This is a genomic window from Chelatococcus sp. YT9 (assembly GCF_018398315.1).
Lineage (GTDB): Bacteria > Pseudomonadota > Alphaproteobacteria > Rhizobiales > Beijerinckiaceae > Chelatococcus.
On the sequence record NZ_JAHBRW010000001.1, the window covers coordinates 3,100,215 to 3,157,885 of the forward strand.

45 protein-coding genes (2 of these 45 cut by a window edge) are annotated in these 57,671 nt (G+C 63.5%); 18 read left to right on the forward strand and 27 right to left on the reverse strand.

The window, feature by feature from the left end:
• Positions 1-2,127, forward strand: the 3' portion of a protein-coding gene (locus KIO76_RS14210) for an alpha-2-macroglobulin family protein (protein WP_213323877.1). It extends 3,237 nt beyond the left edge of the window; the window shows 2,127 of its 5,364 coding nt (coding positions 3,238-5,364); the start codon falls outside the window, past its left edge; its stop codon occupies positions 2,125-2,127.
• A gap of 5 nt (positions 2,128-2,132) precedes the next feature.
• Positions 2,133-4,229, forward strand: coding sequence for a penicillin-binding protein 1C (gene pbpC / locus KIO76_RS14215; protein ID WP_213323878.1), 2,097 nt, complete (start codon positions 2,133-2,135; stop codon positions 4,227-4,229).
• A gap of 19 nt (positions 4,230-4,248) precedes the next feature.
• On the opposite strand, the gene KIO76_RS14220 is transcribed toward pbpC, so the two are convergent.
• Together KIO76_RS14220 and KIO76_RS14225 are read right to left on the reverse strand one after the other, a co-directional pair.
• Positions 4,249-4,878, reverse strand: coding sequence for an FMN-binding negative transcriptional regulator (locus KIO76_RS14220; protein WP_213323879.1), 630 nt, complete (start codon positions 4,876-4,878; stop codon positions 4,249-4,251).
• Between the two features lie 65 nt (positions 4,879-4,943).
• On the reverse strand, positions 4,944-5,807 hold the full coding sequence (locus KIO76_RS14225; protein ID WP_213323880.1) for a DMT family transporter: 864 nt from the start codon (positions 5,805-5,807) through the stop codon (positions 4,944-4,946).
• Between the two features lie 107 nt (positions 5,808-5,914).
• Between KIO76_RS14225 and KIO76_RS14230 the strand changes: the two genes are divergently transcribed.
• The gene (locus tag KIO76_RS14230) at positions 5,915-7,324 is read left to right on the forward strand and encodes an aminotransferase-like domain-containing protein (RefSeq protein WP_213323881.1); all 1,410 of its coding nucleotides are present in this window, start codon (positions 5,915-5,917) and stop codon (positions 7,322-7,324) included.
• A 336-nt stretch (positions 7,325-7,660) separates the two neighbouring features.
• Here the strand turns inward: KIO76_RS14230 and KIO76_RS14235 are convergent, their stop codons facing one another.
• Positions 7,661-9,187, reverse strand: coding sequence for a DEAD/DEAH box helicase (locus KIO76_RS14235; protein ID WP_213323882.1), 1,527 nt, complete (start codon positions 9,185-9,187; stop codon positions 7,661-7,663).
• A gap of 223 nt (positions 9,188-9,410) precedes the next feature.
• Positions 9,411-10,556 carry an FUSC family protein gene (locus KIO76_RS14240; protein ID WP_213323883.1) on the reverse strand — a complete coding sequence of 382 codons (1,146 nt, stop codon included), beginning with the start codon at positions 10,554-10,556 and terminating at the stop codon, positions 9,411-9,413.
• Between the two features lie 264 nt (positions 10,557-10,820).
• Here KIO76_RS14240 and KIO76_RS14245 point away from each other — a divergent pair, with 264 nt between their 5' ends.
• Positions 10,821-11,417, forward strand: coding sequence for a PRC-barrel domain-containing protein (locus KIO76_RS14245; protein ID WP_213323884.1), 597 nt, complete (start codon positions 10,821-10,823; stop codon positions 11,415-11,417).
• A gap of 116 nt (positions 11,418-11,533) precedes the next feature.
• On the opposite strand, the gene KIO76_RS14250 is transcribed toward KIO76_RS14245, so the two are convergent.
• The 8 genes from KIO76_RS14250 to KIO76_RS14285 all read right to left on the reverse strand — a co-directional run bounded on the left by KIO76_RS14250 (position 11,534) and on the right by KIO76_RS14285 (position 23,623).
• The gene (locus KIO76_RS14250) at positions 11,534-12,703 is read right to left on the reverse strand and encodes an ABC transporter permease (RefSeq protein ID WP_213325265.1); all 1,170 of its coding nucleotides are present in this window, start codon (positions 12,701-12,703) and stop codon (positions 11,534-11,536) included.
• A 45-nt stretch (positions 12,704-12,748) separates the two neighbouring features.
• Positions 12,749-13,765 (reverse strand): ABC transporter permease, encoded by a 1,017-nt coding sequence (locus tag KIO76_RS14255; protein ID WP_213323885.1) that lies wholly within the window; start codon positions 13,763-13,765, stop codon positions 12,749-12,751.
• Positions 13,762-15,765 (reverse strand): ABC transporter substrate-binding protein, encoded by a 2,004-nt coding sequence (locus KIO76_RS14260; RefSeq protein ID WP_249729600.1) that lies wholly within the window; start codon positions 15,763-15,765, stop codon positions 13,762-13,764. The genes KIO76_RS14255 and KIO76_RS14260 overlap by 4 nt, the downstream gene beginning before the upstream one ends.
• Positions 15,762-17,663 carry an ABC transporter ATP-binding protein gene (locus KIO76_RS14265; protein ID WP_213323886.1) on the reverse strand — a complete coding sequence of 634 codons (1,902 nt, stop codon included), beginning with the start codon at positions 17,661-17,663 and terminating at the stop codon, positions 15,762-15,764. The genes KIO76_RS14260 and KIO76_RS14265 overlap by 4 nt, the downstream gene beginning before the upstream one ends.
• A gap of 232 nt (positions 17,664-17,895) precedes the next feature.
• The gene (locus tag KIO76_RS14270; RefSeq protein ID WP_213323887.1) at positions 17,896-19,866 is read right to left on the reverse strand and encodes a glycosyltransferase; all 1,971 of its coding nucleotides are present in this window, start codon (positions 19,864-19,866) and stop codon (positions 17,896-17,898) included.
• Positions 19,863-21,002: a glycosyltransferase family 4 protein gene (locus tag KIO76_RS14275; RefSeq protein WP_213323888.1), complete on the reverse strand. Its 1,140-nt coding sequence runs from the start codon at positions 21,000-21,002 to the stop codon at positions 19,863-19,865. Before KIO76_RS14275 ends, KIO76_RS14270 begins: the two co-directional genes overlap by 4 nt.
• Positions 20,999-22,339, reverse strand: coding sequence for a glycosyltransferase family 4 protein (locus KIO76_RS14280; protein ID WP_213323889.1), 1,341 nt, complete (start codon positions 22,337-22,339; stop codon positions 20,999-21,001). The genes KIO76_RS14275 and KIO76_RS14280 overlap by 4 nt, the downstream gene beginning before the upstream one ends.
• A 6-nt stretch (positions 22,340-22,345) precedes the next feature.
• Positions 22,346-23,623: a glycosyltransferase family protein gene (locus tag KIO76_RS14285; RefSeq protein WP_213323890.1), complete on the reverse strand. Its 1,278-nt coding sequence runs from the start codon at positions 23,621-23,623 to the stop codon at positions 22,346-22,348.
• A 172-nt stretch (positions 23,624-23,795) separates the two neighbouring features.
• On the opposite strand from KIO76_RS14285, the gene KIO76_RS14290 reads away from it, so the two are divergent.
• Positions 23,796-26,576 carry an ABC transporter ATP-binding protein/permease gene (locus KIO76_RS14290; RefSeq protein WP_213323891.1) on the forward strand — a complete coding sequence of 927 codons (2,781 nt, stop codon included), beginning with the start codon at positions 23,796-23,798 and terminating at the stop codon, positions 26,574-26,576.
• Entirely contained in the window at positions 26,573-27,016 is a 444-nt protein-coding gene (locus tag KIO76_RS14295) for a Crp/Fnr family transcriptional regulator (protein ID WP_213323892.1), read from the forward strand. Before KIO76_RS14290 ends, KIO76_RS14295 begins: the two co-directional genes overlap by 4 nt.
• 88 nt (positions 27,017-27,104) lie before the next feature.
• On the opposite strand, the gene KIO76_RS14300 is transcribed toward KIO76_RS14295, so the two are convergent.
• Together KIO76_RS14300 and KIO76_RS14305 are read right to left on the reverse strand one after the other, a co-directional pair.
• Entirely contained in the window at positions 27,105-27,917 is an 813-nt protein-coding gene (locus KIO76_RS14300) for an FkbM family methyltransferase (protein ID WP_213323893.1), read from the reverse strand.
• Entirely contained in the window at positions 27,914-29,218 is a 1,305-nt protein-coding gene (locus KIO76_RS14305) for a UDP-glucose dehydrogenase family protein (RefSeq protein WP_213323894.1), read from the reverse strand. Before KIO76_RS14305 ends, KIO76_RS14300 begins: the two co-directional genes overlap by 4 nt.
• A gap of 169 nt (positions 29,219-29,387) precedes the next feature.
• Here KIO76_RS14305 and KIO76_RS14310 point away from each other — a divergent pair, with 169 nt between their 5' ends.
• Positions 29,388-30,395, forward strand: a complete 1,008-nt coding sequence (locus tag KIO76_RS14310; RefSeq protein WP_213323895.1) for an asparaginase — start codon at positions 29,388-29,390, stop codon at positions 30,393-30,395.
• Here the strand turns inward: KIO76_RS14310 and KIO76_RS14315 are convergent.
• Positions 30,390-31,787 (reverse strand): TIGR03808 family TAT-translocated repetitive protein, encoded by a 1,398-nt coding sequence (locus KIO76_RS14315; RefSeq protein ID WP_213323896.1) that lies wholly within the window; start codon positions 31,785-31,787, stop codon positions 30,390-30,392. The two genes, KIO76_RS14310 and KIO76_RS14315, sit on opposite strands and share 6 nt — an antisense overlap.
• A gap of 215 nt (positions 31,788-32,002) precedes the next feature.
• On the opposite strand from KIO76_RS14315, the gene KIO76_RS14320 reads away from it, so the two are divergent.
• On the forward strand, positions 32,003-33,037 hold the full coding sequence (locus KIO76_RS14320; RefSeq protein ID WP_249729601.1) for an alpha/beta hydrolase: 1,035 nt from the start codon (positions 32,003-32,005) through the stop codon (positions 33,035-33,037).
• A gap of 15 nt (positions 33,038-33,052) precedes the next feature.
• Here KIO76_RS14320 and KIO76_RS14325 read toward each other — a convergent pair whose 3' ends face one another.
• Both KIO76_RS14325 and KIO76_RS14330 read right to left on the reverse strand, forming a co-directional pair.
• Positions 33,053-33,463, reverse strand: coding sequence for a DUF4332 domain-containing protein (locus KIO76_RS14325; RefSeq protein WP_213323897.1), 411 nt, complete (start codon positions 33,461-33,463; stop codon positions 33,053-33,055).
• A gap of 173 nt (positions 33,464-33,636) precedes the next feature.
• A complete protein-coding gene (locus KIO76_RS14330; RefSeq protein ID WP_213323898.1) occupies positions 33,637-34,029 on the reverse strand; it encodes a DUF2267 domain-containing protein in 393 nt (130 codons plus the stop codon).
• Positions 34,030-34,236: 207 nt separating this feature from the next.
• Here KIO76_RS14330 and KIO76_RS14335 point away from each other — a divergent pair, with 207 nt between their 5' ends.
• Together KIO76_RS14335 and KIO76_RS14340 are read left to right on the forward strand one after the other, a co-directional pair.
• On the forward strand, positions 34,237-35,784 hold the full coding sequence (locus KIO76_RS14335; RefSeq protein WP_213323899.1) for a helicase HerA-like domain-containing protein: 1,548 nt from the start codon (positions 34,237-34,239) through the stop codon (positions 35,782-35,784).
• 121 nt (positions 35,785-35,905) lie between these two features.
• Positions 35,906-36,691 carry a DUF1194 domain-containing protein gene (locus KIO76_RS14340; RefSeq protein ID WP_249729602.1) on the forward strand — a complete coding sequence of 262 codons (786 nt, stop codon included), beginning with the start codon at positions 35,906-35,908 and terminating at the stop codon, positions 36,689-36,691.
• On the opposite strand, the gene murJ is transcribed toward KIO76_RS14340, so the two are convergent.
• Both murJ and KIO76_RS14350 read right to left on the reverse strand, forming a co-directional pair.
• Positions 36,674-38,200 (reverse strand): murein biosynthesis integral membrane protein MurJ, encoded by a 1,527-nt coding sequence (murJ, locus tag KIO76_RS14345; RefSeq protein ID WP_213323900.1) that lies wholly within the window; start codon positions 38,198-38,200, stop codon positions 36,674-36,676. The genes KIO76_RS14340 and murJ overlap by 18 nt on opposite strands.
• Positions 38,200-39,228 (reverse strand): glycosyltransferase family 2 protein, encoded by a 1,029-nt coding sequence (locus KIO76_RS14350; RefSeq protein WP_213323901.1) that lies wholly within the window; start codon positions 39,226-39,228, stop codon positions 38,200-38,202. Before KIO76_RS14350 ends, murJ begins: the two co-directional genes overlap by 1 nt.
• 185 nt (positions 39,229-39,413) lie before the next feature.
• Between KIO76_RS14350 and KIO76_RS14355 the strand changes: the two genes are divergently transcribed.
• Entirely contained in the window at positions 39,414-40,367 is a 954-nt protein-coding gene (locus KIO76_RS14355; protein ID WP_291977272.1) for a ChbG/HpnK family deacetylase, read from the forward strand.
• Between the two features lie 269 nt (positions 40,368-40,636).
• Here the strand turns inward: KIO76_RS14355 and KIO76_RS14360 are convergent, their stop codons facing one another.
• On the reverse strand, positions 40,637-41,233 hold the full coding sequence (locus KIO76_RS14360) for a superoxide dismutase (RefSeq protein WP_213323903.1): 597 nt from the start codon (positions 41,231-41,233) through the stop codon (positions 40,637-40,639).
• Positions 41,234-41,573: 340 nt separating this feature from the next.
• Between KIO76_RS14360 and KIO76_RS14365 the strand changes: the two genes are divergently transcribed.
• Positions 41,574-43,631 carry a hypothetical protein gene (locus KIO76_RS14365; protein ID WP_213325375.1) on the forward strand — a complete coding sequence of 686 codons (2,058 nt, stop codon included), beginning with the start codon at positions 41,574-41,576 and terminating at the stop codon, positions 43,629-43,631.
• Here KIO76_RS14365 and KIO76_RS14370 read toward each other — a convergent pair.
• Positions 43,574-45,724 (reverse strand): S9 family peptidase, encoded by a 2,151-nt coding sequence (locus tag KIO76_RS14370; RefSeq protein WP_213323904.1) that lies wholly within the window; start codon positions 45,722-45,724, stop codon positions 43,574-43,576. The genes KIO76_RS14365 and KIO76_RS14370 overlap by 58 nt on opposite strands.
• Before the next feature lie 580 nt (positions 45,725-46,304).
• On the opposite strand from KIO76_RS14370, the gene KIO76_RS14375 reads away from it, so the two are divergent.
• Positions 46,305-46,733, forward strand: coding sequence for a Ros/MucR family transcriptional regulator (locus KIO76_RS14375; RefSeq protein WP_213325269.1), 429 nt, complete (start codon positions 46,305-46,307; stop codon positions 46,731-46,733).
• Between the two features lie 368 nt (positions 46,734-47,101).
• A complete protein-coding gene (locus KIO76_RS14380; protein ID WP_213323905.1) occupies positions 47,102-47,953 on the forward strand; it encodes a DUF6456 domain-containing protein in 852 nt (283 codons plus the stop codon).
• 46 nt (positions 47,954-47,999) lie between these two features.
• Here KIO76_RS14380 and KIO76_RS14385 read toward each other — a convergent pair whose 3' ends face one another.
• Together KIO76_RS14385 and KIO76_RS14390 are read right to left on the reverse strand one after the other, a co-directional pair.
• Positions 48,000-48,437, reverse strand: a complete 438-nt coding sequence (locus KIO76_RS14385) for a SufE family protein (RefSeq protein ID WP_213323906.1) — start codon at positions 48,435-48,437, stop codon at positions 48,000-48,002.
• Positions 48,438-48,638: 201 nt separating this feature from the next.
• Positions 48,639-48,959, reverse strand: a complete 321-nt coding sequence (locus KIO76_RS14390) for a hypothetical protein (protein WP_213323907.1) — start codon at positions 48,957-48,959, stop codon at positions 48,639-48,641.
• A gap of 176 nt (positions 48,960-49,135) precedes the next feature.
• On the opposite strand from KIO76_RS14390, the gene KIO76_RS14395 reads away from it, so the two are divergent.
• From KIO76_RS14395 to KIO76_RS14405, 3 genes are read left to right on the forward strand one after another with little or no spacing between them, the layout of a single operon-like run.
• On the forward strand, positions 49,136-50,986 hold the full coding sequence (locus KIO76_RS14395; RefSeq protein WP_213323908.1) for a PAS domain-containing sensor histidine kinase: 1,851 nt from the start codon (positions 49,136-49,138) through the stop codon (positions 50,984-50,986).
• On the forward strand, positions 50,979-51,764 hold the full coding sequence (locus KIO76_RS31370; RefSeq protein WP_213323909.1) for a peptidoglycan-binding domain-containing protein: 786 nt from the start codon (positions 50,979-50,981) through the stop codon (positions 51,762-51,764). Before KIO76_RS14395 ends, KIO76_RS31370 begins: the two co-directional genes overlap by 8 nt.
• A 20-nt stretch (positions 51,765-51,784) precedes the next feature.
• The gene (locus tag KIO76_RS14405) at positions 51,785-52,126 is read left to right on the forward strand and encodes a DUF1491 family protein (RefSeq protein WP_213323910.1); all 342 of its coding nucleotides are present in this window, start codon (positions 51,785-51,787) and stop codon (positions 52,124-52,126) included.
• A gap of 628 nt (positions 52,127-52,754) precedes the next feature.
• On the opposite strand, the gene KIO76_RS14410 is transcribed toward KIO76_RS14405, so the two are convergent.
• The 3 genes from KIO76_RS14410 to KIO76_RS14420 form a co-directional block, all read right to left on the reverse strand.
• Complete coding sequence (locus tag KIO76_RS14410; RefSeq protein ID WP_213323911.1) at positions 52,755-53,324, reverse strand: DUF1254 domain-containing protein; 570 nt, start codon at positions 53,322-53,324, stop codon at positions 52,755-52,757.
• Positions 53,324-53,899: a DUF1214 domain-containing protein gene (locus KIO76_RS14415; RefSeq protein WP_213323912.1), complete on the reverse strand. Its 576-nt coding sequence runs from the start codon at positions 53,897-53,899 to the stop codon at positions 53,324-53,326. Before KIO76_RS14415 ends, KIO76_RS14410 begins: the two co-directional genes overlap by 1 nt.
• Positions 53,900-54,109: 210 nt before the next feature.
• Complete coding sequence (locus KIO76_RS14420; protein ID WP_291977268.1) at positions 54,110-56,248, reverse strand: transglycosylase domain-containing protein; 2,139 nt, start codon at positions 56,246-56,248, stop codon at positions 54,110-54,112.
• Positions 56,249-56,528: 280 nt separating this feature from the next.
• Here KIO76_RS14420 and KIO76_RS14425 point away from each other — a divergent pair, with 280 nt between their 5' ends.
• Complete coding sequence (locus KIO76_RS14425; protein WP_213323914.1) at positions 56,529-57,074, forward strand: YcgN family cysteine cluster protein; 546 nt, start codon at positions 56,529-56,531, stop codon at positions 57,072-57,074.
• Between the two features lie 88 nt (positions 57,075-57,162).
• Here the strand turns inward: KIO76_RS14425 and KIO76_RS14430 are convergent, their stop codons facing one another.
• Positions 57,163-57,671, reverse strand: partial view of a L,D-transpeptidase gene (locus KIO76_RS14430; protein ID WP_213323915.1) — the 3' portion only. The gene runs 166 nt beyond the window's last position; the window shows 509 of its 675 coding nt (coding positions 167-675); the start codon falls outside the window, past its right edge — the gene reads right to left on this strand; it ends in the stop codon at positions 57,163-57,165.

Here is a 57,671-nt window from a genome sequence, read left to right on the forward strand (position 1 = left end):
CGGCAACTCGGCGCTGAGATCCGCGATCTCTACGGCTTCCTGATCGACGGTATGCAGGGCACGCGCGGCGCCATCCGGTCCGGTGGTGATGGCGGAGCCTCCGAGACCTTCGGTTCGCCGCCCGCGCAGGAGCCGGTCTCCCTCTATTCGGGCGTTGTCGAGGTCGGGGCCGACGGCACGGCCGAGGTCGCGTTCGATATCCCGGATTTCAACGGCACGCTCCGTGTCATGGCGACGGCCTGGACCAAGAGCCGCGTCGGGCAGGCCAGCGCCGATGTCATCGTGCGCGATCCCGTCGTGATGGTGGGGACCCTGCCGCGCTTCCTCAACATCGGGGACAACTCGCGTTTTGCCATCGATATCAACAATGTCGAAGGCGAGGCGGGCGCCTACAAGCTCACCCTCAGCGCGAACGGCCCCGTTGCCATCCCTGCCAGCCAGCGTGAGCGCAGCCTGCAGCTTGCCAAAGGCGCCCGGCAGAGCCTCTCCATCCCCATCACTGGCGCGAGCGTCGGCATAGCAACGATCGAGGCACGCCTGACAGGCCCCGGTTTCGACGGTCCGCAGACGTTCCGGATCGGTGTGCAGCCAGGGCGTCCGCCTCTGATCAACAGGACTGTACGGCCGCTGCCCGCGCAGGCATCCGTGCGCCTGACGCCTGACCTGTTCGCGGACCTTCTGCCAGGCACGGGCCTGGCCTCGATCAGCGTCTCGCCAATGACAGCGCTCGATGTGCCAGCGCTCCTCGCCTCGCTTGATCGCTTCCCTTACGGCTGCACGGAACAAACCGTGAGCCGCGCGTTGCCGCTGCTCTATGTCAACGCGCTGTCCGCCGCGAATGCACTGCCGACTGACACGAATCTGGATGAGCGCATACGCACGTCGATCGAACGTGTGCTGGCGCGCCAGGATTCAAACGGCTCGTTCGGGCTGTGGGGCGTGGGCGGGGATGACATCTGGCTCGATTCCTACGTCACCGACTTCTTGACGCGGGCCCGCGAGGGGGGCTTCGTGGTGCCGCAGATCGGTTTCGATCTGGCGCTGGACCGGCTGCGCAACTACGTCGCCAATCAGGACTTTACGAGCGGTTCTGGCGAAGGCCTTGCCTATGCGGTCTATGTCCTCGCGCGCAATGGCCGCTCAGTGATGGGCGACCTGCGTTATCTCGCGGACGTCCGTATCAAGGACTTCGGCTCGCCGCTCGCGCAAAGCCAGATTGCTGCGGCGCTGGCGCTCCTCGGCGATCGTGGACGGGCCCAGACGGCCTTCACGACGGCCGTGTCCGCGCTCGGCGTTGTGGCCGATAAACCCACCTCGCGTCCGGACTACGGCTCGCGGCTGCGCGACGGCGCGGCTGTCTTGACATTGGCGGCGGAAGCCGGTGCGCAAGCGCTGGACATCATGGCGGTTGGCCGGGTGGTCGAAGATGCGCGCGCCAAGCGCAGCTATATCTCGACCCAGGAAGAAGCCTGGATGGTGCTGGCAGCCGAAGCGCTCACCAAGCGTGCCGAAGGCATCCGCCTTGCGGTCAATGGAGCGGCGCATTCCGGCGCGCTATACCGCAACCTCCGCGCGGACGCGCTCGAGGGCGCGGGCTTCACCGTAGCCAACGCGGGTTCCACCCCCTTGCAGATGGTCGTCAGCGTCGCGGGCAATCCCTCGACCCCGGAGCCGGCCGCGTCCCAGGGCTATCGGATCGAGCGCAACTATTACAAGCTCGACGGCACCCAGGTGGATGCCACCCGCGTGAACCAGAACGACCGTCTCGTCGTAACGCTCAAGGTGACCGAGACGGAAGCCGCCTTCGCGCGTCTTCTGCTCGTCGACTATCTGCCAGCCGGATTTGAGATCGACAATCCCAATCTGGTGGATTCCGGTTCTGTCGCAGGGCTCGACTGGCTGAAGCGTGACGTGGAGCCGAGCCATACCGAGTATCGCGACGATCGTTTCGTCGCGGCTTTCGACCGGGATGGTAGCAAGGCAGCCTTCTTCACCGTGGCCTATATGGTGCGTGCGGTGTCGCCAGGCAGCTACATCCATCCGCCCGCCCTCGTCGAGGACATGTACAGGCCAGAGCGGTTCGGGCGGGGCGATTTCGGCAAAGTCGAGGTTACGGCGGTGCGGTGAGCGCCATGCGTCGGCATCTTCGTCCCCTCATCTTTGGCCTCGGCGGCCTCGCGGCTGCCGGGTTTGTCGCGGGCGCCGCCCTGCTCTGGCATTATGTCGTTGCGCTGGGACCCCTCGATCTGTCGGTCGCGGATCTCAGGTCGACGGAGGTGCGCGATCGCGACGGCCGCCTGTTGCGGGCTTTCACGACCAAGGAGGGTCGTTGGCGTCTCCCGGTGAAGACCGAGGAGGTCGATCCGCGCTTTTTGGCGTTGCTGACGCTTTATGAAGACAAGCGTTTCGAGAGCCACCCCGGCATCGATGGTCTCGCGCTGGTCCGGGCGGTTGGGCAGCTTGTCTGGAACGGCCGGGTCGTGTCCGGCGCTTCGACATTGACGATGCAGGTCGCACGGCTGCTCGAGCCGCGTGCGGAACGCACGCTCGATGCCAAGTTGAGACAGGCCGTCCGCGCCGTCGAACTCGAGCGTCGCTTGGCCAAAAGCGAGATCTTGTCGCTCTATCTCAGCCTTGCGCCCTATGGCGGCAATCTGGAAGGCCTCAGGGCGGCGAGCTTCGCTTATTTCGCCAAGGAGCCCAAACGTCTGTCGCTTGCCGAGCGGGCGCTCTTGGTCGCGCTGCCGCAATCACCCGAGACGCGCCGGCCGGATCGCTTCCCGGAGGCGGCACGTGCGGCTCGTTCGCGTGTGCTGGCCCGCGCGCTGGAAGCGGGGTTCATTTCCGAGGCCGAGGCCGAGGCTGCCGAGCGGGCGCCGATCCCCGAGACGCGCCAGCCGCTGCCCATGCTTGCGGCCCATGCCGCGGAACAGGCCGTCCGCGACGATCCCGAAGCCAGGACCATTCGCCTCACCATCGACGGCCGCCTGCAACGCAGCCTCGAGGGCCTGGCGCGCGAGAGCGCCGAGCGCGTCGGCACCGGCGTTTCCGCCGCAATTATCGCCATTGACAATGCGACGGGAGAAATCCGCGCGCAGGTTGGCGCGCCCGATTATTTCTCGCGGGACCGCGCCGGTTCCGTGGACGCCACGCTCGCCATACGCTCGCCCGGCTCCGCCCTTAAGCCCTTCATCTATGCCTTCGCCTTCGACAACGGCATTGCGCATCCGGAGACCGTGCTGGATGACCGTCGTGTCCGCTTCGGAACCTATGCGCCCGAGAATTTCGATCTCGCCTTCCAGGGAACGGTGACGGCGCGCCGCGCCCTTCAACAATCGCTCAACATGCCGGCGGTGGAATTGCTCGATGTGCTGGGCTCGGTGAAGTTCCTCGCGCGCTTGCGCAGCGCCGGTGCCGACATCGTCCTGCCTAAGGACGAGACCGGCCCGCCGGGCCTTGCGGTCGCCCTCGGTGGTCTTGGCATCCGGCTCACCGACATGGCACGTCTCTATGCCGGGCTCGCCCGGGGTGGCGAAATGCCTCCGCTTGTGCGTCGTCTCGACCGGCCGGCGGAGGCACGGCGTGACCAGCCGCTGACGACGCCGGTCGCCGCGTGGTATGTCGCCGACATCCTGCGCGGTGCGCCGCCGCCGGACAACGCGGTTCCTGGTCGTATCGCCTTCAAGACCGGGACATCCTACGGCTACCGCGATGCCTGGGCCATCGGGTTCGACCGGCTGACCACCATCGCCGTGTGGCTGGGGCGGCCGGACGGGGCCTCCGTATCCGGGCTCGTTGCGCGCAGCACCGCGGCGCCCGTCCTGTTCGATGCATTCGCGCGGCTTGATCGTGCGCCGGAGCCGATCCCGGCGCCGCCCAATGTCCTGTTCGCCTCGACCGCCACGCTACCGCCGCCGCTGCGCCATTTGCGGCAGGACCAGCCGAAGACGATCGCTGCGACCGCGACCGCACCCCTGCGTATTGCTTATCCGCCTAATGGCGCGCGCGTTGACCTAGGCTTGCGCGCGAATGCCGACGAGGTTTCCGCGCTATCGCTGAAAGCGAGTGGCGGCGTGCTGCCGCTGACTTGGCTGGTGAACGGCGCCCCCGTGTCTGAGGCGATCCTGCGACGCCAGACAAGCTGGCAGCCGGATGGGCAAGGCTTCGCGCATGTCTCGGTCATCGACGCCAAAGGCGCGAGCGACAGTGTAACGGTGCGGTTGGAGTAACCACCCGCGCGAACGCCGGTTAGCGGTGACGCGGAATGAGCTTTGAGACAGCCTGCTCGCCCGCATCGCTGCTGGAGCGCAGGCCTTCCGCCACGCCCTCGCGATCGTCGGCGTTCCGGTTCTGGCTCATCTTGCGCTTGCCTTCGATGCGGCTGATCGGGAGCCGGAGGCCGACGATCCCCTTAAGCTGCGCCTTGATGAAGGCTTCCGGCGCGTCCGTCACGCTCCAGGGCACGGCGCGACGCTGCTCGTGGAGGTTCGTGAGGCGCGTGACCGCCTCGAGCAGTCGCGTTTCGTCATCAAAGAACTCGGGCTGTCCGTAGGCGTGCACCGCCACATAGTTCCAGGTCGGCACGACTTTGCCGTGCTCCTGCTTCGAGGGATACCAGGAGGGTGTCACATAAGCGTCCGGCCCTGAGAAGATGACGAGCGCTTCACCGCTGGCGGGCAATTTCCACTGGGGGTTGGCCTTGGCGAGATGGCCATGAAGCACGCCATATTCCCCTTCGCTCTCATCGAGAATGAGGGGCAGCGGGGTCGCGATCAGGCCCTCGGAGGTCGCGGTCACGAGCGTAGAGAGGCGGGCCTCCCGCATGATATGGCGCAGTTCCACCGGATCATCTTCACGGAATGCAGGTGGCACGTACATCGGCTTGCCCCTCGACTGGCTTGTCACCCTTTAAGCACAGCAAATCCGCAACAGACGGACTTGCTTCATCTGGCGAACTTGCGCGCACCAGCCACGCACAGGATCACCGCGATTGTCACCACGAGCATCATCCCGCTCACCGGCTCGTGCAGAAGCGTGGCGGCGAGCGCCAGGCCGAAGAACGGCTGCAGGAGCTGCAACTGGCCTACAGCGGCTATGCCGCCCTGCGCCAGTCCTCGATACCAGAAGACGAAGCCGATCAACATGCTGAACAGTGACACATAGGCCAGCCCGAGCCATGCAGGGCCTTCTATGCCGGACAGGGTCGGTGGCACATAGATGATCGCCAGCACAATCATGATCGGCAGCGACAATGCGAGCGCCCAGGAGATCACCTGCCAGCCGCCGAGTCTGCGGGATAACTTCGCGCCTTCCGCATAGCCAAGTCCGCAAACGATGATCGCCGCCAGCATGAGCAGATCTCCCACGGGCGAGGCGGCGATGCCCTGTGTGGCGGCAAAGCCTGCGACAACGGCACTGCCCAAGATCGAGAAAATCCAGAACGCCGGCTTTGGCCGCTCACCCCCTCGGATGACAGCAAAGATCGCCGTGGCGAGCGGCAGAAGGCCGACGAACACGATCGAATGGGCCGATGTCACATGCTGCAGCGCAAGGGCGGTGAGCAGCGGGAAGCCGACCACGACGCCAACGGCGACTATGGCGAGGGAGATCAGATCCTCCCGCGAGGGACGCCGCTCCTTGAAAATGATCAGCAGACAGAGCGCCAGAACGCCAGCGATGGCCGCCCGGGCAACTGTCAGGAAAACAGGATCGAACTGCATCACCGCCACGCGGGTGGCAGGCAGCGACCCGCTGAAAATCACCACGCCAACGAGCCCATTGATCCATCCACGCGCCGTTCGGTCCATCCTGAACTCTCTCGATTACCGGACCCTTATCGGTTCTCGGCACTGGCGCCGCCAGCGACAATCCAGTACGGTTTGGACAAACTGTTATGGCAGGAGACCCAGTACGGATGGACGAGCGCGCAGCAGGGCTCACGCGGGTGGCAATGGTGATGGCGACGATCCGGCAGCGCATCGCCGCACGCAGCTTGACACCGGGCGCGAAGTTGCCCTCGATCCGGGGACTTGCGGGAACATTGAAGGTCTCAGCGTCGACAGTTGTTGATGCCTACGAGCGCCTGGTGGCCGAGGGTGTGATCCACCCAAGGCCTGGGTCAGGCTTCTATGTCGCTAGCCAGACGGCGCCGCTATCCCTTGCTGAAATCGGCCCGAAGCTTGACCGCGCAGTCGATCCCTTCTGGATTTCAAGGCAGTCGCTCGAAGCGGGGGGCGACGGTCTCACGCCGGGCTGCGGGTGGCTCCCGCCAGCGTGGCTTCCCGAGGAGAGCCTCAGGCGCGCCCTGCGCTCGCTCTCCCGCGCGGAGAATACGGCCTTGGCCGATTACAGTCCGCCGCTTGGCCTCAAGCCGCTGCGCCAGCTGATTGTGCGTCGCATGGCAGAGCACGGCATAGAGGCCTCTCCGGACCAGGTCATGCTGGCTGATTCCGGGACCCAGGCGATCGATCTCTTATGTCGCTTCCTCATTGAACCAGGCGATACGGTGCTGGTCGATGACCCCTGCTACTTCAACTTCCATGCGCTCTTGCGGGCGCACCGGGCGCGGATTGTCAGCGTGCCCTATACGCCCTTGGGCCCGGATATCGAACTCTTCGCCCAGGCGCTCGCCGAGCACCGGCCGCGGCTCTACATCACCAATTCGGCGATCCATAATCCGACGGGCGCCATGCTGTCGCCCATGGTCGCCCACAAGGTGTTGAAGCTCGCTGATCAATTCGCTTTGACAATCATCGAGGATGACATCTTCGCCGATTTCGAGCATACGCCAGCACCGCGCCTTGCGGCCTTCGACGGGCTGGACCGCGTTATCCATATCGGCAGTTTCTCAAAGACGCTGTCCGCATCGGCACGGTGCGGCTTTGTCGCGACACGACGAGACTGGATCGAGGGTTTGACCGATCTCAAGATTGCCACGTCGTTCGGCGGCGGGCGGCTCAATGCCGAATTGGTTCTGCGCGTTTTGAGCGATGGCAGCTATCGCAAGCATGTGGAAGGCCTGCGTAGCCGCCTCGCAAGGGCGAGGTTCGAGGTTGCGACGAAACTGAGAGAACTCGACATCATCCCGTGGATAGAACCGCAAGCCGGCATGTTCCTATGGGCGCGTTTGCCGGAGGGCCTGGACGCGGCCGAGGTCGCGCGCGCGGCCCTGGCGAGGAATGTCGTGCTGGCACCGGGGAACGCGTTCAGCCTGTCGCAATCCGCGACCGGATTCCTGAGGTTCAACGTCTCGCAGACGCGGGACGACCGCATCTTCGCCGTCTTGCGCGGCGTCCTCACGGAGCCCCGGGGTGGAGGTGCTTAGCCCAAGCCAATTCCGCTCTTATTGAAGCGGTGAACTCTACCGTCATTGGCCGGGCTTGCCCGGCCATCCCGATCAGTGGGTCTCGGTCTTTCCGATCGGGATCCCCGGCATATAGGGCCGGGAATGACACGAGGGAGCCGTCGCGTTCTTCCTCCCCGCAGGGAGGGTGGCCTCGCGCGAGCGAGACCGGGTGGAGGCGCGGCAGGAGACCGTGTCCCCTGGCAGCACGCGTTGCCTTCTTCCGTCGGGACGGGTCAGGTGGACCCAACCCGGCGCGTGCGGCGCCACCCTCCCTGAGAGGGAGAGATCGGCGCGCCAATCGATCGGCGTAGTGCTCTACGACTGGGCGCTGCGCGACGCGGGGCCTTTGTAGCGCGGACGGCGCGGGCGGCCGGCCGGCGCGCCGTTGGGGCCCCCGTCACGACCGCCGGACCGGTTGGCGAAGCCGCCCTGGCCGTTTCCGCTGTGCCGCTCATGGCCGCTGCCGCGGTGGGCCTCGCCGCCCGCACCATGTCCGTGCCCGCGGCGGTCTCCGTGCCCATGCGGCTGGGATACCCCGTGGCCGGCGTGATTGCGGTTCTCCGCGCCACGGCCTTCGCCGCCATGGCTGCTGCGGCCTCCGTGATGACCACCATGGGCATTCTGCGGTCGGCCGCGACCACCATTGTTGCCGCCATTGCCGCCCTGACGCTTGGTCTGGGGCTTTGCCGAGAAAAGCTCCAGCGGCGTCGACTGGTCGGCGCGGCCATCGGTGGCTGGGATCTTCTGGCGCGTCAGCTTCTCGATGTCGCGCAGGTAAGCGCGTTCCTCGGCGTCACAGAACGAGATCGCGGACCCTTCGGCGCCTGCGCGGGCCGTGCGGCCGATGCGGTGAACATAGGATTCCGGCACATTCGGCAGGTCGAAATTGATGACGTGAGTCACGCCATCAACGTCGATTCCGCGCGCTGCGATATCTGTCGCCACAAGGATCGGCGTGCGGCCGGAGCGAAACTCGGCCAGGGCCTTTTCACGCTGTCCCTGGCTCTTGTTGCCGTGGATGGCCGCAGAGCGGACACCGTCCTGCTCCAGATGCCTCACGATACGATCGGCGCCATGCTTGGTGCGCGCGAAGACGAGCGTGCGGCCCTTGACCACCTCGCGCAGCGTCTTCGCGAGCAGATTGCGCTTGTGCGCCGCCTCGACGAAGATCACCTGCTGCTCGACACGCTCGGCCGTGGTGGCGACGGGTGTCACCGAGACCTTGACGGGGTCCTTCAGGAACTCGGCCGCAAGCGCACCGATCTCCTTCGGCATGGTCGCGGAGAAGAACAGGTTCTGCCGGGTCTTGGGCAAGCCGGGAAGTATCCGACGGATCGCGTGGATGAAGCCCATGTCAAGCATCTGGTCGGCTTCATCGAGGACGAAGACCTCGACGCTTGCGAGATTGACCGCACGCCCGTCGAGATGGTCGATCAGCCGTCCGGGTGTCGCGACGAGCACATCCACGCCCTGTGCGAGCTGCATGGCCTGGGGACGGATGCCAACGCCTCCGAAACATACCGCGATCGTGAGACCGAGGTGCTTGCCGTAGGTGCGGAAGCTGTCGGCGATCTGGCTGGCGAGCTCGCGCGTCGGGCTTAGCACGAGCGCCCGGCAGGCATGGCGTCGGCGCGGCTGCTTGTTGGCTGCGAGCCTGTTCAGGATGGGTAGAGCGAAGGCGGCGGTCTTGCCGGTGCCCGTCTGGGCGATGCCGAGAAGATCATGGCCTTCGAGGAGATGGGGAATGCTCTGTGCCTGGATGGGTGTCGGGGTGTGGTAGCCTTCGTCTTCTAAGGCCTTGAGTAGAGGCTGGGCAAGGCCCAAGTCTTTGAACGTCGTCAATCGATAGTCTTTCCAAAACAACACGCCGACACTGCCAGCCGACGGGCTGCAGGTCGCGAGCGCGGGACATGAACGCCCCGCGTGATTGGGCTGTTCGGTGAGGTGTGGACTGTCGGCGGGCGACGATGGCGTCGTCACTCACGCTGCCGATGGCATAGCGCCCACACCGGCGCCATTGAACTGGTGCGAATGGTTCCAAAAGTCAAGCAGAATGGCGGACCCTTCATGGAGCATCGTCTCTCGTCGCGGATAAGCGTGGCGCTTTTGTCGCGTTCTCCCGCACCGCGGCTTCTCTCTGCGCGAGGGCGCCGCGGTAGAAGCCAGACGGCACGCTGACATAGCGTTGCAGCGGCAGTGGCCAGTTTCTCGGGCTGGTGATGAAGGCGATCGTCAGCGCGATCGTCCCACCCAGCGCGGTCGCGAACAGCCGATGGAGGGCTGCCAGAGGTCCCGGTTGATGTTCCAGCGTCAGCACGAAGACGATGGTCGCGGTGATGGCCACAGTGAAAAGGATGTAGCGACTGCGCTGAAGACCATAGGCAAGCCAGGCCGTCACCACTGTAAGGACCAGCATGACCACATCGGGCAGCTGCATCAGGCTGATCACTGTTGCAAGCCCGGCGCCCACCAGCGTGCCGACGAGACGCTCGATGCCGCGTGTCCGCGTGGCCCGCAGCTGCGGGCGCAGGACGATGAAGGCTGTCATCGCTGCCCAGTAACCGTAAGGCAAGCCCATCCAATGCACGACGGCGAGGGCAATGGCGACCGACAGTCCGGCGCGCGCCGCATGACGCACGGTTGGCAGCCGGCCATGACGCGCCAGCCGCAAGCTCTTGCGGATACGCCTGATGCTATGGTGAGCACCGGATGGCGGCGGACCGCCGCTGACCCTCCAACCTATCAGCACGAGACAGAACTGCAGAAGCCCGCCCGCGAAGACAAGGCCGGCGCGGCTCGCGGCTCCCGCGATATCGGCAGGGAAATATCCGGCCACAAACAACGCGATTGACCACTGCAGGATGATCCACCAGGCGCCGAACTCGATCGTTGCGAATATCGCGCAAGCCGCGGCCCACAGGACCGCGGTCAGGATGAAGAGCAGCTCATGATTGCCAACCTGCGAGCCGACGAATGTCGAAACGGCTATTCCTATCGCAGCGAGGAGCATGGGGGCCCAGCGATAGTCCGTGAAGGCATGCACGGAGCCAAAACCGACCGCCAGGGCTCCTCCGGTGAGGATGCTCGCGGCGATCACCTCACCGCTCAGCACGCCAAAGGCCAAGGTGATGATCAGCGCCGGCATGCACAACAGCGCAGACCTTCCCTCAAAGGGGATCGAACGGAGTTTGCCGAAAGCAGCGTCCAACATGCCTCTTCATTACTTCGCCTGTGCCTGAACTGTAAGAGCCCTGTGATCGCCGTCCCGAAAAGCAACGCTTAGGATTCCGACTGAGCGTAAGCGAGGCTTTAAGTAGTTCTGCTGCAATCGCGCCGCGACGAGGTGAATGGGAAATTATCCCTGTTGTAAAGTGCGAGTAGATTTTTGTTTGGCTCCGATGCATCGCAGGGAACCATCGATGATTTTTGTCGTTTTCCTTGCAAGACGATCAATTTGACAGAAGGAGAGGTAGCAATGATGATGAAGCGCGTAACGCTTGCTACGGCACTGCTGGCGGCTGTGGCTGCCGGTCCAGCTCTTGCTCAAAACGCCACCAACCCTTCCACGACGGCACCGGGTAGCAACCCGCCCGCAGCGGCGCCTGCAGCTCCGATGGTTCCTAACGCCACGACGAGCGCGCCGGCCGCGCCTGGAGCGGGCGCTGTGACCTATATTTCGCAGCAGACCGATAACCAGTTGCTGGGTTCCAAGCTTATCGGCGCCTCTGTGGTGGGCAACGAGGATGCGTCGATTGGCGAGATCGAAGATCTGCTGATTGCCAAGACGGGTGCTGTCGAAGGCGTTGTGGTCGGGGTCGGTGGTTTCCTGGGCTTGGGCCAGAAGAACGTCGCCGTTCCGATGACGGCGCTGCAGATGACCCCGGACGGCAATGCGGCGAACACGCCGAAGATCATGATCCGGGTCAGCAAGGCTGATTTGCAGAACGCCCCGGAGTTCAAGCGCGCGGACGATAACACCGATACGATGACAACGGGATCCACGAGGCCTGCGACTCCTGCGGCACCCGGGGGCCCCGCTGCACCTGGCGCCCCCGCTGCCCCGGCACGATAAGTTGCGACAAGCAGCAGCTCCCCGTTGGATCAGCTGCTGCTCTGAACATTCGATAATCTCCAGTCTGAACAGGAAGCCCGCCGCCACGGCGGGCTTCTTTTGTAAGGGCGTGGCGTTCAGTGATAGGGGTCCGCCGCGTCCCGAAGCCCATCACCCATGAAGTTGAAGGCGAGAACGACCAGCACGACCGGCAGGATCGGCCACAGGAGCCAAGGCTGAAGATTGACGGCGGCCAGGTTCTGCGCCTCGTTGAGCAGAACGCCCCAGCTCGTGATGGGCGGCCGCAGTCCGAGGCCGAGGAACGACAGCGCTGTCTCACCCAAGATCATCGACGGTATGGATAGGGTCGCAGAAGCGATCAGATGGCTCATGAAATTAGGGATGAGATGACGCGCGATGATGCGTCGCCGGGAGGCGCCCATCAGCACAGCCGCGCGCACGTATTCCTCCTCGCGCAGGGCCAGCAGCTTGGAGCGCACGGCACGCGCCAGTCCGGGCCAGTCGAGTAGTCCCAGGATGATGGTGATGCCGAAGAAGACGAGAAGCGGGCTCCAGTTCGCAGGCAAGGCAGCCGACAAGGCGAGCCACAGCGGCAGTTCGGGAAGCGATCGCAGGATCTCGATCATGCGTTGCACGACATTGTCCACCCATCCGCCGAGGTACCCTGCGATGCCTCCAAAAAACAGGCCGAGCGCGAAGGACACGGCAATGCCGACGATGCCGACCGTCAATGATATGCGCCCGCCATAGATGATGCGGGAGAAGATATCCCGGCCGAGCCTGTCTGTGCCTAGCAGGAAAAAGGTTCCTCCCTCGGGTGGGCAGACGAGATGCGCGCGCGCGTCAAACAAGCCCCAGAAGCTGTAACGCTCACCCCGGCAAAAGAAGCGCAGCGGCTGCGGCTTTGTGCGATCGACAACATAGTCTCGGGTGAAAGTGTCGAGATTGAATGTGAAGGAATAAGGATAGACGAACGGACCGACGAAGCTGCCCTCGTGGAAGAGATGGACGCCTTGCGGCGGCGCATAGAGGAAATTGCCGTTGCGCTGGTTTTGTCCGTAGGGCGCGATCAGCTCCACGAAAGGGATGCTGAGATAGAAGAACAAAAGCAGGATCGCCGAAGCGACCGCGAGCCGATGGCGCTTGAACTTCCACCAGATCAGCTTGAGCGAGGAGGCCTGATAGAAGCGTTCATCCTCGCCAGTGCCGGGATCGCTCAGGCCAGGCTCGAAGGGAGCCTTGTCGACGAAATGCGCTGTCGCACTTGCCCCTGCATCACGGGTCATCGTCATCGTCTACCTCGCGATGCGCACATCATTGTAGCCCGCATGTTATCGTTGTCCGAGCCGGATGCGCGGATCGAGCCACGCAAGCAACAGATCCGAAATCAGCATGCCCACGACGGTCAGCACGGCGACGAACATGAGAATGAAGCCGGCAAGGAACTGGTCCTGGGACTTGAGCGCGGCGAGCAGGATCGGGCCGACGGTCGGCAGGCTCATCACCAGAGACACGAGCACCGAGCCGGACACGAGGTGCGGCAGGAGATTGCCGATATCAGACACGAAGGGGTTGAGCGCCATGCGGAAGGGATATTTCAGCAGAGCTTTGGTCGGCGGCAAGCCTTTGGCCTTGGCGGTCACGTAATACTGCTTGCTCAACTCGTCGAGCAGATTGGCGCGCATGCGCCGGATCATCGCCGCGGTTCCAGACAGTCCGATGACCAGCGTCGGCACGATGAGGTGCTGGAGCAGGGACTTGATCTTGTCCGGCGTCCAAGGCTCGTTGGCATAACGTGAGTCATAGAGGCCGCCGATGGATATTCCAAACCACCGGTTCATATAATAAAGCAGTATCAGCGCGAGCAGGAAGCTCGGCATGGCGAGCCCAATATAGCCGAGCAGCGTGAAAGCATAGTCGCCGAGGGAATACTGCCGTCTCGCTGAATAAATCGCGATGGGAATGGCGACGATATGAACGAAGGCGACCGTTGCCAGGTTCAGCAACAATGTCAGCCAGAGTGCGTCACCGACAACCTCGTTGACCGGCTTGTCATATTCAAAAGACCATCCCCAGTCACCCTGCAGCAATCCGGAGTAGCCGTTGCTCCCCGGCATCGCGCCCATCCAGACGAGGTATTGCTCCCAGACGGGGCGGTCGAGACCATATTGCTTGATCAGGAAGTCGGCGCGCGCCGCTGCCCCCGCGTCGCCCTGGGAGCGCAGCTCGGCGATCTGGTTCGACAGGAAATCGCCCGGGGGCAGTTTGATGATGAAAAAGGTCAACGCACTGATGAGCAGTAGCGTCCCTACCATCGTGGCGAAGCGCTTCGTAAGAAAGACGATCATAATGCCTGCGCCACTCGACGCTCCGCTTTGTCCCAATACACTTCGTCAACGCGATAGATGCCGACCAGCGATGTCGGGTCCCAGCTATACAGCGCCTTTACAGGAAAATTCTTGAGGCCGTCACGGAGGATGATTGGCTGCAGCGCATCGGCCACCGTGCCGATCGACCATTGCTGATCAGCGTGGTTCGACAGCATCTCCTTCCAGATCTTGGCCTGTTCAGCCTCGTCGGCGGTGCTGAGCCAAGTTATGTAAAGCGTCAGCAGCCGTTGGGCTTCCTGGACGTCGCAAGCCTCACCGTTTTTGCCTTTGGTCTCGATATATTGTCCCCATTTCGGCCAAGCGAAATTATCCTGGAAGATGGGGGCTAGTTCCGACGGCAGCATTTCCGCGGTCGGTATAGCGTTGTCGAGACCAAATCCCGCCACCATCACCGGCAATCCGGCATAGGCGCGGTTGCGCAGCACGTTGATGTCCTGCGGCTTGATGAAGAGCCCCACGCCGATCTCGCGCCAGAACTCAACGAGAAGCTGGAGCGTGTCCACCGTCATCCCACCTTCGCCGTCGACTTCGACGACGATTTCGAGCGGCCGCCCGTCCGACAGCAGGCGCGTGCCGTCGCCGCGGCGTTCCGTGAGGCCGATCTCGTCGAGCAGCGCGTTGGCGGCCTCGGGATCGTAGATGCCGTAACGGGTGCGAAAATCCGGCTCGAACATCGCGGAGCCTTCACGGACCGTATTGTTGCCCTCCTGGCCCAATCCGAAGAAGATCGCGTTGTTGATCGTGTGACGGTCGATGCCGAGTGACAATGCCCTGCGGAAGCGCACGTCGCGATTGAGCTTACGCCAGACTGGATCGGAAACGGTCAGATTGGGGTAGAGCGCGACCTGGGATCCCCGCGCGATGGGCCAGAGGAGCGTGCGGTAGCCCTGCGCCTTCTCGCCTTCCTTCAACACGGGGATGTCGGGCATGGACAGGCCGCGCGCCAGGAAATCGACTTCGCCCGCATTGGCCTTGGCCGGGAACAGGCCAGCCGAGGCGATGTCGACGATGACCTTGTCCGTGTAAGGAAGTTGCTGTCCCGCCTCATCGACCCGATGATAATAAGGATTGCGCTGGAAGACAAAACGCGTCGCCGGGCTCGCATTCATGATCTTCCACGGGCCAAGCGTCGGAATGTCCGGGTTCGAGTTCTCGAACATGTCGTCCATACGGTTGTGCAACGCAGCCCAAGATTTGAGCTTGGCGCGGGCGGCTGCCTGCGCAAGTGCTTCCGCATCGGAGTATCTGCTGTGGAACTGCTTCATGTAATGCGCAGGCCGGTAGATCATAGGATCGCGCGGCAGCGCCAGTGTCGGCAGGAAGCGCGGGTTCGGCCTATGCCATTCGTAGCGCACAGTGACTTCATCGACGACCGTGAACGTCGGCAGCTGGCCGTCGATCATCATGAAGATCGGGGGACCGGCCGGGAAGAGCGCCTTGTTCAGCGCGGCATCCTCCCACCAGTAGCGGAAATCTTCGGCCGTGAACGGATGTCCGTCCGACCAGCGGTGACCGCGCCGCAGGTGCAATGTGATGACACGGTCATCCTGGTTGTCGACGGATTCCAGAATATCCGGGCGCAGGACGAGCTTCTCGTCATAGCCGACCAGGCGATTATAAGCGATCGCCGAGAAGTAACGCAGGTCGCGCGCCCGCGCCGCGAGCGTGATGATGTCGCCGCCCTGCTTTCCGATCTCCCGGCCCCGGGCCTTGAGATCCACAACGAGGGGCTGTTGCGGCAGGCGATCGGCGATCGGCGGCAGCTTGCCCTCTTCCACCAGTTTCTGAAAGAAGGGTGTCTCCACCCAATGGCTGGGCAGGGGCATGGTGGAGGGGCCAAGGGCCGACTGGGCCTGCGCGCCACGCGCAAGAAGGGCGAGGCTGGCCGCGCCGAGACCCGCCCTTGCGAATGCGCGGCGGGTCAGGGGGCGGTTGAGGCAGGGAGGTAGGCGTGTCATGCAGCCCTCCTTTCACCGGTCAGGTTCATCCGAACGCGATGGCCCGGTTCGATCTCGCGCATCGTGCTCGCGACGCCCGGCGCGAGCCGGAAAGGTTCCGGCCACTTCTCCGGATCCGAGAAGCGGTCCGAGCGCAGGGCGTTGAAATCGAGGGGATGGTCAAGGTCTGGGCTGGGCACGGCCGCGAGAAGAGCGCGGGTATAGGGGTGGGCCGGGTTGCGGAACAGCGATGCTTTCGGCGCCTCCTCGACGATATGGCCCCGGCACATCACGGCGATGGTGTCGGCGAGATAGTCGACGACTGCCAGGTTGTGGGAGACGAACAGGTAGGAGAGGCCGAGAGCGCTCTGGAGGTCCTTCAACAGATTGAGGATTTGCGCCTGCACCGAGACGTCGAGCGCTGATACGGGCTCGTCCAGCACGAGCACCCGCGGCGACAGGGCAAGAGCCCGGGCAATGCCGATGCGCTGGCGCTGCCCGCCTGAGAACGAATGAGGGTAACGCCTGAGATAGCGCTTATCGAGGCCGACGAGCTCCATCAGCATCTTCGCTTTGGCAAAACGCTCCTCGCTCGTCCCGATGCCGTGGATAACGAGCGGCTCTATCAGCGCCTCATAGACGGTCATGCGCGGGTTGAGCGACGAGAACGGGTCCTGAAAGACGATCTGGATCGCGCGACGGTAGGCGAAGAGATCATCGCCCTCCAACTTGCTGATATCGCGGGGACCATTGCCATCGTCGAAGAGCACGCGCCCTCCGTCAGGGTCGATCGCGCGCATGATGATCTTTGAGACTGTCGTCTTCCCGCAGCCGGATTCCCCCACGAGGCCGAGGGTTGTTCCCGATGGCAGCGCGAGGCTGACCTCGTCGATGGCGCGCAGGGTCTTCGTGCGGCCAGAGAACCAGCCGCTCCGCAGGGTGTAGGTCTTGCCAATGCCCTCGGCGATGAGAACCGGGCCCTTCGGCTGCGCACGGGCCAACTTCGGCGCCGCCTCGATGATGCCGGTCGATGCGACCTCACGGATCGGCGTCAGCCGCTCTCCGGGAGGCATGTCGAAGCGCGGCACCGCGCGCAGCAATGCCTTGAGATAGGGATGTTGCGGATCGCGGAACAACGCCTCGCGTGTGCCGGATTCCACGATTCGGCCGCGGTACATCACGGCAATGTCATCCGCCATATTGGCAACGATCCCAAGATCGTGGGTGATCAAGAGTATCGCCATGCCGGTCTCGGCCTGCAGCTCGCGCATCAGGTCAAGGATCTGGGCTTGGGTCGTCACGTCGAGCGCGGTCGTCGGCTCGTCGGCGATAAGGAGCGCGGGGCGGCAGATCAGTGCCATCGCGATCATCGCGCGTTGGCGCATGCCGCCGGAGAGCTCGAAAGGATACGTATCGAAGGTGCGCTCGGGATTCGGGAAGCCGACACGCTCGAACACGGCGATGGACAGGACCTTCGCTTCCGCGGCGGAGACCTTCTGATGCAGCATCACCGCTTCGCTGACCTGGTCACCGACCGTGTGCACCGGGGACAGCGAGGTCATCGGTTCCTGGAAGATCATCGCGATGCGGCCGCCACGCAGCGCCCGCATGGCTTCCGATTCCGGGTCAAGGCGTGCGATATCGATCGGCTTCTCGGCACCGTGATGGGGCGCCGGATCCCTGAACAGGATCTCGCCCGCGGTGACGTGTCCTGTTTTTGGGAGGATGCCGAGAATGGCCTGCGAGGTGACGGACTTGCCGGAACCCGACTCGCCGACCAGCGCAACCGTGCGTCCGGCCTCGATCGTCAGGGACACACCATCGAGCGCGCGAAAGGCGGCGTGGTCACCGGTGAAGGTGACCTCAAGACCGCGCACGGCGAGCAAAGGCCCGCTTCGCGGCTTGCCCGTCTTATCCATCACACCCACAGCTTCCCCTCCGACGCCCACGGCGATCTTATCAACACTAATCTATTACAGGAGTCTGTCACTTTATCGAGACGGACTTTGCGTGCGTTTTACGCAAAGGGCAGTCCTTGCCCACCCTGGTACCTGATAGTTGTCCGCCTGGCGGACTAAATAATTGATCTGGCGCAACCTTCAGCGGGAGCGCGTGCTCCGCACAGGTTTTAATTGCCGATTTTTTTCATCACTATGGCGATGCTCCGGCGTCCGGATCGGCAGCATCGGCGGGAGTGAAGATGGCGCGTGCCGCGAGCGGCCTGACGATAGCCGAGGCCGTCAAACGTCCCAGGAGATCCTCGCAGAAGCGCCAGATCGCTTCATCATGGGCCAGATGATGGGTCAGGAGGCCGATGGGTTCGTCATCCGGCGCGGTGAGGATCACGCTTGCGAGGCGGCTGATGAGGATCTGCGGATCGAGGAGGCTGCGGCTTCCGCGCCAATCGATCGGGTCGCAGTGGCAATTGGCAATGACGAGGCCGGTTGCCGGCTCCCGCTGCTTGAAGGTGGACAGACCCGCATATCCCAATTCCGGGAGTGTCGCAGCCAGTCCCGGAGCGATCCGGTTCCACGGCGGCACGAAGGTGGGAACGAGCTTGGCTGGCAGGAGGGCGCGCAGACGTTCAAGTCCGGCCCGTGCTTCCGCATGCACGGCATCGAGCGGCCGATGGTCACCGAACTCTGCCTTCTTCTCGCCGGCGGGCGCGTGATTGCGGTGGCCAAACCCATGAACGAGCACGTCGACCGAGGGTTCCGCGCTCAGACGTGCCGCGAGCTCGGGGCCCGCGGCCGCGGGAATGACGGCGAGCGCGAGCGGCATTCCATGCCTTGCGGCCATCGCCAGGAGCTTGTCGAGCGCAGCCGTTGGCCCGACGGCGTCGTCATCGCGCCACCAGAAATCTAATGTTGCGCCGCGATGAGCGCGCCGGCTGAGGGCGTCGTCCAGGGCGGCCCAGCGTGAGGCGGTATCTGGGAAGGATCCGGGCGCGGCAAGCCGGGCGGTAGTCGCCTGACGGGGCATGGCGGCGAGTTCCGCGACTATGTCTAGGGTGCGGCTGAGCCCGTTCCGGTCGATCGATGCGGCCTGTGGTTGTGGTCCGGCCAGCGCGGCGCGAACCGTCTCGGCAAGCCGATCCGCGGACAACTCCTCCTGCGGCAGCACCGTGACGAGCCCCTCGCGCGCGAAACGCTCAGCGCGCAGGCGCTGTTCGGTCTCGCCGCCGTCCTCAAAAGGCACGACGACCGCACGGGTTCCGGCCCGCAGCAGGTCGACCGCGGTATTGTAGCCGAACTGGCTGACGGCGACTGCCGCACGGGCGAGCAAGGCGGGAAAGTCGCGCCGCGCGCGCTCGACCGTGAGATGGTCAGGCGCGGCCTCGAGGAGAGACTTAAAATCCGCTTCACTCACGCCCGCACCGACCAGAAGTCGCCAGGGGTGGCGGGCAAGGATCGCCGCTGCCCCGATCGCGGCACGATAGACCGGCAGGGACGCTGCGCTCCCCCCGCCGGATACGAGGATTTCGCCCTGAGGGACAGGGTCGATGGCGTCCGACCGCGCGATCGCCGCCGATCCATCGTCAATATAGCCCGTATAGCGCAGGAGGGCGCCCACACCATCATCGACCGGCCAGCTTGCCTCCAGAGGCAGCACCGCCGGGTCCCCGTGCACCAGCACCGCGTCATAGAAGGCGCGCAGGTGCGCATGGCTCTGAGCGATACGCTCCGGCCGGCGTGAGGCGGCCAGCACGTCGCGCGCCGACGACAGCACCAGCGGACGCGGCCGCAAGGCATGGGCGGCGTTGAGCAGAGCGAGATGTTCGGCGGCGAGCGCCCTGCGGCCGAAGGGAAACAGCTCGGTGATGACGACATCCGGGCGAAGCGCGCGAAGCGTCGCTACCAGTTTCGCGGCGCGGGCCTCAAGATGCGCGAGGGAAGCTGCTTCGCCTGACGCATCGAGAAGATGCGAGAAAGCAGTGCCCTCGACCCGCACCGGCGGGAGCTGGATGACCGTGAAGCCCGTGCTGTCGAGCAAGGGCGAGGGCATGCCGCCCGAAGCTAGGGTGACCTCATGTCCGGCCGCCGCGAACGCGCGGGCGATGGCCGCTGCCCGGTTGAGATGCCCGACCCCGAGGAGATGGGTGACGCTGACGAGGATCTTCATCCTATCCCTGTTCTCTCGGACGTATTGGCGATGAGGGGCGCGAGCGACCGACGCAGGATCTGGGCTGCGCCGGTGAGACTCCGTTCGCTCCGCACGAAGTTGCGAGCGGCTTTCCCCATAGCGGCACGATGCGCGGGATCTCCAAGCAGCTTGGAGAGAGCCGCGGAAAAGACGCTGGCATCGCCGGGAGACACCAGCACGCCGCTCTCACCGTCGCGGATCACCCCCGGCACACCGCCGTAGGCGCCGGCGATCGCCGGGCACCCCTGGACAGCCGCCTCGAGAAAAATCATGCCATAAGCTTCATTGACGGCCGGCCAGACGAGGAGCTCCGCATTGGCATAGAACCCCGCCATGCGGTTTTCGTCGTTCACCAGGCCGTGGAATGTGATGCGCTCGCCAAAGGGAGCAAACAGCGCCTCCACCTCCGCCCGGGCCGGGCCATCACCGACGACGTCCAGACGCCATGGCAGATGATAGGACACCTGTCGAAGCGCCTGCGCCAGGAGCCGGTAGCTCGCGAGCTTGTCGCCATGGCGCATCATCGCCACGGCGAGGAGGCGGCAAGGATCTTCGCTGCGCCGCGAGCGGCGATCCCTCGCGGCTTGTGGCGTATCGATGAAGGGGGGTAGCGCTATGAGCTGCTGGCCGGCGCGGCTCATCGCGGCGAGGGCAGGGCGATCCGCCTCATTCATCACGAAAACGATGGCCGCTGTGTCAAGCGCCGCCTCCGCGCCTGCGTGGCCGAGGTGCCATGGGCCATCGGCGCGTTTCGACGCGCGCGAACCCTCCGCGACCACATAGGGAATGCCGAGCGCCGCGGCGACGCGCGGGCCGATCCAGTCGGGTGCCTTGTAATAGACGTGATAGGTGAACCAGAGAGCCGGCCGGTCAGCCGTGGGCCGGGCGCTCCAGGCCTCGGCGAGTCGATCAGCCTCGGCAAGGCTCGCGTCTCGCAACGCTCTTTGCAGCGCGGGCTCACCGGCGCCGTCGAAGCTGCGCAGGGTGGTTGCGACGCGGGGGGCAAAACCTGCCCGCGCCAGCGCCTTCAGCAGCAGCCGCGCCATCCGACGGTCGCCGGAAGCGACGGGATGATCCGGCGGCTTGAGGGGAGCATAGAACGCGATGGCGCTCATTCCGTCGGCGCTGCCACCAGGGCGCGTTCCGTCTCAGCCTTGCCTGTGCCGTCCCCATCGACGGATGGCGCGCGATCGTCGCCGAGCTGCGCGCGAAATTTTGCCGCGAGAAGCTCGATCCCGGCATCCATGGAAAAATCCCGCGCAAGCCTGCTCGCCGCGGCCTGCCCAAGAAGCGCGCGACGTTTCGGGTCCCGCGCCAGCAGATTGATGGCATTGGCGAGAAGATCCCAGCGACCGGGCGGTACAAGCACGCCCTCGCGCCCGTCGCGCAGGAATTCGGGGATTCCGGCGAAGTCGCTCGCTACGATCGCGAGCTCCTGGCTGGCCGCTTCCATTAAAACATTGGGCAGCCCGTCGCGATCACCGGATTTCGCCTCCTTGGCCGGCAAGACGAACAGATCCGCCTCACGCATCATCGTGATGACGTCCGGCTGTGCCTTGGCGCCCAGGAACGCTACGCGCCCCGCTATCCCCTCGCGCGCGGCCTGCTGCTTGAGGTCACCAAGCAGTTCACCGCCACCGATGTGCACGAACTGCCAGTGCAGACCGTCGGGCAGCGCGGCAAGCGCCGCGAGAAGATCGTCGAAGCCCTTCTTGGCGACGGCGCGCCCGACGGTGACGATACGGACGGGGTCCGCCGGATCCGAGCCGTCGCGCGGCGGGCGTTGCGGCGGCGCCGGGAAGCGGCTGAGATCGAGCCCGTGATAGACGAGCTCGACACGTCCGGGCCGGGACGGTTCGGACGGCGAAAGCCCGGACAGTCTGATGTGCCCATCCCTCGTGCACGTCACCCCCCACGCACTGTCTGTGATCTTCTCCCGGATCTCCCAGTCTGGCGTCGTCCAGATGTCTTTCGCGTGTGCCGAGAAACTGAAGGTCAGGCCACGCAGCAGCGCCGCATAGCGCACAACCGAGGCTGGGGTGTGCAGATAGTGCACGTGGAGGTGGCCGGTATGCGCTGGGAGCTCGCGCGCCAGCACGAAGGCCTGGCCCAGGCGCCGGCCACGGTTCGCGGTCATGTCGCGCTTCAGGTCGCGCCAGAACGTGCCGAGCATGCGCCAGATCGTTCGCTGGCGCAGCCCCCAGAGAAAGCCGGCAGCGACGCGCAGGGGCTCCTGATAGAGATATTCTGGCAAGTAGTTTGGCCGGGCCTTGATCTTCTTGTGCATGGGATGCACCGCCTTTTCCGTCGGGTGACGGAGAGACCAGATCGCGAGCGGCAGGCCACGCGCCTCGAGCGCCAGGATTTCCTGTGCGATGAAAGTTTCGGAGAGACGCGGGTAACCCTTGACGACCACGGCGATGACGCCGGACGGATGTTGCTCCAACGGCATAGCCGGTTACTCGGCCGCCTGGTGCGTGACAACGGGTTCCGGCCGCTCGGCAAGCCAGTCGCCGAACCGGCGCCCGATGACGTCGAGGCCATCGAGAAGGCCGGGGACGAACACTTCCGATGGACGCTTCTGGCTGGCGAGGTCATTGATGGCATCGGCCATGGCCTTGGCCGTGCCGCTGCCTTGCACCAGCATGCGGATGAGGCCGAGGCGCTCAGCCTGCGCGGCGCGGATATACTGTTCCAGGCGCGGGGTGGTGCGCGGCACGATCAGCGTCGGCTTGTCGAGGGATAGCACCTCGCAGAACGTATTGTATCCGCCCATGGCCACCACCGCCGAAGCGCGGTTCATCAGCAGCTCTAGCTTGGAATCGAAGGAGATCGCCGCGAGCTTCGGGTGCTTGGCGATACGTGCCATGAAGCCGCGCCGCTGCTCGCGGTTGATGAACGGACCGAAAACGATGAGCGCGGGAATATCGGGGCAAGCCTCGGACTCATAGGCGGATATCGTCCAGTCGATCAGATCCTCGCCGTCGCCCCCACCGCCTGTCGTCACGAGCACGAAGGGCCCGCGCGTAATCCGGGGATAGCTGGTGATGCTGGCCTCGCGTGGCAGGCCGCGACGCAAATAGCCCGTATAGAGGATCCGCTGCCTGACCTCCTCGGACAGGGGAAGGCAGGCGAGCGGCTCATAGAACTGCTGGAGGCCGTAGACCCATATTTCATCGTAGTAGGTGGACAGGGCTTCAAGCCCGCCTTTGCGTTCCCATTCGGGCTTCAACGCCGCGGGCTCATCCATCACGTCGCGGATACCCAGTACGAGGCGGGCTCCGTTGCGTTTCAGGATGTTGAGGGCAGGCAGAATCTCGCCACGAAAACCGGTAGGTTCCTTGTCGATGATAACGAGATCAGGCCGGAAACTTTGGGCTGTTTGCGCAATGATGGCGGCGCGCAGATTTGTCGTTTCCTCGATGCCGATATTCAGGTTGAGGCTTCGGTAGTCGCCGTTGCGCAGCTTCACGACCCCCGGCACGCGCACGTGATCGACGCCGGATCCGAACTCGAAATTGCCGATGACGGGCGAGCCCGAGATGATCACCACGGACACGCCGGCGGTACCGCCCGCAAGCGCATTGGCGATCGCGCGCGAGCGCCGGAGGTGCCCCAGCCCAAACGTGTCGTGGCTGTAAATGAGCACCCGCGCGCGCTCAACGGCAGGGGGTGCCGGGAGTTGTTGGTCGACGAGCCCGCCGATATGTTCGTCGTCGAATACTGCCGCCGGCATGGCAGCTCCCCGGCCGGTTGATCCCGCTATCCCCGTGTTATGGATTGGTTCGGCGCTTTCGTCCATGGTGGAGGAGCCTATATAGTCCTATTATTGATGACGACGCATCAGGTGCGGCTCGCATTGAGATGCCTTCTTTGTTGCCGTTGCGTGTCAGCCCGGAATCAACTGCGTGGATAAAAGTCTCTTCCGCTATATCTGGAGGTACTCCAGCCGCGAGCAGCTCGTCATTTTCGCGGTCATCCTCGCATCGCTGCCCTTCTATTTCTGGTCGCTGGACCTGCCCAAGAGCATCGTCAACGATGTTATACAGGCAGGCGCCTTCAAAAATGGCAAGACTGAAGCCGTTTTCCTGGAGATTGCCTTCACGCCGCCAAGCTGGCTGGGGGATTGGGGGCGGATCACGCTGTTCCCCGGCATCACGGTGGACCAGATCGGGCTGCTGCTCGGTCTGTCGATCATGTTCCTCGTGTTGGTGCTGATCAACGGCGGTTTCAAGTACTGGATCAACGTGGCGAAAGGCGCGCTCGGCGAGCGAATGCTGCGCCGCCTGCGCTTCGACCTGTTCGCCATTACGCTGCGCTTCACGCCCAATACGTTGCGCACCGTCAAGGCCTCAGAGACGGCGACGATCATCAAGGACGAAGTCGAGCCGATCGGCGGCTTCATCGGTGACGCCTTCGTCCAGCCGTTGCTGCTTGGCACGCAGGCCTTGACGGCGATGATCTTCATTCTGATGCAGAACGTGTGGCTCGGTCTCCTCGCCGGTGCTGTCGTCGGGGTGCAGTTCACCGTCATCCCGCGGATGCGGCGCATCCAGTTGCGCCTCGGCAAAAAGCGGCAGATCGCCTCCCGTCGTCTTGCCGGGCGCATCGGCGAGATCGTTGACGGCATGGAAGCGGTACATGTGCACAACGCCACCCGCTGGGAGCGGGCCGAGATCGGCGAGCGACTCTATTACATCTTTGACCTGCGTTTCCGCATCTACAAATGGAAATTCATGGTCAAGTTCCTCAACAACCTCTTGGCCCAGATCACCCCCTTCTTCTTCTATGTCGTCGGCGGCTATCTCGCTCTCAAAGGGCATCTGGACATCGGCCAGCTGGTTGCGGTGATCGGCGCTTACCGGGATCTACCGCCGCCGCTCAAGGAGCTGATCGACTGGGACCAGCAACGGCTGGATGTCCAGATCAAATACGATCAGATCATTCAGCAGTTCATTCCGGACAGGCTGCTGCCGCCTGAAGTCGTGGATGACTCCGGTGAGATCCCGGAACTGGATGGGCCGGTGGTGTTCAAGAACCTGCACGTGCTGGATGCCCATGGCGGCACTCTGCTGGAAGGGGTGACCCTTGGCTGGTCCTATCCAGCGCGGGTTGCCCTTGTCGGTGATAGTGGGCCAGGCCCCAGCGTCATGGCGCGCGTTCTGGGGCGCCGCATGGACTACGGCGGCTCGGCCACGATCGCAGGCAATGAACTGTTGCAGATGTCGGATGCGGTCGCCGGCCGGCGTGTCGCCTATGTCGGCAGCGAACCTATTCTGTTTCCGGGTACGCTGCGTGAAAATCTTGTTTACGGTCTGCGCTACGCACCCCATCCCTCGGGGGAAGACGGTGATGCTGCTGATGCGGAGCGAATTCTCGAGGCCAAACGCACCGGCAATCCATGCGACAAGCTGACGGACGATTGGATCGATTATCAGGCGGCCGGCGTGGACGGGGCCGAGGAGCTCGATGTCCAGCTCATCGAAATCCTGACTGAGCTGGAGCTTGCCGACGATGTCTATCGTTTCGGTCTGTCCGGCCTTGTGGACCTTGACCGTCAACCGGAGCTTGAGGAACAGGTCGTGGAGGCGAGACATCTCCTGCGCGCCAAGCTCAAGGAAGATGGGCTGGAGCGACTTGTCGAGCCCTTTGATCGGGATCGTTACAATCGCCAGGCTTCCATCGGTGAGAATTTGTTGTTCGGGGCTTCCACGGCGCCAAGCTTCTCCGGTCGCGGTCTGGTGGCCAACCCACTTCTGCGCGGCGTGCTCGACAGCCAGGATCTAACCCCTGAACTGGTGGAACTCGGTGCGCGTATCGCCGAGACCATGACCGAGATCTTCCGGGATTTGCCGCCGGGCCATCCACTCTTCGATCAGTTCTCCTTCATCGCGGCCGATGATCTGCAGGAATATGAGGACATCATGCGCCGCCGCTCCCTGCGCGGCACCGCGGCTCTGTCGCGAGAGGATAAGACGCGTCTGCTCGCCCTGCCGTTCGATTACATCGAGCCGCGGCATCGCTTGGGCTTCCTGAACGACGAACTGCGTGAGCGCATCGTCGCCGCCCGGCACTTGCTCGGCGAGCGCCTCAAGGGCAGCGTGTTCGAGAACGACCTGGTGCTCTATGACCCAGACGAGTTATGCAGCGCCGCGCCTCTACGCGACAACCTGTTGTTCGGCCGGGTAGCTTACGACATCGCCGATGCCCAGAGCCAGATCACGGCACTGATTTCCGAAGTCGTCGACGAACTTGGCCTTCGTCAGAGTGTCGAGGTCGTCGGGCTCGGCTATCAGGTCGGCCCGGCAGGGCGCCTCCTGACGCCGCAGCAACGTTCCGGCGTGGCGCTCGGCCGCTGCATCGTCAAGCGCCCCGATCATTTCATCCTGAACAACGCGCTGTCGGCCTATGGCGATGCACAGGCACGCCGTCTTCTGACACGTTTACTCGACACTCACCGCGAGCGGTGTATCGTCGTTGTCATGCGTCAGCTTCACAATCGCGACGAATTCGACGTGGTCGTGGAGTTCGATGGCGCCGGGGCACGGATTGTGCATGGCGTGGATGTTTCCCCGGAGGACAATGGGGAGCAGGATGAAGTTGCCCCGGCCGATGAGGATGAGGCGATTGGCAGCGTCGGTAGGCGCGATGACAGGGTTGAGGCCATTTTGGTGAAGGGCAGATCATGACATTGGAATCCGAAGTTCAATCCCTTCGCCAGGTTCCGATGTTCCGGGAAATTGATCCGGCGCGGCTCAAACTGCTCGCCTTCACAAGCGAACGCGTGGGCTTTGCGCCCGGCCAGCGCTTCTTCAGCCAGGGCGACGCGTCCGACGCGGCATATGTCATCCTGGCTGGCAAGGCGCAGGTGATGCTCGACCTGCCGGCTGGCGCGTTCAAGATCGCGGAGCTCGGCACAAACGACATCGTCGGGGAGATGGGTATCCTCTCGGATACCCCGCGTTCGGCAAGCGTGGTTGCCGAGGGCGAGGTGACGGCACTGCGCATCGACAAGCGGGTCTTTCTGGAACTGCTCGGTCAGTTTCCCCAGATGTCGATCGCTGTCATGCGAGAACTCGCGAAGCGCCTGGAGCGCACCAACGCGCGGCTGGCGGAAAGCTCAAGCTGAGCTATTCACGAACATAGGCGAGGGTTCGTGCCGTGCTTCCGTGGAAGCAAGGTGCCGGGACTTGCCTCGCAGCATTCGGGAGCGCCCCTCAGCTGGAAAGGCCGCCGCGCGAGAACAGCCATTGATCTTGCCGGCACCAGTCCGGATCGGACAGAAGGTCTTGTACAGCGATGGCCCTGCCTGTGCCGAAATCGCCGACCGGTTGGGCAAGCCATCCTGAAAATGGCGCCAAAGCAGCCTGTTCGAGCGATGCCCTGTCCGTGCCGGGGCGCGCTTCTGCGAGAATGCGCGGGTGGAACGATACGAGCGCCGTGGCTCGTGGATGCGCGAGAAGCGGCGCGAATGCGGGCAGCACGTCATATTCCGCGCCTTCGAGATCCATCTTGATGACCGGTCGCTCGCCGGGGCCGATGAGCGCAGCAATTTCAGCGGGTGTGACGGCCGGGGTTGTCCACGTCAGCGTTGCCGTCTCTGCGAGCAGCATGCTCGCCATCGAGTCGCCGGCCTTCCTGCGGGCACCGAATGTCACGGGTGCGGACGTTGCCGCCACGGCGCGTTCGATGATGGTGATTCGTGACGTGAGTTCGTGATTGGCAGCAACGTTTTTTTTCAGAACTGCGGCAGCGGCGGGATCCGCTTCGACCGCGATGACGCGTGCGCCGCAGGCGGCGGCATGCAGGCTCGTCGGGCCGATCCACGCGCCGAGGTCAATGAAGAGTGCATCCTCGGCGATTAGCTTAGCCTGCGTGCGGAGTGCTCCCGCCTCCCACGTGCCGGCATCCGCACGTGCCCAGAAAGTCGGATAGTCATCGACGACTGTCACCACGTGGCCACCGAGATGGACGGTTCGCGCTGCCGCGTTCGGTGCCGTCGCTTCAGACGTGATCGACGTCCCGCTCACGGCCGGCCAACGCTGACATAGGTGAAGCCCCGCTGGCGCATTTCCTGCGGTCTGTAGATATTGCGCAGGTCGACCACGACGGGAGCGGCCAGTGCCGCCTTGATCCGGTTGAGATCAAGCGCGCGGAACGCGTCCCATTCCGTCAGGATCACCAGTGCGTCTGCGCCGTTCATGCAGTCATAGGCGTCGTCGCTGAGATGAACACCCGGCAGAAGCCTCTGGATTTCCGGTGATTGCGCGGGTTCGAAGGCCCGCACGGTTGCCCCGGCCTCCTGCAGCGCGGGAACGATCGTAAGGGACGGCGCGTCGCGCATATCGTCCGTGTTCGGCTTGAAGGTGAGGCCGAGCAGGGCGATGGTCTTGCCTTCGACGTGACCCCCGCAGGCCGCGATGATCTTGTCGGCCATCGCGCGTTTGCGGCGATCGTTGGTCTCGACGACCGCCGAGACGATCGATAGGGAGCTGTTGTTTTCCTCGGCGGTGCGCAGGAGCGCCAGCGTATCCTTCGGAAAGCACGAGCCGCCATAGCCGGGACCCGCGTGCAGGAACTTTCCGCCGATACGATTGTCGAGGCCAATGCCGCGGGCGACCTCCTGCACATTGGCGCCCACGCTCTCGCAGAGGTCTGCAATCTCGTTGATAAAGGTGATCTTTGTCGCGAGGAACGCGTTGGCGGCGTATTTGATGAGTTCGGCGGTGCGGCGTCCGGTGAAGACGATCGGCGCCTGGTTGAGGTAGAGCGGACGGTAGATCTCCGCCATGACCGCCTGCGCGCGCTGTTCGTCCGTGCCGATGACGATGCGGTCGGGCCGCTTGAAATCGGTTATGGCTGCGCCCTCACGCAGGAATTCCGGGTTTGAGACCACAGAGATCTCGGTGTCCGGACGGATCTCGCGCATGATCCGCTCGACTTCATCCCCCGTGCCGACGGGGACCGTCGATTTCGTCACGACAACAGTATAGCCGTCGATCGCCGCCGCGATCTGACGGGCAGCCTGGTGGACGAAGGTGAGGTCGGCATGGCCGTCGCCACGACGCGAGGGTGTGCCGACGGCGATGAAGACCGCGTCAGCCTCGCGCACGGCATCCGTCAGATCCGTGGTGAAGGACAGCCGTCCCGCCCTGCGGTTGTTGTCCACGAGGTCGCTGAGGCCCGGCTCGAAAATCGGGATTTCGCCGCGCTGGAGCATGGAGATCTTGGCGGGATCGTTGTCGACGCAGGTGACCGCATGGCCGAAATCTGCAAAGCACGTTCCAGATACGAGGCCGACATAGCCCGTACCGATCATTGCAATACGCATCAGTCGCCTTCCTCGCGAGCCTCGCAACGGATTTAACGATCGTAGAGCCTGCCCGCAAGGACGGCTCATGCCGATGTATCCCCCTCGTCGCGGTCTACGCGCCGCAACCTGCGCGGAACGCTTTGACAAGCCTTGTGTTACACGGCACGAAGCCAGCAGGAGGTTGCGAATGGACAATCCTGTTCTCGTCGAGGTGCGCCGCGGTACGGTAGTCGAGTCACGCCACCGCGGAGCAGTGGCCGTCGCTGACGCGCGCGGCGGACTGGTGCTGGCCATTGGTGACGTGGAGAGGCCGATTTTCCCGCGCTCTGCTGTGAAGGCGCTCCAGGCTCTGCCATTGATCGAGAGTGGCGCCGCTGACCGCTTCGGCCTTTCCGGGGCAGAGCTCGCTCTCGCCTGCTCATCGCACTCCGGCGAGGCAATGCATGCCGAGACAGCCGCAGCCATGCTAGGGAAGGCAGGGCATCAGCCGACGTGCCTCGAATGCGGGATTCAGCATCCGATGGGCGTTGCGGCGTCCCGCGCGCTCGCTTGGCACCACCAGAAACCTTCGGCCCTTCACAACAATTGTTCGGGCAAGCACGCGGGCTTTATCTGTGTCGCGACCGCGATGGATGTCGATGTCGCCGGCTATGTGCAGGCCGAGCACCCGGTTCAGCGCGAGGTGCGATCGGCGCTAGAGACCATGACCGGAGCGCCTCATATCGATTCCCTGCGCGGTACGGATGGTTGCTCGATACCCACCTATGCCGTGCCGCTGCAATCCCTGGCGCTTGCCTTTGCCCGCTTCGGCACCGGCGTCGGTCTGTCTTCCCATCGCGCCGCGGCGGCCAAACGGCTGCGCAAGGCGGTTGCCGAGAATCCTCTCATGCTGGCGGGAACGGGGCGCTTCGACAGCCGTATCACCGAGATCTTCGGCGAACGGGTATTCCTGAAGACCGGGGCCGAAGGCGTTTACTGCGGGAGTTTGCCGGAGGCGGGGCTCGGCTTTGCGATAAAATGCGACGACGGCGCCACGCGCGCTGCGGAAGTGGCGACGGCTGCGCTCATCGCGCGTTTCCTTGCCCTCAGCGATACGGACAAGGCTGCCCTCAGGCCTTTCGTCAATCCCGGCATGACCAATTGGAACGGCATCGCCGTGGGCTCGCTGGCGCCCGCCAGCGCGCTGGGCTTATGAGGTGACCGCATTGCCTTCGATGCGGATGCCCTTCGCGCGCTCGTCGGCCCCACGGGTGAGATCGCCGGTCACCGCATCTGTGTAGCGGTAGCCGATGATGGCGCCTTTCGCTGCACCCGCAATGACATTGTTGGCGATGACCGCGTTGCGGATATCCGGCACAAGGCTTACGCCGATGCCGACCGGTGATCCGCGCACCATGTTGCTGGTGATGACAAGGTTGCGCATGGCATAGGACCAGCCTGCGCTGATACCGACGAAGTCGGCGCCGTCGATGGCGTTGCCGGTGACGGTGGTCTCCGCCTCGGCATGAATGCCGTAACCTCCGACGATATCCGGCGCATACGGAGACTTTCGCCGCGTCACATTGCGCACGAGATTGCCCGAGCAGACGGCGAGCCGGCCGCCCTGATCGAGATTGGTGATGGAGATCCCGGTCGCGGCATCGTCGATGATGTTGTTGGCGATCACGGCACCTTCAAAGGCGAATTCCGAGAAAATCGCAGTCTCGCCGAAATGGGCGCAATTGTTGCCAAGGATCTGGCAGTTCGCGCCCGAGTTGTTGCGGATCGCCGAGAGGGCGCAATCACGGACGACGTTATTCGCGATGACGACACCGCCCGCCCGGAACACGCTGATTCCATTCCCGTTCTCGCCGGTGCCACCCGCGTCGAAATGAATGTCCGAGATGCGGTTGCCGCGAACGATGGTGCTGTCCTCGCCGGCCGCGGAGCGCCAGATCTGGATTCCGTTGTTGCTGCAGGTGCGGATCGTGTTGTCCACCGCGGACAGGCCGGTGGCATCAAGGCTGAAGAGTGCCGACGAGCCCATGCCCGTAAAGCTCGTCGTGTCAACGCGTCCTCCCGAACCACGCAGCACAAGGCCGATCTGCGCAGAGTTGGTGAAGCTGCACGCCTCCACGATGAACTGCGGCGTACCGTTGATTTCGACGAGACCGCGGCCCTGGGGGAGAGGCTGGCCCATGCCGTCGAACATGAGATTGAGGAGGCTTCCGCGCCGGATGCCGTCGGCAAGCATGATGGGAGCATCTGCCGCCTGGACGAGACGCGCCTGCCCGCCGACACCGATGATCGTGCTGCCTTCCACCAGCGGAACCGCGGACACATGGTAGCGGCCCGGCTGCAGCACGAGCGGCACCTGGCGCTGGGCCGCCTCGCGAACCGCGGCGGTCAGCGCTCTGGTCTGATCGTCAGGGCTGTTCGCGTTAAGGCCGAGCGTCGCTGCGTCGAGACCGAGATTTCCCGCAGGAGAAGCTGGACGGCCCCGGTCGCGGGATTGGGCGAGGCCATCGGCTGACCGCAGGAGGGTGGTTCCCGCCGCAAGACCGAGCGCGCCAGCGCCTGCCAGGAAAATGCGTCGGCTGGATGCCATGTTCGAATGTCCTTTCACAGCCCTGCGCGGTCACGGGATAGGTATTGCCTACCGCATTTGGACGGCAAAAGCCTTAACCGCCCCCAGATTGCCACCAACTCGTAAAGGACGACCAAAACTTGCTGCGGCGCGCCTATTGACGGCGCAGTCCCGCCGCGCGATTGCCGCAATCGCCGCGCTCTATGGCGGCCCGATTGATGAGCCCTGCGTTGCCTATGCCGCTTCGTCCTGTGATGTCCCGCCGCTTGTTTCTCCGCCTTGCCGCCGTGCAAGGGGCGACCACCGCTCTCGCCGCCTGTGGCGGCGCGACCGCTGATTTTGCCGTGGGCGCCAGCACGACCGGTGGCGGTGCTGGGGGCGGCTTCGTCGTCGATGCGATCACCAACCGTAAGCCCGTGGACGGCGCACAGGCCTCTCCGTGGTTTGGCAGCGAGCGCAGCGGCGCTGTGCGAGCCGTCGAGGTCAAGTTCGCCCCTCCGCCCTCGAGTCTGATCGGACGCGCCTCCGCCTCGATCACGGGTCGCTGGCAGATCACGAGTGTGGAGCCGAACGGCTCGTCTGACCCGATCGCCGGCGTCGCGCAACGTGCCGTCGGTCGAGAGGTGCTTCTTTATATTCACGGATACAACGAATCGTTCGAGACGGCCGTCGTCAGCGCGGCTGAACTCTCCACCGGCATCCGCTTTACGGGCCTGACAGCGGCCTTCAGCTGGCCTTCTAAGAGCGGGCTGCTCGATTACGTCTATGACCGCGAGAGCGCCCTGTGGTCGCGGGATGCGCTACAGGATCTGTTGGAAGCCTTGGTGCGCAACGGCGCAGTGGGGCGCGTGCATATTGTCGCGCACAGCATGGGTTCACTTCTCCTTTTGGAAACCTTGCGCCAGCTTTGGGCGTCGAGCGCGAGCGCCGACATTCCCCCGCGCTTCGGCGCGATCGTGCTGGCCGCCCCGGATGTGGATGTCGACCAGTTCGCGGCGACGTTGAAGCGCATAGGACCTCTGGCCCAGCACATCACGGTGATCACCTCGTCCAGCGATCGCGCGCTCGGGGTGTCGCGGCGCATCGCCGGCGGCGTCGCGCGTGTCGGCGGGGCAGACCGCTCGGTGCTTGAACCGCTCGGCGTCAAGGTTGTCGATGCGTCGGACTACGGCTGGGGCGTCATCGGGCATGACGTCTTCCTGACGAATTCCGACGTGCGTCAGGTCATCGCCCGCGCCGTGGAAAGGCAGGGCGCGGTCGCCTCGCGCTGACGATCACTCCGTGGTTCAATAGGTCATCACCGGCGGCAGGCGCTTGGCCTGTTCGATCCAGCCCGTGACCACACTTTCGGGTGGGACGGCACGCACGAGCTTGCGCTTTTCATTGACGGCGGCGAGCGCCTTCGCGAGATGCGCAGCGTGGCGGTGCCGAAGTTCGTTGACCGTGTCGACGCCGGCGGCCTCCAGCAGTTCGGAATATTCCTCGGCGATGCCCTTGATCCGCATCAGGTCAGCATGGTTGGTCCATCTGAGGATGTAGCGTTCGTCGATCCCCGTCGCGAGGGCCAACTCGCTGCGGCCCTTTGGATCCTTGCCCCGCTCGAGAAGCTTCTCAGTCGTGGTCACGCCCGCTGCCTTGAGCCTCGCCGCATGGACCGCGCCAATGCCTTCGATCGCCACTATGGAATAGGACGCCATCGTGCTTCTCCCCCTTGTGCGGCGCCAGCGGGATGCCGGCGGCCCGGCGTTGCCCAATCCTCCTGAAACAAGCGCTTTGTAAATTCTTGGGAGCCTGGGATGGCCTCCGGAAGAGACGCGGCCGGAGTATTCGCCGGCCGGCAAGTGGTGTTCTGCCGAAGACGAAATCGGGCTCAGACGAACTGTGAAAGGCCGGGGATCTCGCCGACGATGGCGCCCATCACGTCCTCGCCGGCCTTTTCGCGGCCATAAGCGAAAAGCTCGTGGCCGAGCGTCTGCATCTGACCCATGGACAGCCCTGCGGCAGTTAATTCGCTGCCGAGCGCCATGATGCCGCCGGAGCCACCCATCAAACCTCCGAGGGCGCCCATGAGGCCGCCACCCTGCGATGACGAGCCCGCCTCGGCGATCGCCTGATCCGCGCCGGGCAACGCGGCGACGAGAGCGTTCACCTCGTTCTCCGGCCCCTCACGCTGGAGGAAGGCAAGTACGATCCCGATGGCACGGCGCGTCAATGCAGCGTCGAGGCCAACCTTTTCGCTGATCAGGTTTACGAGTTCATCCATGCTGTCCTCCATACGGCGCCATTGTCTCACGCCCACGTTTAAGATCAATGATTCGGATGTTCCGAGCGGGGCAGGCGGCCTGTTTGCGTCGTGAGGCCAGCGCCGAAGCCCCAGCTGCCAAGCCTCGGCACGTTGCGCTATGGAAAGGACATGTCTGATCACTTATAAATCCGGGGACGATTTTTGGCCCTTCCCGGATAAAAGCGCATGACCGATAGCGGCTCCATTTTCATCGGAAAGAGCACGAAGCCCGAAGAGCTCCTCCTCCGTCTCGCCAACCGCCATGGGTTGGTCACGGGGGCAACCGGAACCGGCAAGACGGTGACGCTGCAGGTGCTGGCCGAGGGCTTCTCGAATGCCGGCGTGCCCGTGTTCGCGGCTGACGTGAAGGGTGACCTTTCGGGCATCTCGCAACCTGGTGACAGCAAGCCCGCTTTCGTCAAGCGCGCCGCCGACATCGGCATTGACTATGTGCCAGACCGCTTCCCGGTGACTTTCTGGGATGTCTTCGGCGAGCAGGGCCATCCCATCCGTGCGACGATATCCGAGATGGGGCCTTTGTTGCTGTCACGCTTGCTCGATCTCAACGATACGCAGGAAGGCGTGCTGAACATTGCCTTTCGGGTGGCCGACGAGCGTGGCCTCCTGCTCCTCGATCTCAAGGATCTCCGCTCGCTGCTCACTTTCGTCGCCGAACAGGCGAAGGATCTGACCGCGACCTACGGCAATGTCTCCGTCCAGTCGATCGGCGCCATCCAACGCCAGCTCCTGGTGCTGGAAAACCAGAAGGGCGAGAAGTTCTTCGGCGAGCCGGCGCTGGACATCAATGATCTTCTTAAGACCGATCGCGACGGCCGTGGCGTGGTCAATATCTTGGCGTCCGACAAGCTGATGGCCAATCCACGGGTCTATGCGACCTTCCTGTTGTGGCTTCTCTCCGAATTGTTCGAGCAGATGCCGGAGGTTGGCGACCTCGACAAGCCAAAGCTCGTTTTCTTCTTCGACGAGGCGCATCTCCTGTTCGACAACGCGCCCAAGGCGCTGGTCGACGCGGTCGAGCGCGTCGTCAGGCTCATTCGCTCGAAGGGCGTCGGCGTCTATTTCGTCACGCAGAATCCACTCGACGTGCCAGATGCGGTGCTCGCCCAACTGGCCAACCGCGTTCAGCATGCGTTACGCGCCTTCACGCCGCGTGATCAGAAGGCTGTAAAGGCGGCCGCGGATACCTTCCGGCAGAACCCCTCGTTCGACACGGCCAAGGCCATCCTCGAACTGTCGGTAGGCGAGGCGCTTGTCTCGACCCTTGACGCTAAGGGTGCGCCCTCCATCGTCGAGCGGACATTGATCGCGCCGCCCGCGGCACGCGTCGGACCCTGCACGCCGGAGGAGCGAAACGCGATCATCGCAGCCAGTTCCATGCGCGGGAAATACGACGAGGAGATCGATAGGGAGTCTGCCTACGAGGTCTTGACCCAGCGCACCGCTGAGAACGCCGCCCCCGCTGGTGGTCAGTCAGAGGGCGGGGTGTTCGATACCATCTCCGGCATGCTTGGATCGATCCTCGGAACCAACGTGAAGCGCGGCACCCGTTTGACGACGACGCAGACGGTGGCGCGCAGCGTCACGCGCACGGTCATCAATAATGTCGCCGGCAACGTTGCGGCGCAGATCGGCAAATCAGTCGGCGGCGCGACCGGCAGCTCCGTTGGCCGCGCCATCGTCCGTGGCATGCTCGGCGGCATCTTGAAACGATAGCGGCGAGCAGCTCCGTCCATCGGCCGGCGCTCGTCTGTTCATTCATCATAACGCGGACGTGAGACGACCGCGCGGCTGGGCTGACTTAACCTTTGTTGCATCGCAACGATCGGGTGAAGTCATGTCGAAAGCCTCTGCCGTTCTTGCCGCCTTGATGACATCCCTCATCCTGTCCTTTGGAGGCCAGTCTACAAGCGCGCTGGCCGCGGACGAGGTCGATCTCGAACTGGTGCTGGCAGCGGACGGTTCAGGCTCTATCGACAATGACGAGTTGCGTCTCCAGCGGGAGGGTTGGGGCTCCGCCCTGACGAGTCAGGAGGTACTCAACGGTATCCGCGACGGCCTCATCGGCCGGATCGCCGTCGCCTATGTCGAATGGGGTGGCCCGGATTCGCAGGTGACGGTGGTCGATTGGCAGGTGATCAAGGATGCGGCAAGCGCCGCGGATTTCGCAGAGAAGCTCAGGACGCGCCCGCGTGGCGCCTATGGCTACAATTCGATCTCGAATGCCATCGACTACGCGGTGACCATGGTCGAGACCAACGCTTACGAAGGGATTCGCAAGATCATCGACGTGTCTGGGGACGGACCCAACATCGGCGGCCGGCCGCTGGCCGCCGCCCGGGGCGATGCGCTTGCCAAAGGGTTTACCATCAACGCGCTGGCGATCCGCCGGCCGGGCGGGCGCCCGGGTGGGCCGGGCGGCATGACGCTCGAGACTTATTATGCGGAGGCCGTCATCGGTGGTCCCGGGTCTTTCGTCGAGATCGCCGACAGCCAAACCCCCTTCGCCCTGGCGGCGAAGCGCAAGCTCGTCCAGGAAATCGCCGGACCGGCGCACGGGACGCACCGTTTTGCCTATGATCAGGCCGCCGCGGGGCGTGCATCATCAAATGCGGCGCAGTGAGAGCCTGAGGCCCCTGAACGCGAGGAGGATAGCCGCCGCATAGACGATGCCGCCGATCAGCGCATCGATGGCGAGCAGGAATTCGTCGTTGAAACGCGGCAGTCCGGCGCTCCAAGGACCGGCCACGCGATGGGTGGCGAGCGTCGCACCCGCGAGCGCAAGGCATGCGAGGGCGGTGGCGAGGACGGCACGCATGAGCTCTCCGTTGGGTGCAGTCCATCCGCGATGGAGCGCGATGCCGTAGAGGATCAGCACATTGGCCCAGGCCGCGATGGCTGTCGCCAGGGCCAGTCCCGCGGCGCCGAGAGACTGCGCGAAGATGATCTTGAGCGTGACGTTGACCGCGATCACCGACAGCGAGACGATCGCCGGGGTTGCGGTGTCGAGGCGGGAGCGGAAACTCGCGACCACGCTCGATATGAGAACGATGGCGGGCAGGCCTATGGCATAGGCCGACAGTACGGCGCCGGCGGCTTCGGCGTCAGCGGCTGTGAAGGCGCCGCGCCCGAAGACCGCCGACATGATGGTGGTCGGCAGCAGGAAGAAGGCCACGAGGCAGGGTGCCGACAGGGCGAGCGAGAAAATGAAGGCCCGGTTCTGCGCGCGATGCGCGCTGACCGTGTCTCCCGCCGACAGCCGCCGGCTCATTTCCGGCAGGAGCACGGTCCCGGCGGCTATGGCGATGACGCCGACGGGCAACTGATAGAGCCGATCGGCATAATAGATCGAGGCCACGGCGCCGGTTGGTAGCTGCGAGGCGATGATGGTGTCGGCGAACACCGCGATCTGGATGCCAGCCGAGCCGATGACGGCCGGGAGGAGCGCCTTCAGGAACACCTTCATGTCCGTGTCGAGGCGGGGTCGCACCAGCCGAGGCACCACGCCCGCGACGCGGGCGTCCGCCAGCACCATGAGGAGCTGCAGCAGGCCCGCGGCGCTGACACCCCAGGCGGCCGCATGGCCCGCCGTAGGAAAATAGGCAGCAAAGGCAAGCGCCACCACCATCGCGATATTCAAGAGGATGGGGGAAGCGGCAGCCGCCGCGAAGCGATCGACGGAATTGAGAATGCCGCTGACCAGCGTCACGAGGGTGATGAAAAACAGATAGGGGAAGGTGATGCGCGTCAGGGTGATGGCCAGCGCATATTTCTCCGGCTGGTCGGAGAACCCGGGTGCGAGCAGCGCGACAAGCCAGGGCATGCCAATGAGCGCGATGATCATCAGTGGTAGCTGCACGATGATCATCAAGGTCCAGACGCTGCTGGCGAAATGCTGAGCGGCCTTGTCGCCACTAGCTTCGCGCAGGCGCGAGATCGAGGGAATGAAGGCCTGGTTGAAGGCGCCCTCGCCGAAGATGGCGCGGAAATGGTTAGGTAGGCGAAGCGCGACGAAGAATGCGTCCGCCAGCATGCCGGCGCCCATGATTGCGGCGGCCATGAGGTCTCGGATCAGACCTGTGACGCGCGAAAGGAGTGTGAAGCCACTAACGGACAGAAGTTTTCTGAGCATCAGATATTCGCAGGCGTGACGGCCGCGGTGGGCGATGGGGGGGCTTGCGGGCGAGCAGGCACCTGCGCCTGCGCCCCGGCGGGGACGAGGCTTTCAGCGACGATGTAGAGCGGGCGGCGTTTCACCTCAGCGAAGATGCGCCCGACATATTCCCCGATCATGCCGAGCGACATGAGTTGAATACCTGAGAAGAACATCACCGACACGATCAGCGAGGGATAACCGGGCAGGTCGGAGCCGAGGAGGAGAGTGCGAATGAGAAAGTAGAGGGCTGTCGCGATGGAGGCGAGCGAGATGCCGAGACCGGCATAGGTCCAGATCTTCAGCGGGATGGTGGAAAACGAGGTTATGCCGTCGAAGGCAAATCGGAAGAGCTTCCGGAAACTCCATTTTGTGACGCCGTGGGCCCGATCTGCCACCACGAACGGAACGCCGACCGAGGAAAAGCCGACCCACGCATAAAGCCCCTTGGAGAAGCGCGCCCGTTCCCCCATCGCGCGCAGCGCGTCCACCGCGCGGCGGTCGATAAGGCGGAAATCACCGGCGCCTTCCGGCAAAGGCATCTCGCCGAAAGCGCGGAACAGGCGGTAGAACAGCCGCGCGAAGCCACGCTTGATCGGCGTTTCGTTCACGCGGTCCGTCCGCTGGCCGTACACCATGACGAAGCCTTCACGCCATCTGGCGACGAATTCGTTGATCGTCTCCGGCGGATGCTGGAGATCGGCATCCATGATCACCACGCCCCGACCCCGGGCGTAGTCGAGGCCAGCAGCAATCGCGACCTCCTTGCCGAAGTTGCGGCTGAACGCGACAACGCCGACCCGCGGCTCCTTCTCATGAGCCTCGCGAATCCGGGAGAGCGTCGTGTCGCGGCTGCCGTCGTTGACGAAGATGATCTCCCAGCTCGCCTTCCCCGTGTCCCCGGAGGGGGGCAGGCCGAGGCCTTCGAGCACCGGGATCAGGCGCGCAAGAAGAGGTGCGATGTTATCGGCCTCATTATAGACTGGCACGACGACCGACAGTTCCATGCGATAGGCCTATCCCTTGACCGCTCCACGACCTCAGCCGCATGAGGCAAGCGCCGAATTGGGCCGTCATCAAGACAACCTTTGCATCAGGACTTCAAGTGGGATCACAATCGCATCGCGCGGCGCAGTCACGCACATCGCATGTGATCATCGAGTGCGATCCGCGGCCCTTGGGAGAATGAAGCGTGCGCGTAGACGCCTTTGGTGAAAGATGGCCGCCGCGTCCTTGCACGCATCCGGCTTTTGCCCTCTGCGCCGACGACTTCGCGATGACCCAAGGGGTGAGCCAGGCCATCCTGAACCTGGCCGATCAGGGACGTTTGTCCGCGACAAGCGTCATGACGACCATGCCGCGCTGGCGCGCTCTCGCGCCTGCCTTGCGAGAGCGCGAGGCCGAACTCGCGATCGGCCTCCACCTCAACCTGACGCTTGGACGGCCGGCAACGGCGATGCCACGGTTAGCGCCCGGCGGCAGCCTTCCTGCTTTCGGCAGCCTGGCTGCGCAAAGCCTGACGGGCCGCTTGCGGGACCGGACTGCCAGGGACGAGCTGATGGCGGAAATAGGGGCACAGCTCGACCTGTTCACCGACGTTTTCGGGCGCGAACCGGACTATGTGGATGGCCATCAGCACGTTCATGTTCTGCCGGGCGTGCGTGGCGCTCTGCTCGCCTGTCTCGGCAACCGGGGGCTCGCGGGCCGTCTGTGGTTGCGTGATCCCTCTGATAAAACTGCGGCGATTCTCTCGCGACGCGGCCCGATGGCGAAGGCGCTGGTGATTGCGACACTTGCGAAAGGCTGGCGCGAAGCCGCGACGGCGGCAGGCTTCGCCACCAACCACGGCTTCGCGGGGGTCAGTGCCTTTCGATCCACAGGAGATTTCGGAACGGAGTTCGCCTCGTTCCTCGTCGCGCCAGGGCCACGCCATCTGGTGATGTGCCATCCGGGGGCGACGCCTCGCCCCGGCGAAGTCGATACGGAACTCAGAGCTCTTGATCCCGTCGTCGACAGTCGGCCGCTGGAGTTCGCTTTCCTGAAATCTTCGCGATTCGCTGAAGTCTGCGCTTCGGCGGGCATCGCGCTTATGCGGGGGAATGCGCTCAAGCTCCAGGGCGCAAGCGCCGGCACATGGCAGGCCTGAACTCCGGCACAAAAAATGGGGCCGCCAACGGCCCCATTTTCCAGAGCGGACCATCAAGAATGGCCAAGACCATGGTCATCCCCGGTCTGCCCTCTAAATCTGATCAATCCCGATTTCGGCTATGATCAGGAACTCGGCGGCACTCGAGTTACGGTGATCCCGACCGGAAAGGCGCTTCAATTTGTCGGGATGGCCGGGATGAGCCGGCCAAGACGACTGAGAACCAAGACGACTGAGAACGCTGAACGTCGACTGAACCTAGCCGATGATCAGCGAGCAGCGCCGTAAAGCTCGGCCACGTATTCCCAGTTGACCAGGTTATCAACGAAGGCCTTGAGGTAGTCGGGCCGGCGGTTGCGGTAATCGATGTAGTAGGAGTGCTCCCACACATCCACGCCGAGGATCGGGGTGGCGCCGTGGACGAGCGGATTCTCGCCATTCGGTGTCTTCATGACGACGATCTTGCCGTCCTTTACAGCGAGCCAGGACCAGCCCGAGCCGAATTGGGTGACGCCGCCCTGGATGAAATCTTCCTTCGCCTTTTCGACCGAGCCGAAGTCTTCCACAAGCTTCTTTTCGAGCTCGCCCGGAATCTTGCCGCCGCCATTCGGCTTCATCCACTTCCAGAAATGGACGTGGTTGTAATGCTGGCCGGCATTGTTGAAGAGGCCGGCATTCTTGCCATACGAGCCCTTGACGATCTCCTCGAGGGATTTGCCCTCGAATTCGCTGCCCTTCAGGAGATTGTTGCCATTGTCGACATAGGCCTTGTGGTGCTTGTCGTGGTGATACTCAAGCGTCTCCTTGGACATGTAGGGCTGGAGCGCATCATAGGCATAGGGCAGATCTGGAAGGGAAAAAGACATCGTGGGCTCCTTGGCATCCCCTGGCTGGATGCTCGACTTGAGTTCCTGTCTCCACCGGGATTGCATGTCTATCCCAAACGGTCAGGCATGCGCCAATTGTTCCACGGATGATCAGCAAAACCATCAGGCTTTGTTCGCCCCGTCAGATTTAGGCATTTCCCAGCTTCATCGGTGAAATCATCCACAGATTCTTTGAGGATGACCCGACCATTTCTTAATTATGATCCCACGGGCTCGGCGGCAAGCGTTGCCTGATTGAATGCCGGGAGTTGGCAGCGCGGGCCGAAAACTCTAATCTAACGGGCACTTGTGTGGGTCAGATAAGGAAAGTCGTTAGCCGATGGTCGTGATTTGCTTGCTGGTAGGCTGCTTAATGGTGGCCGGCGGCGTCACCGCGGTGACGACCGGGATGGGATTTATCGTTCTCGAGCGCGGCTGGTCGATGGTCATCGCCGGTAGCGTCGTCGCTACTGGCGGTGCGCTCCTGATAGGGATCGCGCTCCTCATCCGCGAGATCCGTAGGCTTCCCATGCACCTGGCGACTTACGACCAGCCCGAAGAATGGGAAGAGGCGCAGCAGCACGCCCACCATGTCGATGGCGCGTCCCATCAAGAGCATGGCGCCGGTTACCAAAGCGTTAATGAACCCCGGACAGAAGCCTTGCATCACGACATCCGGCAAGCACCTGCTGCCGGACGACGCGAGGAGGGCCGGGAGCTGCCGTCGCCTGAGCGCGCGTATCCCGAAGCCGTGTCGCCGCCGCCGGTTTCCGACACGGTGCCCGCCGCCGTCCGCGGCTCGATTGCCGGTGCAGCTGCCACCGCCGCGCTGGCGACAGCGGCCCCGGTTGTCGTCGCTGCCGCCACACGCAAAGCCGATGCGTCCTCCGATGCCTTGGCCGACGACGTTGCTGATGAGGCTGTATCCGTTTCCGAGGTGCAAAGCTCCACCGCTTCCGGCGCTGATCGCGCGGGACTGGACCGGGCGCTTGCGTCGGTCGAGGAAGCCTTCGCGGCGAGCTTTGATTTCGCACCAGGCTCTGCCGGAAAGCCAATAGATGCCACCGGCGAGCACGGAGGGGCGGCGGAAGCGCAGTCCAAAGAGGATGTCGAGTCCTCACGTGAGGACCTGGGCAGGCGCGAGCCGGCCGTCGATCAGGATCCCCTTTTCCAGGATCTCACGGCCGAGAAGGCCCCGCCGGTTGAGCCGGAGCCGGTTGCGAGCGCGCCGGAAGCTTCGCGGCCATCGCTTCCCTCGTGGTTCTCGCCGTCGCGCTTTACGCGCGCTGCGCCGCAGGAACCGCCTGCGCCAGAACAGGTGTCGGAGCCCGTTTCAGAGGTTGCATCAGCCCGTGTGGAAGACGCGACCAACGCCGACCAAAGCCCGGCTGGGCCCGCTGGTCACGAGGGATCTGACCTCGCTGCGCCCGAACGGCCAACCTTCCCCGACCTCGCCGTCGCGCGCGATGCTGAGCCCGCTGGGAACGATGCCGTCCCGGCGCCTCACGTAGGATTGCCGGGTTCGATCCCTGCGGAGAAGACGCCGGAGCAAACGGCTGCCGAGCGGAAAGCGCGTTGGTCCCTGTTCCGCAGGCGCAGTGAAGTGGCCACGAGCTCCGAGACGGATGCGGAACGCGCTGCCCGGATAGCAGCCGCGGCTCTGGCGGTGACCCCAAACCGCGCGTTCTCCAGCGAGGAGCCTCGTCTCGACGTGCCCGCGCCGGTGGTCGAGGATGCCGAAGCCCGTCCGGCAGAGGAAGATGTTCGCGAGGACGGTGCCAGCACGCGCGAGGCGCCATGGCGCGGAATGACGCCGGTCAATGAGGAACGCGCCTATCTGCAGGTGGATCGTCCCTCAGCGGCCGAAGAAGACAGGCTTCCCTCCGACACCGCCGCGCCGCTTGTGGACGACGAGCGAGAGATGGTCCGCCCGGCTGCCGCGGTGGCTGACGACGATGAATTCTTCAGCGGCGGCGGCCGGCAGCGCGAAGAGGACAGTGCTTCCCTCGCAGAGGGGGAAGCTCCGTCTGGTCATGAGCCCTCATCGCCGCAGCCCGTCGAGGCCGAGATATCCGAGCATGAAGCTGCCGGCGCCGAAGACTTGACGGTGGAAGACGAGCCGGCCTCGTCGGATTTCGTGCCCGACCCCGTGCCGACCGTGGTGGGAACTTACAGCGCGGGCGGCAATCTTTACGTCATGTTCTCCGATGGGTCCATCGAGGCAGAGACGAGCCGCGGCACCTATCGCTTCCGCTCGCTCGATGAACTCAAAGCCTATGTGGCGGCGAGCGAGGAGGGGGGGGAAAGTGCCGAGGCGAGCGCCCACGCTGATGACGATCGTCAGGAGGCGGAGGCCGAGACCAACGTTCCCTGGACGACTCCGAGGGCGAACGCGTAGACGAGAGCGATCTCGTCAAGCCGATCGAAACGGCCGGCCGCACCACCGTGGCCGGCCTCCATGTTGGTGCGCAGCAGGAATGGGCCACCGCCGGTTGCCGTAGCACGGACCTTCGCGACCCATTTCGCCGGCTCCCAATAGGTAACCCGCGGATCCGACAAGCCACCGAGCGCCAGGATCGCTGGATAGCGCTGCGGCCTCACCTGATCATAGGGCGAGTACGCTCGGATACGCGCGAACGCGGCTTGGTCTGTGATGGGGTTGCCCCATTCCGGCCATTCCGGCGGCGTGAGCGGCAGATCGCCGTCTAGCATCGTATTCAGCACATCGACGAAGGGCACTTCCGCCAAGATCCCGGCGAAGAGTTCAGGCGCGTCATTGGCAACAGCGCCCATCAGCATTCCGCCCGCGCTGCCGCCGTGAGCGGCGATCCGCCCGGCGGCTGTATAGCCGGCAGAGATGAGGTGGCGGGCAGCCGCGATGAAATCCGAAAAGGTGTTCGGCTTCTTGTCGCGCTTGCCGTCGAGATACCAGTGCCAGCCTTTCTCGTTGCCGCCTCGCACATGGGCAATGGCATAGACAAAGCCGCGGTCCACCAGGGAGAGATTGTTGGCGCTGAAGCCGGCAGACAGCGCGTGGCCGTAGGCCCCGTAGCCGTAGAGCAGGCAAGGGGCGCTGCCGTCGATTGGGGTTTCGCGGCGGTGGAGAATGGAGACGGGTATCAATTCGCCGTCGGCCGCGGTGGCGAAGAGGCGGCGCGTGACATAGGCGGCGGGATCATGGCCGGATGGGATGGTCTGGCGCTTCCTCAGCACACGCTCATGCGTCGCCATGTCGTAATCATAGGTTTCGTTGGGCGTCGTCATCGAGGAGTAGACGAAGCGCAACTGATTGGTCTCGAATTCCAGGACCTCACCGAGAGAGAGCCGATAGGCTTCTTCCGGGATGCTGATGGCATGCTCCTCACCCGTAGCCAGCGTGCGAATGACGATGCGTGGCAGCGCATTCTCGCGTTCAAGCCGAACCAGGTATTGCTGAAGGACGAGCTGGGCCAACACGAAGATGCCCCGGCGATGGGGCACCGTATCTCGCCAATGCGCGCGCTCAGGGCTCGCCAGGGGAGCGGTGACGATCTTGAAGTCCTCTGCGCCATCGGCATTCGTCAGGATGAACAGCGCCTCACCGTGGTGTTCTACCTCATAGCGAAGATTGTCCTCGCGAGCGGCCACGAGGCGGGGCTGCGGCGTGTCTTCATGGAGATCGAGGAGGTGGGCTTCAGAGGTCTCGTGGTCGCTGACAGAGATGATGGCGAAGCGTCGCGATTGTGTCTGTGTGAGATTGATGAACCAAGCGGGGTCGTTGCTTCTGAAGATCAGCGTATCGTCTGCTGCCGGCGTTCCGAGACGATGCAACAGCACCTCGCAAGGGCGATGGTTATCGTCGAGCCGAACATAGTAGAACGCCGTTCCGTCGGCAGCCCAGACAACATCATCGGAGGCCTTCTCTATCCGGTCGTCGAGATCGCACCCGGACGCGATATCGCGTACGCGGATCACGTTGAACTCCGCGCCGGTGTCGTCGGCGCACCAGGCGAGGCGGCCGTGATCGGGTGACTGGACAGCCTCGGCGAGATCGAAGAAGGCTTTGCCCTGCGCGAGCGCGTCACCATCGAGCAGGATATCCGTGTCGTCCGCGGGCGGGGCTCCGAATGCCGGGCCGATATCCATCGTCGACGCCGAAGCCCGGCAGATCAGGGGGTGTTGCCCCCCTTCGCGATACCGCGTGTAGTAATAGAACGGGCCATCGCGAGCCGGGACACTCGCGTCGTCTTCGCGGATACGTCCGCGCATCTCAGCAACCAGGATCTTGCGCAGGTCGGCGAGGGGAGAAAGGACGGCATCCGCGAATGCATTCTCTGCCTCCAGATGGGTGCGGATGTGGGCAGGCAACGTGGAAGGATCTGCGAGGACTTCCCGCCAGTTATCGGCTTTCAGCCAAGCGTAGTCGTCACGGAGCGTCACGCCATGGACGATGGTCTCATGGGGGCTGGTGGGAGCAACCGGCGGCTCGGCGAGGGGCTGGTTCTGCTTCATATGAGCCTCCTTGGAGCTCCGGCGTTCGCGCCTCTCCGCTCCGTGCGCTGACGAGGCCACCTTACTAGAACATGGTGCAGAGGCCTGTGAAGCCGTATTTGCCAGGGTCGATTCGGCTCGAGGCGTCCGTCGCCCGGAGAGCACGGAAAGGGCGATTGCAATTCCTCGTCGCATTCCGCTTCTCCCATCCAGCGCAACTTTTCATTCCAAATATGTACCGGGGAACTGCGCTCGTGGGGGATCGAAAATGCCCCACAGCACCAGGCGCAAAGCGCTCGTTGTGCAGCAGTACTGTCATCGACAGGTAATGATTGGATCGATTTCCTGATCAATGGGGTAGGTTCAATAAAATAAGATGCCTCATTGTTGCGAAGTATATCTTTATACATAGTGTGTCTGATCGATAAGATACAAGGCAATTGTTTTTCTTTTATTGATTATCAAAGTATTATCCAATATTTACTTTCTGCAGGGATGTGGCGCTTGGGCGCGTTGCTTTTGTCGTGGGGTTCGTCTGCGGAGGCGTGAAACGTTACTGCGCGCGGGCGCTATTGAATGGGGAAAAGGAAAGCAAGCTGTGATAAACGACGCCGAGACTAATACGAACTACGTTGAACTCACCGCTGATATCGTGTCGGCCTATGTCAGCAATAATACTGTCGGGCCGAGTGACGTGGCTGCGATGATCGGTGAGGTGCACGCCGCACTGGCGCGTGTCACCAGCGGCCCGATCGAGGAGCCGGTGGAGGCGCCGAAGCCGGCGATCTCCATCAAGAAGTCTATTACGCCGGATTACCTCATTTGCCTTGAGGACGGAAAGAAGTTCAAGTCTCTCAAGCGGCACCTGCGTACGCAGTATGATATCACGCCGGAGCAATACCGCGAGAAATGGGGTCTGCCATCTGACTATCCCATGGTCGCCCCCAACTATGCCAAGGCACGCTCGCAGCTTGCCAAGGATATGGGTCTTGGCCAGCAAAGGCGGAAACGGCGCGGCGGTCGCGGTTGAGCTGCTGAGGCCCTTCAGAACAGAGCGACGTAGCCAACCTCATGTGGAATTCGGTGATCGTCTAGACCATGTGAACTCCGAGAAGGCCGAGAAAAGGGCCGTTTTGAAGATAGGGCTGAGCCTGCTCAGCCCTGTTTCGTGCCCCAGCGGTAACAAGACGGGCACCGCCTCGCCCGCATGCCTGCATACGACGGGCGAATTGAGCGCGTCACTCCCGCGTCGGCCTTCCAGGCCGGCGTTTTTTGTTGCAATTTCGAAAATAGGAATATATTCATATTATATCACGCCGATCGACTTCCGACGGGCCTTCACCGGGCCAGATAGGAAGCGATAACTAGAACATATCATGAACATTGCCGAGGTGCACGATGCGAAATGATGATCGAGCAAATGGAAGCGGGCAGCTCTCCGCAGCGGCGGTGCGCCTCCTGACCCATATTGCGGCTCGCGGAGCAAGCGCCCGTCAACTCACGGAAATGCCCGATGACATCAACCTTTTTGTCGAGCGCAAGGGCGTGACACTGGGTGCGGGACGTTTGCCTCTCGCTGCGGCGGGCATGCTCGTCGCGCATGATCTCGCGATATGGGAAGGGACCGGTCCAAGGCGCGTATTGGTGATCACGTCAGCGGGCGTCGCACACTTGCGCAGGCGGTCAGCCGAGCCGGAGGAGCGCTTTGCGAGTCAGCACCTCAACACCGCAGAAAGGACGCTGGAGGTGGCGGGCGTGCGACGAAAGGTGCGCGTCGACGAAGGGGAGAGTCCGCTTGCCTGGCTCAGGGCTCGCCACGATCGTAACGGTCGACCTTTTGTCGATGCAGTCTGTTTCGAGGCAGGCGAGCGGCTGCGCGCGGACCTGACCATTGCTCAGCTCCTGCCCAAGGTCACGATGCGTTGGACGGCAGGGCCAGTGGGTCAAGGGGGGCAAGGCCCCGCCGCGGCGACGGATGCAATGATCGCCGCCCGGCAACGCGCCCGGCGTGCGCTTCAGGCTGTCGGCTCTGATTTCGCTGGCCTTCTCATGGATGTCTGCGGCTTCCTGAAGGGGCTTGAAACGGTTGAGCGCGAGCGGGGCTGGCCGCCGCGCTCGGGCAAGGTGATCCTGCAACTAGCCCTGCGGCGATTGGCAGAGGCTTATGGGTTGTCCGCCGAGGCAAAAGGAAGCGCTGCGGCCAGTGGTATTCGCTGGTGGCATGCGCCGGTCGATCGCATGGAAGCCTGAACGTTGCATTGAGCCCTCGCAGGCGGCCACGGTCAGCTTGTCTTGCTCACGTTGCCGCTTCGGCAAGGGCAGTTCGTGCGTCGGTTTTAATGCGCTCGACCATCGATCGCAGGCCGTTCGAGCGCTGCGGGGTCAGATGGTCACCAAGCCCAAGCTTGTTGAATAGCGCGAGCGCATCCGTTCCGACAATCTCGCGGGCGGTGTGGCCGGAGAAGATGGCAAAAGTCAGCCCGACCAACCCTCGGACGATATGCGCGTCGCTGTCGCCACGGAAACTCACCACCGGCTCGTCGTCGGCATTGCGGGTGATCTGCGTCTCGAGCCAAACCTGGCTGGCGCAGCCTCGAACCTTGTTGGCCTCGGAGCGGGCGCCATCCGGCAGCGGCTCCAGCATCCGCCCCAGCTCGATGAGGTAGCGGTAACGATCATCCCAATCGTCGAGGAACTCGAAATTGTCGAGTATCTCGTCGAGCGGCGGCTGCATGAAACTATCCTTGGTTCGGGCTTTTGCTTCGATGTCTTGGCAGGCCGGTGTTGACCCGCTCCGTCAAGGTTCAGAGGTGATATGGGCCCTCCACATGCAAAGGGCCAGAGCATTTTCGTCTGTCAACGCGACGGACATCCATTTCTCGGGCCCACGAGAGCGGAAAGGGAAGGAAGATGCCAGACAGGCCGGAAGGGAGAGTTATTTCTGCCGAGCTCCGGTTGCGCCGCCGGCCGGTGTGGCGATCAGCGCATCGATCAGGTGTCGGCGCGTCTCCGCATCGAGTGAATTCAGGAGACGCGTGGCTTGCTCGGCGGCGGTGATGAGATCGCGGGCGTTATCCGCTGGGGATAGAGGGCGCGTTGTTCCCGGACCCGTCTTGCCAACACTGCCGGTGATGGCGCTGCGGGATTGGGCCGCGGCTGGGGGAGTGGCGTGATGCTGTTCCTCCGCGCGGTCGTGAACGGGCGAGAACCAGTAGATCGCCGCGATGCAGATGGCGCAGCGCCATAGCAAACTCATGGAACATCGCTCACATCACGTCTCCCCGACGGCAAAATGGCCGTCTCACGCAGGCCTCTCGGCGTTGCCGCACTGTCGGGGTAAGATGCAAAGCGTTTCTTAGCGTTCGTTTAAGCCGCAACTGCCATTGTGTGGGCTCAATGGAAAGGGGCGCGCCTATCGAGCGTGTGACGACCGTGACCGCTTTGATCTCTGGATTGTCGTTGCGTCAACGCCTGGCGAACTTGATTCACCCCTCGGTCGGGGAGGATGAAGATGAACGCGCGCGTCACGAGCATTTCATCGTAACACGCCTGATCGTTGCTTTCGTTGCCCTGACGGCGCTACCGCTCTATCTCGCGGTTTTCGGCGTGCCGTCGCTCGCGCAGCTCCTCGTGCTCATTCTCCTCGCTGCCCCGATCGGCGCCGTCGTGCTGCTGTCGCAGACCGGCCGGCTCGATGTTGCCTACGGTCTGTCGTCGGCATCCTTCGCGCTGCTCGTCCTAGTGCTCGCGACCGCTTCCGGAGGCACGACCTCGCCCGCGCTGATCTGCCTCGTGGCCCTGCCGGTGGAGGCGCTTCTGTCAGGCTCGACACGCCTGGTGCTGGCGTCGAGCTTCATGGGTGTCGCCGCCGCCTTTACCGTCGCGATCCTTCAGGCGCTCGGCTTCGTGCAAGCCGGTGGTGTGCAGCCGGGGCTCATGATGCCGCTCTGCGCGTCGGCGGCGATCGGCTATGTGGCGACGCAGGCGCTCGCAGCCTGCCGCCGAGAGGCCAAGGACCGTGCCGTTATCGCCCAGCACGACGCACGCGATCAGGTGGTTCTGGAGACGATAGGCGATCTCGTCACATGGCATGATCGCAGCGGCTCGGTGGTTTTCGTCAGCTCGGCCGCCGAAATCCTGACCGGCCTTCCGGCGCAGCGGCTTTATGGGCGCGGCCTGTTCGATCTCGTCCACATCGCTGACCGCCCCGGCTTCATCAAGACGCTGACTGATGCCGTTTTCACCACAGGGCCCTTGAACACGCAGTTCCGGCTCAACGTGGCTTCCTCCGACCCGGAGACAGGCCCGGCCGCGAGCAGCTTCATCTGGGTAGAGATGACCGTCAAACGCGCCCAGAATGCTGCGGGCGAACTTCTGGACGATACCTATGCTGTCGTTGCGGTGACGCGCGACATCACCCCCCTCAAACAGCATGAGGCTGAACTCGACGAGGCTCTGAGCCAAGCCGAAAGCGCCAATGAGGCCAAAAGCCGCTTCCTGGCGACCGTCAGCCATGAATTGCGCACGCCCCTCAATGCCATCATTGGTTTTTCCGAGATCCTAGCGAGCCCCGCACTATCACCGCACGATCAGGCGCGGCAGCGTGAGTATGCAATGATCGTGCAGAACTCGGGCCGCCATCTCCTGGAAATGGTGAACATGCTGCTCGACATGTCGCGGATCGAGGCGGGCAATTTCGAGGTTGAATTCGAGCCCTTCGATGTGAGCGCCTTGCTCAATGATTGTTGCGATCTCATGCAGCTCAAGGCCAAGGATGCCGAGATCGTCCTCCGCCGTCAGTTCGAGCGTAACGACCATGTGCTGGTAGCCGACCAGCGCGCTTGCCGGCAAATTGTGCTCAACCTCATTGCGAATGCGGTGAAATTCACGCCGCCGGGCGGAGAAGTTCGTGTGAGTGCAAAGGTCGAGGGCGAGCGTTTCGTTCTCAGTGTCGCGGATACCGGGATCGGCATCGCGGAAGAGGATATTCCAAGGCTCGGCTCTCCGTTCTTCCAGGCGCGCTCGTCTTACGACCGGCCTTATGAAGGAACCGGGCTGGGCCTATCGGTCGTTAATGGGCTCATATCGCTGCACCATGGCACAATCGATATCGCGAGCACCGCCGGCAAGGGCACAACAGTGACCGTGTCGCTGCCTCAGGATTGCCGCACCGGTGTCGTGGCCCGGCCAACGCGCCAGCGACTGGACATAGGGCTGCCAATGCCCTGGGCTAATCGTCGCAAAGACGACCATGAAAAAGAGGCTGTGAAGCGTCGTGCGTGAAGTTCTAGCTCGTTCCGATCACGATTTCAGGATCTACGACAGCGCTCCGGAAAAGCCGCGAGCGCGCACACGCGGCCAAACGACTGCCCAAGCTCGCAGTGCGCGCGGGAAGGGGGCGAAGACATCGACGTCCCGCTCGATCGCGGGCGCTATCGCGAGCGGGGTCCGCCCTATCGCTATTCTGAAGATAATCGCCATCCCGCTTGTCCGACGGCCCGCGACGGCCCTAACCACCCTTCTGATGACGAGTTGCGCGGTTTTCATCGTGGTCAATGCGGTTGCGCTGCAACCTGGCCAGCATCCGGCGCCGCTGTTCGGTTCCGACCGTGGCCGCGCGGTGTCGGAGACAACTCAACGGCCAGCTGAATCCCCGACCCCGGCGACGGTGCCGGTTCCGCCGCAGCGAGTCGCTGTGCCCACGGCGCCGGCTGCCGTCCAGCCACCAAACCGCCCGGAGCGAGTGCCGCCGGCACCGCGCGAGACGACCGCTGCGTTGCCGCCCGCGCGGCCGGACGCTATCGGCGATTTCATCCGCGGTGGTTTGCCAGCCACCACGGGCACGATCAATGCAACGCCGCAGGCCTCGCTCGTGCTGCTCAATGCGCAGAAGGCCCTGCTCAAGCTGGGCTACGTCATCAAGCCTGATGGATTGATGGGGCCGGCTACGCAGAAGGCGATCGAGATCTTCGAGAAGGACCATGGCTTGGCCGTCACAGGCGAACTCGGCGCGCGGACGCTGGAGGCCCTTGCCGCGGCTAGCGGCATGCCGGTTGAATAAGGGGGACCGGGACATTCGCCATGCGGCTGAGGACTGATTTCTGGGTGCCTGCCTATATCAGGCGCTGTTCAGTAGAGGGCGCTTATGCCGTTTTGCGCCGGCGCGGTGCCGCCGAGGCCGGAGCGGTTTTCATCAAGGTTGATCCGCTGGATGGCACCTGCGCGCTCTACGGGCCAGCACCGCAGAGCCTGACAGGCGATCAGCCGGAAGAGCGCTTTTTCCTCCAGGTCCCGCTGGGCGACCCAAGCCCGCTTGCGGCGGAAGAAAAGCTTCAGCGTGAGATCACTTTCGATCCGGATTTATGGATCGTCGAGGTGGAGGATCGAGAGGGGCGCCATTTCCTCAACCTGGCCAAGGAGTGATGACGCCTTTCAAAGGTTGGATGAAAGATTGCGCGCTCTGCTGGAATATTGACGCAGGCCGCGCGTCCGTCTCGTCGAATGGTTAGCGGAACATGAATCGATCGCGGTGAGAAGGTCCCACCCCGGCCGGCGGCCTCTATTGCGCCGGCTGGACGTGCTATAGTTGCGGGCGAAATTCTCGCATCCCGCAAATTCATGGCCGGGGTGCAATTTCTGATTGTGTTTTTGCAGAGCAAGTCACCTCCATTTAAGGAACATTTAACCACGCCGTACGATTCCTAATGAGGATGGACGCAACCCGGTTCGGGACGCTGTACGGAGGCCGCGATGGACCAAATTGCCGGTACTCAGTTAGGGCAGGTTGTTCAGTTGGCGGATCAAGCCGCATTCAAGTCTCGGATGCGCCGTCCGACGGTCCGATCGGACAAGCCTGCCGAGCTCCTGCTTTTCATGGGCGTTCACTATGAGCGGCATGAGACGCCATCGCGGAAGCTGCCGCGGCGCGGCAAGAGGCAAGCACCGCAGCGTGACAAGAATGTCTGCTGACGTGCGGGCCTACGCGACAGATCTGACCGCCACCGCGATGTTTGCAATCCATCAATCGTCTTAGGTTTTCCAGGATTTATCCTTACGACCGAGGGTTTGGCGGCTGCGGCGCACAGAGCAGGCTTTCCGCAGTTTTCTTCGCCTCCGGCATTTCGGTCGGGAAAGCAGCGAGAACGCGGATCACGACGAGCCCGGTGTTCTCCGTCGTCACGAGGCGCAGGGTGTTGGTTGCCGTCGCGTCTTCGCTATCCGCGACAAACTCGTCGAAATAAGCTTGAGACATGAGCGTGAGCTTCACCTGACCTCGGGTCGCGGCCTGGTCGGTGATGGCATAGAGCACTTGGCCTCCACGCGCGTGAACGGATAGGGACGCGAAGCTCGCCTCAAGCTTGGCCGAGGCAATGATGGGGCCTTTGCTGAGGTCGAACGAGCACGCTGCCACCGCCACAGCCGGATCTGGCTGGGGGAAGGGCGGATGCTTCGCAGGGTTGGGGAAAAGAAGGTCGCTCGCGCCGTCGTCCGTGCCAAAGCGAGCGTACGCATTATGCTCTGCCAGATAAGGGATCGCAAAGATCGTCAGGATATGGACCGCTGCGCCGAGAATAAGACCGGCGACCAAGGTCAGCGTGAATGAACCGAGGATGCGCCCCATTAGCACGCCGTCCGCTTCAGTGTCGGAAGGCCGATGCTGCTGATGGCTCCGGACGTCGGAGACAAGGCCGTGTCGTAAAGGCGAAGGACCGCTGAAAATGCCCGCGTTGCCGGCAAAGGAAGCCAGTCGCCGGGCGTCGCTTCGCGTGAAAGATTGATGTTGATGGTGCCATCGGCAGAAAGTGTCAGCTCACGAGAGGTGAACCCGTCCCGCTGCAGGGCATTGGGCGACAGCTCGCCGTTCGCATCATAGATCGTTACTGTCCAGGCGCGTGCCCGCGGCGAGGGACCCGACAACGTGTAGCGACAGGTACTGTCGAGGGGACGGCCGGCTTCGTCCGTGCTCGCGGTGAATACATAGCCTTCTCCCGACGCAAGCGGAATCCGGGCCGAACGCGCCAGATTGGCGAGCGCATAGGGATCGATCGTCACTGAGCCGAGCTCCGGCCACGTCACCCATTGACCGGATTTGACAGCACCGAATGCCGGATCCCCCTTCACGGCGAAATAGGCCGAGCCGAGGCCGGTGGCGGCGCCAATGGCGAAGATCAGGGGCAGGGCGATGAATGAGCGCACGGCAACGGCGGGTCAGGATCGAGCGAATCGAGGGTGGAGGAGCACAAGGCATCCGCAATCATCAAGCGGCGGCGGGGTTGCAGCGTCAACCCCGGCTCGTCCGGGGGCACCCTGCAATCCCTGCATGCTGATAGGCTGCTGGAGTACGGCGCAAATGAGATGATGCAATAGGTTCACCACGGTGCCGTGAGAAGCATCGTTTCTTGAGTATCAGGGCATGGCGACGGGCGGCGTGGCCGAGCCGAAAACGTTCGGTGTGGCTGGCACGCGCGCTCCCGCTGCCTGTCGGCGCGGCGGGGGGCCGGCGGCCTTGATGAGATCGGTCACGCTGTTCAAAGCCTCATAGGAACGGCGTGACAGCGTCATGGGTCCGCCACGTCCGCTTTCGCTGGCGGCGGGCGCGTTGGCGGCAACCGGCTTCTCCCCGGCGCCGGGTTTCACATCGATTCCCAGAAGGGGTTTCTGGTCCGTGCCGACCAGGATCGGCGCCATCGTGTCGTGCCAGATCTGGGCGGGCAGAACGCCGCCGGTCAGGTTGCGGGTGGAGGTGTAGTCATCATTGCCGAGCCAGACGCTCGCGACGAGGTTGCCCGTGAAGCCGACGAACCAGGCGTCGCGGTAGGCATTGGTCGTGCCGGTCTTGCCTGCGACAACGATCCCGGGAAGGCGTGCGCGGCCGCCTGTGCCGCCTTCGACAACGCGCTGCAGCATGACATTCATGTCCGCGATCACCGATGGGGCGATGATCTGCTGTGGCGGCGCCTCGCTGTCGTGACGCCAGATGATCTCGCCGCGCCCGTTCCGGACTTCGATCGCGCTATAGGGTTTCGCCCTTTTCCCGCCATTGGCGAAGACTGCGTAGCCCGATGCCATGTCGAGAACGGTCACAACACCGGCACCGATCGGCAGGGAGGGCGTATCTTCGAGATTGGTGGTAAGCCCCATGCGGTGGCTCATCTCGATGATTTTGGCGCGACCGACCCTGGCGTTGCCCTTGCCGAGCGCCAGCGACATTCGGACGGGAATCGTGTTGATCGACTTCGCAAGAGCGGTAATCAGCGGCATCGACCCGCCGTAAGAGCGGCCATAGTTGTTCGGGCACCAGTTGCCGATGCAGACCGGAGCGTCGGTGACGATTGTGTTGGGTTTATAGAGGCCCGCTTCCAGCGCCGCGGTGTAGACGAAGGGCTTGTAGGAGGAGCCGGGCTGCCGAAGAGCGTTTGTCGCCCGGTTGAACTGACTCGCGCCGTAATCGCGGCCGCCGACCATGGCGCGTACATTGCCGTCTGGCTCAAGCACAGCCATCGCGCCCTGGCTCGCATTGAAGCGCTTGCCATCCCGGCGCAGGTTCTCCTCCAGCGCACTCTCGGCGCTGTGCTGAACAAAGATGTCGAGACCCGTCTTGACCGTAAGAACGCGTTCCTCGCCGAACTTGCCCTCGTCCGCGAGCCGTTTGACCTCTTCGAAGGCCCAGTCGAGGTAATAGTCCGGGCTGACCTCGCGGCGACGGTCGATCGGCGTTGCGGGGTTGCGGCGGGCCATCTCGGCCTGTCCCTCGCTCAGCACATTCGCCGCGACCATGTTGCTCAGCACGTCCGCAGCGCGGGCACGGGCGGCGGGCAGATTGACGTGGGGAGCAAACTTCGAGGGCGCCTTGAACAGGCCGGCGAGCATCGCGGCTTCCGGAAGCGTCAGATCCTTGACCGATTTGCCGAAGTAGAATTCGGTCGCGGCGACCACACCGAAGGTGCTGCCGCCCATGTAGGCGCGATCCAGATAAAGCTTCAGGATCTCGTTTTTCGTCAGGCGCGATTCCAGCCACAGCGCGAGGAAGGCTTCCTTGACCTTGCGCTCCAGCGATCGCTCGTTGTTGAGAAAGAGGTTCTTCGCAAGCTGCTGCGTGATCGAAGAACCGCCCTGCACCACGCCCTCAGCGCGGGCATTGGCGGAGGCGGCGCGCAGCGTGCCGATGACGTCAATGCCGAAATGGTCATAGAAGCGCCGGTCCTCGGTCGCGAGAACGGCCTTTATGAAGACGTCGGGGATGTCCTGGATAGCCAGCGTATCATCATGGAGGATGCCGCGCTTGCCGATCTCGTTGCCGTAGCGGTCCAGGAAGGTGACCGCCAGCTCCGGCCGCTTCAGCCAGTCCTCGCTCGTCTCCCGGAAGGCGGGAATGGCGAGGGCGAGCATCAGGATACCACCGGCAAGCCCAAGCGTCAGGCCTTCACAGGCGAGCTCATTGGCAATACGGGCAAAGCCACGAACGCGCAGCCTGTCGGAATAGGCGCAGATCCGTAACCACACCTCATTGAAGTCTCGGCTGGCATCGTAGAGGCTCGAATCCACCTTAGAGTCGAAGGCCAGGGCCCGACGCTTAAGGCGCTTCCAAAACGAGGCTCCACCGAACGATAGCACGCCAACCCGCCTTAATGTTTGCTATTACCGATACATAAGATGGATACGATAGCGCTTATCAACACCATGCACGACGCAAAAGACGGCCATATTGACGCGATAAGTGCTGCTTTATCGGGCTGCACTTCCACGCGCCGCCGGGATCCGTTATGCGACGCATACCTTTCGCATCCCTTGCATCATTTGTGTGTCTGACAAGGTATTATGGTAAATGGCCGCCGCCGAATTCAAAGATAAGATCTGCGGTAAAGAGTCGATAAATGCGGAGCCGCGTGACTCGGCGGAGTTACCGTTCTGGAAGACGAAAACGCTGGCCCAGATGGATGAGACCGAGTGGGAGTCGTTGTGCGACGGTTGCGGCCGCTGCTGCCTCGTCAAGCTTGAGGATGAGGACACAGGTACCATTCATTTCACGGACATCGCTTGCCGTCTTCTCGATACCGACAGCTGCCGTTGCCGCGATTATCCAAATCGCCAGGCCTACGTGCATGACTGCATCCGCCTGACCGTCGAGGAGGTCGGGCGGCTGTCATGGCTGCCTCCGACCTGCGCCTACCGTCTCGTACGCGAGGGCGTGGATCTCTACTGGTGGCATCCGCTCGTTTCGGGAGACCCGGAAACCGTTCACATGGCAGGCGTATCGCTGCGCGGGCGGTCCGTGACGAGCGAGGAGGACCTGCCGGAGGAAGACTTTCCGGATCGGATCGTCAGCTGGCCGAACAAGGTACCCAAACGTGCGCGCCGGCGCTCCGACTGACCCCGGGATTGCTCCAGAGCATTGGAGCGATCCCGGTGCCTTCGAGATCATGGTGACGCTTATGCTGGTGACGTCGGCGTGACCGCTGTCAGCCCTGCGCCATCAGATCGGGATCGCTGCGGAGCACGAGGACCTTGGTGCCCGTGGGAACCCGCGAATAGAGGTCGATGATATCCTGGTTGATCAGCCGGATGCAGCCCGACGACACGGCCTGGCCAATCGTCCAAGGCTCGTTGGTGCCGTGGATGCGGTACAGAGTATCGCGATCGCCCTGATAAAGATAAAGCGCGCGCGCGCCGAGCGGGTTTTCCGGACCGCCGGGCATGCCTCCGGCATACTGGCGCAGTTCCGGCTGGCGCTTGATCATCTGCGCGGGAGGTGTCCAAGTCGGCCATTGCGCCTTGCGCCGCACCTGGGCGTTGCCGCTCCAACCGAAGCCCTCGCGCCCGACCCCAATGCCATAGCGCATGGCGCGGCCGTTCGGTCGCACGAGGTAGAGGAAACGATCGTTCGGATCCACCACGATGGTTCCCGGCTGCTGGGTCGTATCATAGGCGACTTCCCGCCGCAGGAATTCCGGATCGATTTCCGACAAGT

Coding starts and splice junctions, on each gene's coding strand:
- pbpC (WP_213323878.1), top strand. CDS start 2,133: ATGCGTCGGCATCTTCGTCCCCTCATCTTTGGCCTCGGCGGCCTCGCG.
- KIO76_RS14220 (WP_213323879.1), bottom strand. CDS start 4,878: ATGTACGTGCCACCTGCATTCCGTGAAGATGATCCGGTGGAACTGCGC.
- KIO76_RS14225 (WP_213323880.1), bottom strand. CDS start 5,807: ATGGACCGAACGGCGCGTGGATGGATCAATGGGCTCGTTGGCGTGGTG.
- KIO76_RS14230 (WP_213323881.1), top strand. CDS start 5,915: ATGGACGAGCGCGCAGCAGGGCTCACGCGGGTGGCAATGGTGATGGCG.
- KIO76_RS14240 (WP_213323883.1), bottom strand. CDS start 10,556: ATGTTGGACGCTGCTTTCGGCAAACTCCGTTCGATCCCCTTTGAGGGA.
- KIO76_RS14245 (WP_213323884.1), top strand. CDS start 10,821: ATGATGATGAAGCGCGTAACGCTTGCTACGGCACTGCTGGCGGCTGTG.
- KIO76_RS14250 (WP_213325265.1), bottom strand. CDS start 12,703: ATGACCCGTGATGCAGGGGCAAGTGCGACAGCGCATTTCGTCGACAAG.
- KIO76_RS14255 (WP_213323885.1), bottom strand. CDS start 13,765: ATGATCGTCTTTCTTACGAAGCGCTTCGCCACGATGGTAGGGACGCTA.
- KIO76_RS14260 (WP_249729600.1), bottom strand. CDS start 15,765: ATGACACGCCTACCTCCCTGCCTCAACCGCCCCCTGACCCGCCGCGCA.
- KIO76_RS14265 (WP_213323886.1), bottom strand. CDS start 17,663: ATGGATAAGACGGGCAAGCCGCGAAGCGGGCCTTTGCTCGCCGTGCGC.
- KIO76_RS14270 (WP_213323887.1), bottom strand. CDS start 19,866: ATGAAGATCCTCGTCAGCGTCACCCATCTCCTCGGGGTCGGGCATCTC.
- KIO76_RS14275 (WP_213323888.1), bottom strand. CDS start 21,002: ATGAGCGCCATCGCGTTCTATGCTCCCCTCAAGCCGCCGGATCATCCC.
- KIO76_RS14280 (WP_213323889.1), bottom strand. CDS start 22,339: ATGCCGTTGGAGCAACATCCGTCCGGCGTCATCGCCGTGGTCGTCAAG.
- KIO76_RS14285 (WP_213323890.1), bottom strand. CDS start 23,623: ATGCCGGCGGCAGTATTCGACGACGAACATATCGGCGGGCTCGTCGAC.
- KIO76_RS14295 (WP_213323892.1), top strand. CDS start 26,573: ATGACATTGGAATCCGAAGTTCAATCCCTTCGCCAGGTTCCGATGTTC.
- KIO76_RS14305 (WP_213323894.1), bottom strand. CDS start 29,218: ATGCGTATTGCAATGATCGGTACGGGCTATGTCGGCCTCGTATCTGGA.
- KIO76_RS14310 (WP_213323895.1), top strand. CDS start 29,388: ATGGACAATCCTGTTCTCGTCGAGGTGCGCCGCGGTACGGTAGTCGAG.
- KIO76_RS14315 (WP_213323896.1), bottom strand. CDS start 31,787: ATGGCATCCAGCCGACGCATTTTCCTGGCAGGCGCTGGCGCGCTCGGT.
- KIO76_RS14320 (WP_249729601.1), top strand. CDS start 32,003: ATGCCGCTTCGTCCTGTGATGTCCCGCCGCTTGTTTCTCCGCCTTGCC.
- KIO76_RS14325 (WP_213323897.1), bottom strand. CDS start 33,463: ATGGCGTCCTATTCCATAGTGGCGATCGAAGGCATTGGCGCGGTCCAT.
- KIO76_RS14330 (WP_213323898.1), bottom strand. CDS start 34,029: ATGGATGAACTCGTAAACCTGATCAGCGAAAAGGTTGGCCTCGACGCT.
- KIO76_RS14335 (WP_213323899.1), top strand. CDS start 34,237: ATGACCGATAGCGGCTCCATTTTCATCGGAAAGAGCACGAAGCCCGAA.
- KIO76_RS14340 (WP_249729602.1), top strand. CDS start 35,906: ATGTCGAAAGCCTCTGCCGTTCTTGCCGCCTTGATGACATCCCTCATC.
- murJ (WP_213323900.1), bottom strand. CDS start 38,200: ATGCTCAGAAAACTTCTGTCCGTTAGTGGCTTCACACTCCTTTCGCGC.
- KIO76_RS14350 (WP_213323901.1), bottom strand. CDS start 39,228: ATGGAACTGTCGGTCGTCGTGCCAGTCTATAATGAGGCCGATAACATC.
- KIO76_RS14360 (WP_213323903.1), bottom strand. CDS start 41,233: ATGTCTTTTTCCCTTCCAGATCTGCCCTATGCCTATGATGCGCTCCAG.
- KIO76_RS14365 (WP_213325375.1), top strand. CDS start 41,574: ATGGTCGTGATTTGCTTGCTGGTAGGCTGCTTAATGGTGGCCGGCGGC.
- KIO76_RS14370 (WP_213323904.1), bottom strand. CDS start 45,724: ATGAAGCAGAACCAGCCCCTCGCCGAGCCGCCGGTTGCTCCCACCAGC.
- KIO76_RS14380 (WP_213323905.1), top strand. CDS start 47,102: ATGCGAAATGATGATCGAGCAAATGGAAGCGGGCAGCTCTCCGCAGCG.
- KIO76_RS14385 (WP_213323906.1), bottom strand. CDS start 48,437: ATGCAGCCGCCGCTCGACGAGATACTCGACAATTTCGAGTTCCTCGAC.
- KIO76_RS14390 (WP_213323907.1), bottom strand. CDS start 48,959: ATGAGTTTGCTATGGCGCTGCGCCATCTGCATCGCGGCGATCTACTGG.
- KIO76_RS14405 (WP_213323910.1), top strand. CDS start 51,785: ATGCGGCTGAGGACTGATTTCTGGGTGCCTGCCTATATCAGGCGCTGT.
- KIO76_RS14410 (WP_213323911.1), bottom strand. CDS start 53,324: ATGGGGCGCATCCTCGGTTCATTCACGCTGACCTTGGTCGCCGGTCTT.
- KIO76_RS14425 (WP_213323914.1), top strand. CDS start 56,529: ATGGCCGCCGCCGAATTCAAAGATAAGATCTGCGGTAAAGAGTCGATA.